Source organism: Pseudomonas sp. ME-P-057, from assembly GCF_030208975.1.
In the GTDB taxonomy this organism is placed as follows: domain Bacteria; phylum Pseudomonadota; class Gammaproteobacteria; order Pseudomonadales; family Pseudomonadaceae; genus Aquipseudomonas; species Aquipseudomonas lutea.
On the sequence record NZ_JARVSX010000027.1, the window covers coordinates 1 to 57671 of the forward strand.

The following is a 57671-nucleotide window of genomic DNA, read 5'->3' on the forward strand; positions in this document are numbered from 1 at the left end:
CGCCGGAAGTGGGGCGAATTATAGACAGATCCAGAGGGGCGTCAAGCACTTATTTGAACTTTATTCCGCACCCAGTGTAATCCGCCCAAAAGCCTTCTTGCCCGCCTGGCAAACGTGGGTCGCGCCCAGCTTGAATACGAACCCACGATCCACAACCTCGCCATCTATACGTACTCCACCTGACGCCAACAGGTCGCGAGCGACCGCGGCGTTCTTTACCAGCCCAGCCTTATTAAGAACTGCAGCAATCGGCATGTCTTCAGTCGCCGCGAGACCAATCTCCGGCAGATCTTCCGGAAGCTCTCCATCCTTCATACGGTTACCCGCAGAACGATGCGCAGACGCAGCCGCCTCTTCACCATGGAAGCGCGCGACGATTTCCTCTGCGAGCTTGATCTTGATGTCGCGAGGATTCGCGCCCGCCTCACAATCCTTCTTGAAGACTGCAATCTCTTCCATTGAGCGAAAGCTCAACAGCTCGAAATAACGCCACATCAATGCGTCCGGGATTGAAACGAGCTTGCCGTACATGATCCCCGGAGCTTCCTGGATACCTACATAGTTACCCAAGGACTTGGACATTTTCTTAACGCCGTCCAGGCCTTCGAGCAGTGGCATCGTCAGAACGCATTGAGCTTCTTGACCATAAGCGCGCTGGAGTTCGCGCCCCATCAGCAGGTTGAACTTCTGATCGGTTCCGCCCAGCTCTACATCTGCACGCAGCGCGACTGAGTCATAGCCTTGCACAAGCGGATAAAGAAACTCGTGGATCGCGATCGACTGGTTTGACTTGTATCGCTTATCGAAGTCGTCACGCTCCAGCATGCGCGCCACGGTGTACTGGGAAGACAGACGAATGAAATCGGCAGGACTCAACTGATCCATCCAGGTCGAGTTGAAAGCGACCTCGGTCTTCGCCGGATCCAGAATCTTGAAGACCTGAGCCTTATAGGTCTCGGCATAATCCAGCACCTGCTCGCGAGTCAGGGGTGGGCGCGTGGCGCTCTTACCGCTCGGATCGCCAATCATGCCGGTGAAGTCTCCGATCAGGAAGATCACCTGATGCCCGAGATCCTGGAACTGGCGCAGCTTATTAATGAGCACTGTGTGCCCCAAGTGCAGATCAGGCGCAGTGGGATCGAAACCTGCCTTGATGCGAAGTGGCTGCCCACGTTTGAGCTTGGCGATCAGCTCGGCCTCCACCAGGAGTTCATCTGCGCCACGTTTGATCAGCGCTAGCTGCTCTTCAACCGACTTCATAACCGCCCCGTAATGCCTTATTTCAAAGGGAGACAACCATACAAGATCACCGCCCAAATTCAAGTTCTGACAATGCGGGATCGGCGAATCGCGACGACGCCGGATCACAGGCTTGCCTCAGGGCAGATTTGGTTATATTTTATACAGTTATTTCATCTTCATCATGTCATTCATCTTTTCCATTTCATCTTTTCAAAGTCAAAATTACCTATGAAAGCCAATCCGCCTAAAGCGCCACCGCTTTATCCGAAGAGTCACCTGCTCGCAGCCAGCGGTATAGCGGCCCTGCTGAGCCTGGCTCTCCTCGTTTTCCCATCCAGCGACGTCGAAGCCAAACGAACCAACCTGACTCTGGAGCTGGACACGCCAGACGATCAGATCAAGCAAGAACAAGACGCTCAAGAACAGACTCAAGCCACAGAGGCGCCTGTAGATTCCCCATTTGCTCAAATCGAAGGGAATACGGACGAGCCCGTGGAGACGGCGAAGGCCCCGACCGAAACAAAGATCGCAGCCAAGGACACAGCAGCGACAGCCAAGAGCCCTGCTCATCGCGAGGTGGTCGTGTCGAAGGGCGACACGCTGTCTACCCTGTTTGAAAAAGTCGGCTTGCCGGCGTCGTCAGTCCATGAAGTCATCGCCAGCGGCAAACAGGCCAAGCTGTTCAGCCAACTGAAGAATGGCCAGGTTCTGCAATTCGAGCTATCCCCTGAGGGCAATCTAAAACAGCTGCACAGCAAGCTCAGCGAAACTGAAAGCATCAGCTTATCCCGCACTGACAAGGGTTACGCCTTCACGCGCGACGTGAGCAAACCCAATGTCCGCACCGCTTACGTCCACGGCATGATCAACAATTCGCTGTCCCAATCTGCCCAGCGCGCCGGGCTCAGCCATACCATGACCATGGAAATGGCCAATATCTTTGGTTATGACGTCGATTTCACTCAGGACATCCGCAAAGGTGACGAGTTTGACGTGATTTACGAGCAGAAGGTGGTCAACGGCAAAACCGTAAGTACAGGCAATATCCTGTCGGCGCGCTTTGTAAACCGTGGCAAGACCTATACTGCGGTGCGTTACACCAACAAACAGGGCAATACCAATTACTACACCGCAGACGGCAACAGCATGCGCAAGGCATTTATCCGTACGCCGGTGGAGTTCGCCCGCATCAGCTCGCTTTTCTCGTCGGGGCGCAAGCATCCGATTCTGAACAAGATTCGCGCACACCAAGGCATCGACTACGCTGCACCTCGTGGTACGCCGATAAAGGCGACAGGCGACGGCAAAGTCATCCTCGCCGGCCGTCGTGGCGGATACGGTAATACTGTGATCATCCAGCATGGCGAAACCTATCGGACGCTCTACGGCCACATGCAGGGCTTTGCCAAAGGTATTCAGTCCGGGTCCAGCGTCAAGCAAGGTCAGGTTATTGGCTATATTGGAACCACCGGCCTGTCCACTGGTCCTCATGTTCATTACGAGTTTCAGGTAAACGGCGTACACGTTGATCCATTGGGCCAGAAGCTGCCGATGGCTGACCCGATCGCCAAGTCCGAAAAACAGCGGTTCATGCAGGAGAGCCAACCCTTGATGGCTCGCATGGACCAGGAAAAGGCCACCATGCTGGCCTCGAGTAAGCGCTGACCCATGACTTTATATGTAGGTGTTATGTCCGGAAGCAGTCTGGACGGACTCGACTTCGCGCTGGTAGAACAGGATGACCGACCACGTCTGCTCGGCACCTACTACATCCCAATGCCTGATGATCTGCGTGCTGAACTACTGGGCCTCTGCTCCAGTGGGCCGGATGAGCTGGCGCGCGCCGGTATCGCCGAGCAAAAGTGGGTTCGCCTCGCTGCACAGGGTGTGTTGGCGTTGCTGGACCAGCAGAATGTATCGGCCGGTGAAGTCCGTGCCATTGGCAGCCACGGCCAGACGATTCGTCATGAGCCTGCGCGTGGGTTCACCATTCAGATCGGTAACCCTGCCCTGCTCGCCGAGCTGACAGGCATTACTGTGGTCAGTGATTTCCGCAAGCGCGACATTGCTGCCGGTGGCCAGGGCGCGCCTCTGGTTCCCGCGTTCCATGAAGCTTTGTTCGACGACAACAAGGACTACCGTGCTGTCCTGAACGTTGGAGGGTTTAGCAACCTCAGCCTGATCGAGATCGATAAACCTGTGTCCGGCTTCGACTCGGGCCCGGGCAACGTATTACTTGATGCCTGGATTCAGGCACAGCGCGGCGTCAGCTATGACCGGGACGGCGCATGGGGCGCAAGCGGAACCGTCGACCAAGTTCTGCTGAAGTCCATGCTCAGCGATCAGTTCTTTCAAACCAAAGGCCCGAAGAGCACAGGTCGGGAAGTGTTCAATCTCGGCTGGGTTCATCATCACCTGTTTCAGATGCCAACCCTGCGACCGGAAGACGTACAGGCGACGCTGCTGGAAGTGACAGCGTTGAGCATTACCGAATCACTCCAGTCGGCACAGGCCCAGACCAAAGAACTGTTGGTATGCGGCGGAGGTGCCCATAACAAGGCGCTTATGGATCGACTGGCAGCCCTGCTGCCCAACACAAAGGTGTCGAGTACAGCCGAGTTTGGCGTCGACCCTGACTGGGTCGAAGCAATGGCTTTCGCCTGGCTGGCTCACTGCGCGCTCGAAAGCGTGCCCGCCAACCGTCCGAGCGTGACCGGCGCCAAGGGATTGCGTGTACTGGGCGCGATCTATCCGGCGTAAGCGTCGCCGCCACCACGAAAAACGCCGCGCAAATGCGCGGCGTTTTTTTATCACTGCAAGGTCAGATCGAGAAGGACGATCCGCAGCCGCAGGTAGTAGCAGCGTTAGGGTTCTTGATCACGAAGCGTGAGCCTTCAAGCCCCTCCTGGTAATCCACTTCCGCACCCGCCAGATACTGGAAACTCATGGGGTCAACCACCAGGCTGACGCCCTCACGCTCGACTATAGTGTCATCTTCGGCAACGTCTTCATCAAACGTAAAACCGTATTGGAAGCCAGAGCAACCGCCACCCGTCACGAAGACGCGCAGCTTCAGGCGGTCATTGCCCTCTTCATCGACCAGAGTCTTCACCTTGTGCGCAGCACCGTGGGTGAATTCCAAAGCCACAGGGGTATAGGATTCGACGCTCATGCTGAAAATCTCCCGGCGTTAAGCCGTCGTAATGCGTAATGACGCGCATTATCCGCTTCTCCTAGAAAATCGGTCAACTATTCTCACGGCAGCCCCAACCCTCAAACGATGAACTGCAAATGGCAACATGACTCGCCTGTTAAGGCAGCATGCCCGCGTGAGACAGACCCAAGCGCTCATCGAGCCCGAACATGATGTTCATGTTCTGCACCGCTTGGCCCGACGCGCCTTTAACCAAGTTGTCGATGACCGACAACACTACGACGAGATCGCCATCCTGCGGGCGATGAACTGCCATGCGGCATACATTCGCCCCGCGCACGCTACGGGTCTCAGGGTGGCTCCCTGCTGGCATCACATCGACGAACGGCTCATCGGCGTAGCGCTTCTCAAATAACGCCTGCAGATCAACCGATTTGTCGACCACGGTTGAATACAACGTCGCGTGAATCCCACGGATCATCGGCGTCAGGTGAGGCACGAACGTCAACCCGACATCCCCGCCCGCCGCACGGCGAAGCCCTTGGGTGATTTCCGGAAGATGGCGATGCCCTTTTACGGCGTAAGCCTTGAAGCTCTCGCTGGTTTCGGAATAAAGCGAACCCACACTGGCGCCGCGGCCTGCACCGCTGACACCCGATTTGCAGTCGGCGATAAGCCGAAGCGGATCAGCAACGCCCGCTTCCAGCAGTGGCAAGAAACCCAATTGCGTCGCAGTCGGATAGCAACCCGGCACTGCGATCAGGCGCGCGCCCTTGATTTGCTCACGATTGACTTCTGGCAATCCGTATACCGCTTCGTCGAGCAACTCCGGCGCTCCGTGGGGCTGGTTGTACCACTTGGCCCACTCAACGGGATCCTGCAGACGGAAATCGGCGGACAGGTCGATGACTTTGGTGCCCGCCGCGAGCAATTCTCCAGCCAGCGCATGAGCAACACCGTGAGGCGTGGCAAAGAACACCACATCGCAGGCGCCGAGCACTTTCACGTCCGGCACACTGAAAGCCAGACCGTCGTAGTGACCGCGCAGGTTGGGGTACATATCAGCGACAGGCAGGCCTGCCTCTGAGCGTGAGGTGATCGCCACCACTTCTGCTTGTGGGTGCTGCGCAAGAAGACGTAGCAATTCGACGCCGGTGTAACCCGTACCGCCGACGATACCGACCTTGACCATAATCTGCCCTCAACGAAACCACTGGAAAGCCGGTGATCATATGGGTCGATAGCCTATGGGACAACCGCGAACGTGACGTACGGGCAGCGAAGCCACTACTATTTGGCACCGTGTCCCTGGAAATAAACCAAAATGCTCTATCTCTGGATCAAAGCGCTGCACATCGTCGCGATGGTGTGCTGGTTCGCCGCCCTGTTTTATCTGCCGCGACTGTTCGTCTATCACGCGATGAGCGACGACACCGTTAGCCGAGAGCGCTTCTGCACCATGGAGCGCAAGTTATATCGCGGCATCATGGTTCCCTCCATGATCGCCACCCTGGTGTTCGGTATCTGGCTGGTCGCGCTATCCCCAGGTTTTCTGCAGCAGGGCTGGCTGCATGCCAAGCTCACCCTGGTTGTGCTTTTAATTGGCTATCACCATGTGTGCGGCGCCCAGGTCAAACGCTTCGCGCGAGGAGAGCCGGGACGCAGCCACGTGTTTTATCGCTGGTTCAACGAAGTCCCCGTGTTGATCTTGCTGGCAGTGGTCATTCTGGTGGTGGTTAAACCGTTCTGAAGCCTGATGCTCGGCTCGTATGAACTCAAGACAAGGAAGCCAGCATGGCGGAGCACTTCAAAATCGTTTTCGAGGGCCTACTGCGGCCGGGCGTTGAGCTGGAAACAGCACGCTTGAATCTGGCCCAGCTGTTCAAGACCGACACAACCGGCGTGGACCGGCTGTTCACTGGCAAGCCTGTCACCATCAAGCGTGGCCTGACCAATGACGACGCGCAGCGTTATCTCGCGGCGCTAAACGATGCCGGAGTTGAAGGTCGTATCGAGCCTGAGTTACCCGTGACGCTGAGTCTGGCAGAGGTCGTCGACGACGTTGCTCCTGGCTCGGCTTTTGACCCTGCTGCATCGCCATACGCCCCTCCACGCGCACCGGTTGGGCAAGACTTTCCGGCGGTGGGCGAACTGAAGGTGTTTTCCGTTCAGGGTCGAATAGGTCGCCTGCGCTACCTGGCTTGGAGCCTTGCGCTGGTGGCAGTCGGTTTATTGGTCGCCGCGCTGTGCGTGGGTATCCTCAGCGTTTCGCTCGTAGCGGGCGGTTTGCTCGGAACCGTCGCGCTGGTCGCATTCGTGGTGGTCAGCATCCAGATCGGCGCCCAGCGCCTGCACGACGCCGGGTGGTCGGCCTGGCTACTGCTGCTGAATCTGGTACCGGTCGTGGGCAGCTTCTTCCCGCTGCTGATGATGGCGGTCCCGGGCAATACCGGTCCCAATCGGTACGGCCCGCCACCACCGTCCAACACGCCGCGCGTCAAAATCCTCGCCGTGCTGTGGCTGGTGGTCCTCGCGCTGGTGTTCGTCGCGGCGATGATGGGGGGGATCGAAACGGTTCAGGAGCAAGTAGAGGCGACCACCAGCGAATACGAAGAAGCGCTGCCCTACGACGATGACGCCACCGACCCGGAGCAACTGACGGTACCTGTTGACCCTGCTGATGCCATTGATAATGGTGACTCGCCAGGCGGCACCGACGACCAATAACTATCTGGCAGCCAGGACGCTGCCTCAATACGAGCTGCACACGACTGGAGAATTGCATGACCCGTTACGCCATGGTCACAGGTGCATCGAGCGGTATTGGCCTGGCGATGGCCGAAGCGCTTGCTCGTCGGGGTCGCAACCTTATTCTGGTGGCCAGGCACCGGGAGATGCTGGAAAGCATCGCGATCGAGTTCACCCAGCGCTTCGGCGTCGAGGTGCTGTTTCGCGCCTGTGATCTGGGCGAGCCGCTGCGCCTTTCAGGTTTTCTGCTTGAGCTTGAAGAAGGCGTGCGACACATCGATCTGCTGGTCAATTGCGCAGGCATTGGCAACAGCGGCCCGTTCCTCGCTCAAGAGTGGGCGCAAGAACAGGACCTGCTCGACCTTAACGTACTCGCCCTGACCCGCCTGTGTCACACCGTTGGCAATCTGATGGCGGTGCAAGGCGGCGGGCAGATCCTCAACGTTGCATCCGTCATGAGCTTTCAGCCCGGGCCGTGGATGAGCACCTATGCAGCGAGCAAAGCCTACGTACTGCATTTTTCGGAAGGTCTGCGCGAAGAACTGCACAAAACCGGCGTGAAGATTTCAGTGCTGTGCCCGGGCCCGACGCGCACTGCGTTTTTCCGCTCGGCACAATTGGACGCCGGCAAATTCGTGGATGATAAAACCATGACCGCAGAGGAAGTCGCTTTGTACACGGTACGAGCGCTAGAGAAGAATCGTGCGGTGATCATCCCCGGCTGGCGTAACAGACTGCTGACGCGCCTCCCGCGGTTCTTCAGCCGCTGGATGACCCGCAAACTATGGGCCATGACGCTTAAATCACGCACATCCCTCTGATGTCAGCCGCTGTGATAAACGACTGGGCGTGGCCTTACACCCTCAGTACACTGCCTTCATCCCCTTAAAATGGAGCAAAACGGCTGTGGATACTTTGTTCACCAAGATCATCAATCGCGAGATCCCGGCGAAAATCATCTTCGAGGATGACCAAGTGCTGGCCTTTCACGACATCGCCCCACAGGCGCCAGTGCATTTTTTGGTCATTCCCAAAAAACCGATTCGCACCCTCAACGACGTCACTGAAGAAGACAAGGGCCTGTTAGGCCATATCCTCTTTACGGCGCAGCGCTTGGCAAAAGAGCTTGGATGCGAGGACGGTTTCCGCGTGGTCATGAACACCAACGAAAAAGGCGGTCAGACGGTCTATCACATTCATATGCACGTCTTGGGTCAGCGCCAGATGAACTGGCCGCCGGGCTGAGTTCCCGTTTTTCCCATTCGTACAGGCCAAGTGCGTGCCAACCACTTGGCCGGCTGACGCAGGGCACGCCGGATTACACCGTTTGGGTTAAACTGGCCGCCTTGGATTTACCCGGAGGTGCCCATGGCTACCGAACGTCACTATTCCCCTATCGACCGCTTTCTTCTGCAAGCCGACGCTGCGATGAAGACACTACTGCCCGTCAGCGCTCACGCACACCGCCCCTCTCCTGCCGTTATCAAACCTGATGTAAAGATGAGTGAGACAGACACTCGTCATGTGGCTGGTCTTATGCGAATCAACCACACGGGTGAGGTGTGCGCACAGGCGCTGTATCAGGGACAGGCGCTTACTGCGAAACTGCCGCAGGTGCGCAAGGCGATGGAGCATGCCGCCGAAGAAGAAATCGACCATCTGGTGTGGTGCGAACAACGCATTCATCAGTTGGGCAGCCACACCAGCGTCCTGAACCCGCTGTTCTACGGCGCCTCATTCGGCATCGGCGCCGTGGCTGGCCTGATCAGTGACCGGATCAGCCTGGGTTTCGTGGCCGCAACCGAAGACCAAGTGTGCAAGCACCTCAATGAGCACCTGGAGCAACTGCCGCTCGAAGACGAGAAGTCCCGGGCGATTCTCAAACAGATGCGCGACGACGAAGAGCATCACGCAGAAAGCGCCATCGAGGCCGGTGGGTTTCGCTTCCCGGCGCCAGTCAAGTTTGGCATGAGTCTCATCGCCAAGGTGATGACGAAGACGGCTTACAGAATCTAAGCGCAGCTGAGCGGGGATGCAGGCATTTGCGACACAGCATCCGAAAACGCTCATATGAAAAAGGCGCCTGAATGGCGCCTTTTTTTGTGCCAGATACTCTTAGACAGGCATGTTACGGCCGTAGAAGATTTCGAGCATTTCGTGCTTCACCCGGCCAGTCACTTGCTCGCGCTGTTCAGCCGACAGGTTGCTGGTGGCATCGCCGAAGAGGTAGTTGTCCAGCTCAAATTGCTTGAGCAGCATTTTGGTGTGGAACAGGTTTTCCTGATACACGTTCACGTCAGTCATTTGGTAGCTGTCGCGGGTGTCATCGGAAAGATAGTTCTGGATCGAGTTGATCTCGTGGTCGATGAAGTGCTTCTTGCCTTCGACGTCACGGGTGAAACCGCGCACGCGATAATCAACGGTAACGATGTCCGACTCGAACTTGTGGATCAGGTAGTTGAGTGCTTTCAACGGGGAAATCACACCGCAGGTCGACACGTCGATGTCCACACGGAAAGTGGCGATACCGTCCACCGGGTGAATTTCGGGATAGGTGTGAACCGTGATGTGGCTTTTGTCCAGGTGCGCAAGGATGGTTTCCGGCAGCGGACCTGGTGATTCTTCGATCTGGCTGTCGGTAGGTGTCACCGGCTGCTCGGAGATCAGAATGGTCACACTGGCGCCTTGAGGATCGTAGTCCTGACGAGCGATGTTCAGGATGTTCGCGCCAATGATGTCGACGACATCAGTGAGAATCCGCGTCAGGCGTTCGGCGTCGTACACACTGTTGATGTACTCGACATAGGCCTGCTGGTCCTGCGGGGTCTCCGCATAGCAGATGTCATAGATGTTGAAGCTCAAGGTCTTGGTCAGGTTATTGAACCCGTGGAGCTTGAGTTTGCTTTTCACCGTTAAAAACTCTCTATATGGGTGCGGCGCTGGCCGCGTGATCAAGCATGCCCGTCAACTGAACCCGGCTCAGCTGCGTAGGACGGTTAACACCTCTTCGCGTTGGCGATTTTGGTTGTCTGGTCGGAGGCGAGCCGGCTATCCGGCAGTCGCGCCCTGAAAAAGGGGCGCATTATGCAGACGTCAGAAGTCGCATGCCATAGCCTGCACCGCTTTTGTGAAAATTGGGCGTTGCTCAGCCCAGTTCGATGATCTCGTAGTCATGGGTGATCTCAACACCGGCGTTGCCCAGCATGATCGACGCCGAGCAGTATTTTTCGGCCGACAATTCGATCGCACGCTTCACCTGGGTTTCCTTGAGACCACGCCCCTTGACCACGAAATGCAGGTGGATTTTGGTGAACACCTTGGGGTCTTCATTAGCCCGCTCGGCTTCCAGAAACGCCTCGCAGCTCTCGATGGGCTGGCGCGCTTTCTTGAGGATGCTGACCACGTCGTAGTTACTGCAACCGCCCAGACCAATCAGCACCATTTCCATCGGACGTACACCGAGGTTACGGCCTCCGCTTTCGGGCGGGCCATCCATGACAACGACGTGGCCGCTGCCGGATTCACCAAGGAACATTGACTCACCCGCCCACTGAATACGCGCCTTCATTATCCGGACTCCAATGCGTGAAAAAAGGCGGACAGCTTAGCACAGGGCTCTGCCGGCGCCGGGTGTGGGCCGGAGGCCGCTCCGAACGGGAAAATGTAGGAAATCTCTGAAAAAAGACCTATTTGCCGGTCTTGGGCTGCATCAAATGGGAAATACTGCCGATACCTCAGGGAATGCCTCAGGGCGCAGTTTTTTACGGGATATACCGATGCTCGCCATGCCTCCTCCGAACAAGACGAAAGTCGCCGACAAATTGCTACCCCATGCCCAGCGTCGGCGCTACCTGGCCAAGAGCAATATTCTCTGTGCGGGCGAGCAATCGGACTCGCTTTTTCTAATCATAAAAGGGTCGGTCACCATCCTCATCGAGGATAAGGAAGGCCGCGAGATGATCGTGGCTTACCTCAATAGCGGCGATTTTTTTGGCGAACTGGGACTGTTCGCGGAGACTACTGTCGCCGCGCAGAGGAGCGCCTGGGTCCGCGCTAAAACAGAATGTGAAGTGGCGGAAATCAGTTACGTCAAATTCCGTGAGCTCAGCCAGCAGGATCCGGAACTGATGTATGCCATCGGCGGGCAGCTCGCCGAGCGGCTGCGTAATACCACACGCAAGGTGGGTGATCTGGCGTTCCTTGACGTCACCGGGCGGGTAGCCCGCAGCCTGCTGGAACTGTGTAAACAGCCTGATGCGATGACCCACCCTGACGGGATGCAGATCAAGATCACGCGTCAGGAGATCGGCCGGATCGTAGGCTGTTCGAGAGAGATGGTTGGCCGCGTGCTCAAGTCGCTCGAAGAGCAGAACCTGGTGCATGTCCGCGGCAAAACAATGGTCGTCTTTGGCACTCGATAGCGACGCGGCCAATTGTTAACCCTGCTATCGCGCACCGAGTTCCACATGATGCATACGCCAGAAGAGCATGAGCACGCTCAGATCCCGGCCAGCATCCGCCTGTAACGCTCGCTCAGTTGTTCGAGGAAATCAGGCGCGGCAAACAGTTCATGCAAGGCGATATGACTGTCTGCTTCGCAGCGCTGCTCCAGCTCGCAAGTTTCATTGAACCGGTTGACGGCGTTGACCATCCCGACCCGTTCGTCATCCAGCAGCATCGCAGCGTGCGCAAGCACCACCGGCCGTTTGCCACCCTGAGTCTGGCGCCAGCGTTGAGCGGTCCCGACCATCTTGCGGCCGTCGAGATTGACGTTGAAGCGGCCATCGCAAAAAGCCCCGGCCACTTCGCCCAGCGAGACAGCCCCACCCAACCCACTTAGCACGTCGAGCATGGGCTGGCACAAACGCATGTAGGCATTTTCGATGCGGTCGCGATCAAGATCGGTGTCGGGCTGAACATAGACCAGTGCCACGTTCACGGTTGAGGGTGACTGTGGAACAGGCTCGCCGCCGCTTTCCCTGAGCAGGACCGGCCAGCCAATGTCCCCGAGGGTTTCGCTGGCCTCGCTAAAACCGGGGAGACGACTCAACCGGCGAGGCATGACCAACGCGTGATCAGAGGGGCGCCAAAAGAGCAGCCCGTGGTCTGACTCGCCATCGCACACAGAAGCCAGCAGATCCTGCTCAGCCTTTAGGCCAGCCTCAACGCAGGTTTCCAAAAGCTGAAGGGTCATGCTGCCTCCTGATATGACGAGCGATGGTTGTTACGCCGTGGTGCTGCGGCTCAATCCAGCCCCCCGGATTTGATCGCGGCGCCTTTCTCCGGGAAGAACAAGCGCTGCAGTTCCACGCCCGGTTTTTCAGCACGCATGAACGCTTCGCCCACGAGGAAGGAGTAGACATCGTTGATTTCCATCAGCTCGACGTCAGCGCGGTTCAAAATGCCGCTCTCGGTGATGACCAGACGATCACGCGGGATGCGTGGCAGCAAATCGAGCGTGGTCTCCAGATTGACCTCGAACGTGTGCAAATTGCGGTTGTTAACCCCAACCAGCGGAGTGTCCAGCGTCTTGAGAGCTCGCTCCAACTCATCGCCATCATGCACTTCGACCAGCACGTCCAGACCAACGTCCTTGGCGACCGAGGCCAGCTCGGCCATCTTCACGTCGTCCAACGCCGAAACGATCAACAGGATGCAATCGGCCCCCAATGCCCGCGCTTCGATGATCTGATAGGGATCAATCATGAAATCCTTGCGGATCACCGGCAATGAAGTCGCTGCGCGGGCCTGCTTCAAATAGTCATCGGCGCCTTGAAAGAAATCGATGTCAGTCAGCACGGACAGGCACGTAGCGCCGCCCGCTTCATAACTCTTGGCGATCTCGGACGGATGAAAATTCTCGCGAATGACACCTTTGCTCGGGGACGCTTTCTTAATTTCAGCGATGACCGCCGGCTGCTTGCGCTTGGCCTGGGCAATCAATGCGTTGGCAAAACCCCGTGTAGCGCCAGCCGCGGCGGCGAGCGTTTCCAAATCGGAAAGACTGACGCTGGCACGACGCGCAGCGACTTCCTCAGCCTTACGGGCCAGAATCTTTTCCAATACCGTCGGTACACTCATCCTTCATTCTCCTGCTTGAATACCGCGGTAAAGGCACCCAGCTCTTCCAGCTTTTCGCGGGCCAGGCCGGTGTGCAATGAGTCGTGAGCCAAAGCAACGCCTTCCTTCAACGACGATGCATGATCAGCGGCGTACAGCGCTGCGCCTGCGTTGAGCACAATCATCTCGGCGGCTTTCTGACCGTGTTCGGTTTTACGCCGACCCAGCGCGTCACGTATTAATTCCAGCGACTGCGCGGGGCTGTCGACCACCAGACCGAACAGGCTCTGGCTTTTCATGCCCAAGTCTTCCGGCTGCACCCAGTATTCGGTCACTTCGCCATTCTTCAGTTCCGCAACAAACGTAGGTGCAGCGATGCTGAATTCGTCCAGGCCATCCTGGGAGTGGACCACCAGCACGTGCTTGCTGCCCATGCGCAGCAGCACTTCGGCCAATGGTCGGCAAAGTGCCTGACTGAACACGCCCACCACCTGGTGCTTGACGCCCGCAGGGTTGGTCAATGGCCCTAACATGTTGAACAGGGTCCGCAGGCCCAGCTCCTTGCGCGGCCCGGCAGCGTGTTTCATGGCGCCGTGATGAGTTTGCGCAAACATGAAGCCGATGCCGACGCTGTCGATGCAGCGCGCCACCTGCACAGGGGTCAAGCTGAGATAGACGCCAGCGGCTTCCAGCAAATCGGCGCTGCCACTTTTGCCAGAGACTGCCCGGTTGCCGTGCTTGGCCACCGTGCAACCCGCAGCCGCAATCACGAACGCTGCGGCGGTTGATACGTTGAAAATATTCGCTCCATCGCCACCGGTGCCGACGATGTCGACCACGCCGTCCAGTGTTTTGAGCTGGACCTGATCCGCCAGCTCGCGCATCACCGACACCGCACCGACGATTTCGTCGATGCTCTCGCTCTTCATGCGCATGCCCATCAGAAATGCGCCGATCTGCGCCTGGGTGCACTGGCCCGTCATGATCTCGCGCATGACATCGCGCATTTCATCGGTGCTCAGGTCCAGCTGATTCACAACTCGGCCGAGCGCCGTCTTGATATCCATTGCCATGTCGAATTGCCCTTAACCCTGACGGGTGCCGCCGGTCTGCTTGAGGAAGTTGGCGAACAGCTCGTGGCCCTGCTCGGAAAGAATCGACTCAGGGTGAAATTGAACACCTTCGACGTTTAACGTTTTGTGTCGCAGGCCCATGATTTCGTCGACAGAGCCGTCTTCTGCCTGGGTCCAGGCGGTCACTTCGAGGCAATCCGGGAGCGTCTCGCGCTTGACCACCAACGAGTGGTAGCGGGTAACGGTCAGCGGATGCTTCAAGCCTTCGAACACGCCCTGGTCTTCGTGAGCCAGGTCGCTGGTTTTGCCGTGCATGACCTGACGCGCCCGCACCACGTCGCCGCCGAACGCCTGGCCAATTGATTGATGGCCCAGACAGACGCCCAGCACAGGGAGTTTGCCGGCGAAGTGTTTGATCACATCAATGGACACGCCCGCTTCGTTCGGCGTACATGGGCCGGGTGAAACGACGATGCGTTCGGGGTTAAGTGCTTCGATTTCGGCGACGGTCATTTCGTCGTTGCGAATCACTTTGACGTCGGCGCCCAGTTCACCCAGGTACTGCACGACGTTGTAAGTGAAGGAGTCGTAGTTATCGATCATCAGCAGCATGGTGCTTAACCTTTTGAATTACTGACTTCTAGCGTGGCCTTCCGTCTTCTGCCGCAGTTGCACGCAGAGAGCCGCAGGAAGAGGTCCGGCGAGGCACTGCAAAACTGAGGCATCAGGAGGCGTATCAATACAGATCCGGCAAGGCCGGCGGGGGAAATAGTCAGGCGCGCCAACGCCAACGGGCGTGGCCCTTGATAACGCGCATCAAGAAGCTGCTGACAATCGACACAGGAAAGGTCTCGTTCATACGTTGCCGCACAGTAGCGTACCGCCGCAGGGCGCGCAATATCGCCGTACCCGGATAGCCCGGGCCCGCGGCCGATTGGCAGAAGCCGAACGTGCGCAAGATGCAGATTGCAGCCTGAAGGGCGGTACAGAATATTCGCCGTGAATGCCACGGCATCGTGGGCGATTTGTGTCGCGGCTGCTACCTTCTCGTACAGCACTGAAAACAATAAGGGATGCCCCCATGCTCAAAGCAACACTGCGCTGGCCGTTCGCGGCTTGCCTGCTCTCCCTCGCGTGTTCCTCGGCCCTGGCCGCCTCCTCCCCCTATTCAACGATGATCGTGTTCGGTGACAGTCTGGCCGACGCCGGTCAGTTTCCCGATGCGGGCGGGCCACCGGGCTCAACGTTACGCTTCACCAACCGCACCGGCCCGACGTACGTGAACGGCAGCGGCGAAGCATTCAGCCTGAACTCATCGACCTTGCTAGGCGGAAAGCTGGGCGTGGCGCCCGGCGATTTGCAGGCATCGACGTCTCCTGTCCGCGCGGCGCAAGGGCTGGCGGATGGCAACAATTGGGCCGTGGGCGGCGACCGGACGGATCAGATCCTGGCTGCGATCACCACCCGATCTCAGGTTGCCAACACCGATGCTTCGACTGGCGTCACCACCGTGTTTCGGACGCGACCCGGGTATCTGGTTGAAAACAGTTCACGGGCCGACCCCAACGCCCTTTACTACCTGACCGGAGGCGGCAACGACTTTCTGCAGGGCCGAATCTTGAGCCCCGGGCAGGCAATCAGCGCGGCGAACAACCTGGCCAACGGCGCGCAAGTCCTGTCCCAGGCCGGAGCGCGCTACATCATGGTCTGGCTGCTGCCTGACATTGGCCGTACTCCTGCCGTGTCCGGCACACCATTGCAGGTACCTTCCACGTTGCTGAGCGGGGTGTTCAACCAGCAGTTGGTCAACCGTCTTGGGCAAATCGATGCCGAAGTCATTCCGCTCAATGTGCCGGGGCTCATACGTGATGTCCTGACCGATCCGGCGCGCTATGGGCTGGCGGCCGATCAGAACCTGGTTGGCACCTGCTTCAACGGCAACAACTGCACCGCCAACAGCGTTTACGGGATTGGCGGCCTGACCCCTGATCCGACCAAACTGCTGTTCAACGATGGCGTTCACCCCACCGTCGCGGGTCAGCGCCTGATCGCCGACTACGGGTATTCGATTCTGTCCGCTCCGTGGGAAATCACACTGCTGCCGGAAATGGCCAACGGTACGTTGCGCGCGCAGCAGGACGAGCTGCGCAGCCAATGGCTGGCGGACTGGGGCAACTGGCAAAACGTCGGCGAGTGGCGGGCCATAGTCGCCGGTGGCGGTCAGAAAATGGACTTCGACGCTCAAAGCCACTCAGCCAGCGCCGATGGCCATGGCTACAACCTTACCGTCGGCGGGAGCTACCGCTTTGCTGAAGACTGGAGAGCCGGGCTGGTCGCCGGCGCTTACCGACAGACACTTGAAGCCGGCGCGCGCGATTCGGACTACAAGCTCAACAGCTATATTGCGACCGCGTTCGTCCAGTATCAGGCGCAACACTGGTGGGCAGACCTGGCAGCCTCGGGCGGAAAACTCGACTACGACAACCTCAAGCGCAAATTCGCTTTGGGTACCAGCGAAGGCGCGGAGAAAGGCGACACCGATGGCGACCTGTGGGCCGTCAGCGGGCGGCTGGGCTTCGATCTGGCCGAGCCGAGCAGTCGCTGGCATTTCTCGCCGTTCATCAGCGCCGACTATTCCCACGTCAACGTCGATGGGTATTCGGAGAACAGTGCCCGCGCGACGGCGCTCAATTACGACGACCAGACGCGCAAGTCGAAGCGGCTGGGCGCGGGTCTGCAAGGCAAATTCGACGTCACGCCGCAGACGCAAGTGTTCGGCGAAGTGGCCCACGAGCGCGAGTTCGAGACCGACCAACAGGACGTGACCATCGCGCTGAACAGCGTGCCGGGCGTCGATTTCGACCTCAAGGGGTATGAACCGCAACGCAGCTTGAATCGCGCCAGCGTCGGCCTGAGCCAGAAGCTGGCGCCGGACCTGACCCTGCGCGCTGGCTACAACTGGCGCAAGAATGATGACGTCACGCAGCAAGGGGTGAACCTGGCGGTGAGTCTGGATTTTTGAAGCCAGCCGCCGCGGCGGGATGTGTCTTCGGCATAAAAAACGGCGCCCTGGGCGCCGTTTCTTTTGAAACAAAACCGTCAGGCTTCGGGCTTTTGCTCGGCCAGGGCGACGGCACGGAACATCGCGCGACGCTTGTTGAGGGTTTCTTCCCATTCCAGGGCCGGGACCGAGTCCGCGACGATGCCGCCACCCGCCTGCACATGCAGCTCACCGTCCTTGATAACGGCCGTGCGGATGGCAATCGCAGTGTCCATGTTGCCGTTCCAGGCCATATAGCCCACAGCCCCGCCGTACACGCCGCGCTTGACCGGCTCGAGTTCGTCGATGATTTCCATCGCGCGAATCTTCGGCGCGCCCGACAACGTCCCCGCCGGCAAGATGGCGCGCAATGCATCCATCGCCGTCAGCCCGCTTTTCAGTTGGCCAGTCACGTTGGAGACGATGTGCATGACGTTTGAATAACGCTCGATGACCATCTTCTCGGTCAGCTTCACTGAGCCAATTTCCGAGACGCGACCGGTGTCGTTGCGCCCCAGATCGATAAGCATCAAGTGCTCGGCGATCTCTTTATCGTCAGACAGCAGATCGACTTCCAGAGCGTAGTCTTCTTCCTCGGTAGCGCCCCGGGGTCGCGTCCCGGCGATCGGGCGCACGGTGATCAGATTGTCCTCAACGCGCACCAGCACTTCGGGCGAGCTGCCCACGACGTGGAAGTCGCCGAAGTTGAAGAAGTACATGTAAGGCGTCGGATTGAAGCAGCGTAGCGCGCGGTACAGATCGATCGGCGCGGCCTTGAAATCAATCGACATACGCTGCGACGGCACAACCTGCATGCAGTCGCCGGCCAGGATGTACTCCTTGATCGTGTCGACGGCTTTCTCGTAATCGGCCTGGGTAAAACTGGAGCGGAAAACCGGGTCGGATGCCTGCGGTCGGGTCAGGTCCAGGCCGCGGCGCGGCGTGATCGGCTGGCGCAGCTTTTCCATCAATGCTTCGAGTTGCGCCAAGCCTGCTTCATACGCTTGAGGCTGCGCCGGGTCGGCGAGGACGATGGCGTGCATCTTGCCCGCGAGGTTGTCGAACACCACGACTGCATCGGAGACCATCAGCAGGATGTCAGGGACGCCAAGCGGGTCTGGATTGGGACAGGCGCCAAGCCGTTGTTCGACGTAACGCACGCAGTCATAACCGAAATAACCGACCAGGCCGCCGTTGAAGCGAGGCAATCCAACAATCGTCGGAACGTTATAGCGAGCTTTGAAGGTCTCGACGAAATCCAGCGGATCTTCGGCCTCCAGGCGCTCGATCTCGACACCGTCGTGGGTGACGCTGACTGTATGGCCATGCACGCGCAAGACGGTGCGGCACGGTAAACCGATGATGGAGTAACGCCCCCATTTTTCCCCGCCCTGCACGGATTCGAGCAAGTAGGAGTTGGGCTCGTCAGCGAGCTTCAGGTAGATCGACAGTGGGGTGTCGAAGTCGGCCAGGGTTTCGTAGGCAAGCGGAATGCGGTTGTAGCCTTCAGCAGCCAAACGCAGGAATTCGTCGCGGGTCATATCAGCCTCGTGGTCTGAGGGGGAAACGGTCGGTGTGCAAACGTGCCGGAAGGCCGGGATCAGGTCAGGCGCGCCAACGCCAACGGGCCAGGGCCTTCATGACTTTCATCCAGAGTTTGCGAGTGACCACCACGATGGATTCTCTAAAGGAGGGAGACTTGATGTCGGGCAACGTTATCTCAGCGCCCTGCTCCAGGCAACCGGCAGAACTGCCGGGAATCAGCATGCGCAAATCGCTGATGACCAGCGCCGGGGATTCTTCTTCAATGGGACGGCCGTGGTTGTAGCCATAACTCAATGCCACACAGGCCACGCCCGCTGCCTTGGCCGCCAGCACGTCATTGCGCGAGTCACCCACGAACAGCGACTGCGAGCCCGGTACGCCGGCCATTTTCATCACAAAGAACAGCGCTGCCGGGTCTGGCTTCTGCTGCGGCAGCGTATCGCCGCCCACGATCCAGCGAAAGAAGCGGCCGAGTTTGAGATCGTCCAGCAAAGGCGCAACGAAGCGCTCCGGCTTGTTGGTGATCAACGCCATTTCGACGCCCATCTTCTGCAGCCACTTCAGGGTTTCGCGCACGCCGGGGTAGACCTTGGTGAGCGCATGGCTACCGCTATAGGCTTCCATGAATATGGCGAGGGCCGCTTCCGTCGATTCTTCATCCACGGCGGAGTGATCCATGCCGTTCGCCAAAGCGCGGCGTACCAACACGCGTACGCCGTTGCCGATCCAGTCGCGAACCCGCTCGATACCCGCCGGGGGGCGACCGAGCTGAAAAAGCGTTTTGTCCACAGCGGCCGCCAGATCAGGCACCGAATCGACGAGGGTGCCGTCCAGGTCAAACATGATGAGCTTGGGCAAACGGCCCGGAAAGAGCTGCTCGAAGCCGCTCATCGGCGGGCCAACGCCAGTTCTTCATGCATTTTTGAAATGACTGCCTGGTAATCAGGCGCGTTGAAAATGGCAGAGCCCGCAACAAAGGTGTCGGCGCCAGCTGCTGCGATTTCCCGGATGTTGTTGACGTTGACGCCGCCGTCGATCTCGAGACGGATATCACGACCGGATGCGTCAATGAGCGCGCGGGCCTCGCGCAGCTTGTTGATCGTGCCGGGAATGAATTTCTGACCGCCAAAGCCAGGGTTGACGCTCATGAGCAGGATCATGTCGACCTTGTCCATGACGTACTCAAGCAGGTTCAGCGGGGTCGCCGGGTTGAACACCAGGCCCGCCTTGCAGCCGCCTTCGCGGATCAGTTGCAGGGAGCGGTCGATGTGCTGGGTCGCTTCCGGGTGGAAGGTGATGTAAGTGGCGCCGGCTTCGATGAAGTCACCGATGATGCGGTCCACCGGGCTGACCATCAGATGAACATCGATGGGCGCGGTGATGCCGTATTTGCGCAACGCGGCGCAGACCATCGGTCCGATCGTCAGGTTAGGGACGTAGTGGTTGTCCATGACGTCGAAGTGGACGATGTCGGCGCCAGCGGCCAGGACGTTGTCGACTTCCTGTCCCAGACGGGCGAAATCGGCGGACAGAATCGAAGGAGCAATAGCGAAGGGCTGCATGACGCACCTTTTTGAGCGAAATCACGGTGGCGCGCATTGTACTCCAAGAGTTGAAACATGCGTTGGGTCGCACGCGTGTAAGCCGAAAGGCTTGAATCAGACGGCGTGAACGGCACAAGGCCCGGTACGACATATGTGCGCACCGGGCCGAGGCTTGAGTCAGCGATTCAACTTTTCAAAATCCAGAACCGACACGCCGGGCGATTGCTGAAACCCTCAAACGGTCTCGACCAGCAGGCGAGGACGCGAGCTCAGGGCATAGCGTGCCAGACCAAAGCTCAGCGCAGCGCCGATGATCAGCATGAAGAACGTACCCCACGCCGCTTTGGAGACGTGCTTGGCGGCGACATCCGCCGCTTCACGGGCCTGTTGCTCAGCCTGCGCTTTCAGCTCTGCAACTTTCGCGGCTGCTTGCTGATACGCCTGCGCATAGTTATCGACGATCTGCTGCGCTTCGGCTTTGCTCTTGCCAGTGCGAGCGGCCACGATGTTGACCAGCGCATCTTTGTCGGCAGCGTTCAAGGCGGGTTCGCCCGCTTTCTGCACGCGATCAAACCATTGCTTCAACTGGTCGCCCGCCTGGGTTGGATCAGTGGAGGCCTGCTCTGCTGTCTGCTTGGCATCGGCACCCGCTACGTCAGCTTTCTGATCCAGCTTCGAAGGGTCCAGCTCTGGCTTGCCGGACTGCTTCAGGGTGGTGTCCAGCTGCGATTTCAGGCTGTCCCAATCCAGGCTGATGCCGTTTTTATCCAGTTGTTGCTTGATGCTCTGACCCACGCCCGGTGCGGCAGCAGCGACGCCATCGGCCGCCATGGAAAGCCCCTTGCCTGCAATGTTGCCGGCAGTGCCTACCAGCGAGCCGGCCAGCGATGCGATGAGCCAGGTGGTGAGCAGCGTGCTGACTGTCCAGCTCAGCAAACCGTGCAGGCCGCCACGGTCCGGCGCCGTGCGACCCGACACCCAGGCACCGGCGGCAATCGCCACCAGCGTACTGATGAACAGCCAGGCGCCGGCGCCCTTGCCGAAGCCGCTCAACGGGTTCCCTTGGGCCATCGGGTCCAGCGCGCCAGCGCCGATCGCCGTGCCAAGCACGCTCAGCACCAGATAGGTGACCAGCGTGATCGCCGCACCGGCAAACACCGACCCCCAAGACACCCGAAATGGAGAAGCGCTGCCCAGTGCGGCAGATGTTGAGTAGGTTGTAGCCATAAGAATTTCCTCTGGTGCAGGGGTACACATGATCGTGCTACCGACATGCGGTGCATATGCACCACCTGCGTTGATAAGGGCGAGCCTGCGAGGGCGGGCTTGCCGCGTCTGATCGGACGTGAAATCAGTTTGATCAGCGCGTGGAAGTCTGTGATGGCGCATTTGCACCGCTTCGTCTGGTGCATTCGCACCGACCTTGGCGAGCGGCGCTGCACTAAGCTGCAGCACTAAGTTTTTGCCGGCCGGTCCGATAGCGTGGAGCGCCCGGCTGAGCGAAGCCCGATCGCATTGAGACGTCAGGAGAACACGCATGTCCGAGGCCATCCTCGCCAGAGAAACCAACCGCCGCCAATTGCAGCAGATCATTTCCGGCCTGTCGGACGGGGTGATGCTGGTGGAGGTAGACCAGACCATCATCTGGGCCAATGAAGCGGCGCTGCTGATGCACGGCGTCGAGGAGATCAGCGAGCTGGGGGCCAACGGCGAGGCCTATCGCGAGAAATTTTCCCTGCGTTATCGCAACAACCATCCGCTGGACGTTGATCAATATCCGATCAGTCGGGTCGCCGCCGGCGAAGTATTCAGCGATGTGCTCATCGAGGTCAGCAGGGTCGGTGAGGAAGAGGAGCGCAGCTGGGTGCATCGCGTTCGTAGCATGGTCCTGGAAGACAGCACCGGCTCCCCGGAGTCCTTGGTGCTGATCCTCGCCGACGCGACAGAATGGGCCGGCGCCGAGCAGCGCTTTGAAAAGACCTTCAACGCCAACCCCGCTCCCGCCGTTATCTGTCGGCTGAGCGATCTGCGCTTCATCCAGGTCAATCAAGGCTTTCTGGAAATGACCGGGCATTCGAGGGAAAGCGTCATCGGCCGCTCGGTCTACGAGGTAGACGTGCTGGAAAATGCCGAGCGCAAGGACCTCGCCATCGAGCGACTGAATCAGGGTGCAACCATCCCGCAGATGCAGGCCGAGCTGAAGCTGCCGGAGGGCGGCACCAAACTGGTCATCGTCGCCGGGCAACCGTTGGACATGAATGAAGAAGACTGCATGCTGTTTTCGTTCACCGACCTTGAACCCAGACGCAAAGCCGAGACTGCCTTGCGCCAGAGCGAAGAACGGTTTGCCAAGGCATTCAGACTGACACCGGTGCCAACGCTGGTGTGTACAGCGGAGCGGCAGCAGATCGTCGAAGCCAACGAAGCGTTCTTAAACACGTTGGGTTATACGCCCCAGGAACTGATTGGCCGGACCGTCGCAGAACTGGGCTTCATTGAGGATGGCGGGGTAATGGCCGAGCTGTTCAACGTTCTTGAAACCAATGGGCGTGTTGACGGGCTGGACCTGAAAGTCCGCAAGAAAGGCAGCGAGTCGATGGATTGCGTACTGGCCGCTGACACGGTGACGATTCAGGACAGCCCCTGCTACCTCTTCGTGCTGATGGACATCACCGAGCGCAAGCGTTCGGAGCTGGAGCTGGTCGAGGCCATCGAAACGGTGATGCAGGACGCCTCGTGGTTCAGTCAGACGCTGATCGAAAAGCTGGCCAATGCCAAACGGGTCAACACTCGACGTCTGCCCAGCGCTTCGTTCACCGACCTGACCGCTCGCGAGCGGGATGTACTGGGGCTTATCTGTGAAGGGCTGGCGGACAAGGAGATCGCGGCGCGGCTCAACCTGGCGCTCAACACGATTCGCAACCACGTCGCGACGGTGTACTCCAAGCTCGACGTGCACAGCCGGGCGGAAGCGATCGTCTGGGCCAGGGAGCGAAATCTGTTCGCCAGCCAGGGCAAAAGCAAGCGTTGAGTGATGCAAATGCGCCAGTGCGTCTGGTGCAAACTCACCTTCATCGGGCGACGCAACGGCTCTAGTCTGGTGTTGTAGCTGGCCCGACGGGGCAGCATTAACGTCAAGACCGATGCCACCCTTGGAGGCAATACATGAAATCCGAACAAGTGAAAGGCGCACTCGAACAAGCCGCCGGCAAAGCGCAAGACGTCTTCGGCAACTTGACCGGCGATGAGCGCACGCAGATGGAAGGCAAGGCGCGTCAGGCGGCCGGTGAGCTGCAGGAACGGTATGGCGATCTGCTGGACGAAGTGTCGACCTTTACCCAGCAACGGCCGCGCACCACATTGATGGTGCTTGCCGGCCTGACGCTGACTGTGGGCTGGTTGCTGGCCCGTCGTCGCGGTTGAGATTGATGGTCTGCGCGCCTGATCAATACGCAGCTCGGTAGATTTTCTCGATGTCGGCAGCGTTCAACTTCCGCGGATTATTGCGCATCAGGCGCTCGATCTTGCTGGCTTCTTCCGCCATCGCAGGGATCGCGTTTTCGGGCACATTGAAACTGCGCAAGCCAGACGGGATCTCCACCGCAGCGCACAAATCGGCCATGGCTTTCACTGCCAGGTCGGCGGCGTCCCTGTCGCTCAGATGGGCGACGCGGGCGCCCATTGCGTCGGCGATGTCGCGCATCCTTTCAACGCAGGCCAGCTTGTTCCACTCCATCACATAAGGCAGCAGCAGTGCGTTGCTGACGCCATGCGCAATATTGAACCGTCCTCCCAGTGGATACGCCAGCGCATGAACAGCGCCGACTCCGGCATTGCCGAATGCCATACCGGCCATGAGGCTGGCGGTGGCCATGTCTTCTCGCGCCTGCAGGCTGGAGGGATTGGCGTAGGCCTTGGGCAGCGCCTTGACGATCAACTTGATGGCGCCCAGCGCGATGGCATCGGTGATGGGCGACGCGTTGACCGACAAGTACGCCTCGACGGCATGCACAAGCGCGTCTACCCCACTGGCCGCCGTAACGCTGCGCGGACAAGTCAGTGTCATCAAGGGGCTGACGAGCGCCACGTCCGGTAAAAGATAGTCGCTGACGATGCCCTTCTTGAGTTGAGCCTGCTTGTCCGAAAAGATCGCTACGTTGGTGACCTCCGACCCTGTACCGGCGGTGGTCGGTATGGCGATCAGTGGCGGCCCCTTGCGCTTGACCAGATCGACACCGAACAACTCGCCAAGACTGCCTTCATGGCCTGCGAATGCCGCGACCCCCTTGGCGATGTCAATGGCACTACCGCCACCCACGCCGATCAGGCCATCATGGCCGCCCTCCCGATAGGCTCGCGTGCAGGCTTCGACGATGGCAATTTCAGGTTCCGGCTCGACCTGATCGAACAGGCCATACCGTCGCCCGCCCAATTGGGCCAGTGCCAGGTCGACTGTCCCGGACTGGACCAGTATCGCGTCGGTCACGATCAGCGGGTTCTGTACGTTGAGCCGCGTCAGCTCGGCGGACAACTGCTCAATGGCAGCCGCGCCGGTGATCAGCTTGTTGGCGATTTTGAAGGCAGAGATACTCATCGGGCTCGTCCTTTGTTCTGTGTCTGGAGACGTGGCACATACCGCGTGTGGCCAGCGTGCGATGAGTCAAACATAGACCGGATCGAGGGATGCGTCAGTTTTGTGGTGCGGCGGAGGAAGAATGCGCGGTTAACCCACCACTACGTACCGATCGAGAACCCACTGTAGGAGCCGGCTTGCTGGCGAACGCGGTACATGAGTGACGATAAAGTCGCCTGACCCGACGCGTTCGCCAGCAAGCCGGCTCCTACGAATGTTGCGTCACAATCTTTACCCGTGTTCCCAAGTCCACTGTCAGCGGTGATCACTCCACCGCCGTGCGCAGTTTCTCGCTGCGACCGCGCAGCCATTCCAGCACCAGCAACAGCACTACGGAGAAGCCGATAAGCAGCGTCGCCGCAGCGGCAATCGTCGGGCTGAGGTTTTCGCGGATGCCGCTGAACATTTGCCTTGGCAAGGTCGCCTGCCCTGGCCCTGCGAGGAACAGCGTGACCACAACTTCATCGAACGAGGTGGCAAAAGCAAACAGCGCTCCGGAGATTACCCCTGGCGCAATCAGCGGCAGGGTCACGCGACGAAACGCCGTGGTTGGCGAAGCACCCAGGCTGGCCGCCGCACGCACCAGGTTGTAATTGAAGCCCTGCAATGTGGCGGACACGGTAATGATCACGAAGGGCACACCCAAGACCGCGTGTACCAGTATCAGCGAGATATAACTGTTGCCCAGTCCCAGCGGCGCAAAAAACAGGTAGCTCGCCACGCCGACAATCACCACGGGCACCACCATTGGCGAAATCACCAGCGCCATCACCAGCGCCTTGCCGGGGAAGTTGCTGCGGGTCAGACCGATGGCCGCCAATGTACCGAACCCCATCGCCAGCACCGTGGCAGCGGGTGCGACGATCAAACTGTTTTTCAGCGCGCGCATCCACTCGGCCGAACCAAAAAAGTCCTGATACCAGTGCAGCGAAAAGCCCTGCAGCGGATAGACCAGAAAGCTGCCGGAGTTGAACGACAGCGGCACGATCACCAGCACCGGCAGCACCAGAAACAGCAGGATCAATCCACACAGGATACGCAGCGTGTAATGCCAGATGCGCTCGATGGGCGAGGAATAAGGGCTCAACATGATCGTTCTCCTCAGCTCAGGCGCAGACGGCTGGCGCCCACCAGCCAGTTATAAATCAGGTACAGCACAACCGTCGCCAGCAGCAGCAAACCGCCCAGCGCCGTCGCCATGCCCCAGTTGATGCTGGTGTTGGTGTAGAACGCGACGAAGTAACTGACCATCTGATCGTTCGGACTGCCGAGCAGCGCCGGGGTGATGTAGTAACCGATGGCAAGGATGAACACCAACAGACAACCCGCGCCCACACCCGCGTAGGTCTGCGGGAAGTACACGCGCCAGAAACTGGCGAACGGATTGCAGCCCAGCGAGATCGCCGCACGCATGTACGTCGGCGAGATGCCTTTCATCACGCTGTAGATGGGCAAGATCATGAAGGGCAGCATGATATGCACCATCGAGATGTAAACGCCGACCCGGTTAAACACCAGTTCCAGCGGCTTATCGATGATGCCCATCGCCATCAGCGCCCCGTTGATCAGACCGCTCGATTGCAGCAAGACGATCCAGGCGGCGACGCGCACCAGGATGGACGTCCAGAACGGCAGCAAGACCAGAATCATCAGCAAGTTGCTCTGCCGTGCGGGCAGGTTGGCCAGCAGGTAAGCCAGTGGATAGGCCAGCAGCAGGCAAATCACGGTGATCACCAGGCCCATCCAGAAGGTGCGGGCGAAAATGTCCAGGTATATGGCTTGGTCGGGTGTAGCCGGGGCCACTTCACCAAGGTCATCGATTCGATGGTCGACAGCGGCCAGTAGGTAATAAGGTGTGAAACTTGAGGTATTACGGCGGATAGCCTGCCAGTACGCAGGGTCGCCCCAGCGCTCATCAATGGCTTCCAGCGCTTCCTTGTAAGAGGTCGGCTCTTCCTTGAACGGCATGGCGCGGGCGGTTTTCGCCAGCAGGCTGCGGTAGCCCGCCAGTTCCTGATTCAGGCGTTTGGACAGATCGCCCAGCGTCTGATTCTTGCGTGCTTCGGCAAGATCCTGGCTGGCGGCTTTGTACACTGTCTCAGGTGGCAGCCCCTTTCCGTCCCACTTCGCCACTTCGACCACGGTCAGCGGCATGCCGCCCACCACTTCCGGGTTGCTGACGCTTTTGTAGAGCAACGCCGCAATCGGCACCAGAAACACCAGCAGCAGGAAGATCACCAAGGGCGCGATCAGTGCTTGAGCCTTCCAGCGATTGACGCGCTCGGCACGGGCCAGGCGTTGCTTCAGGGTCGGGCTGGCGCCTTCAGACAGGGGCACGGCGATGGCCATAGTGAACTCCGAAATCTTCTGACAAAGAGCGCGCCCCCTGCCCTGTTTCAGACAGTTCAGACGACGCACCCGGATCTAACTCACAACGAAGCGCTTATCGAGCAGTGCTCTTATTTGGCGGCCCAAGAGTTGAAGCGCTGCTCCAGGGACTCACCAAAATCGGCCCAGAATTTCACGTCGATCTGCACCTGATCCTTGATGTTCTCGGGAGTGGTCGGCATGTTTTTCAGCGTGTCGGCGCTCAACAGCGGCACCGCCCCAGTGTTGGCCGGGCCGTAAGCGATGTTTTCGGAGTAAATCTTTTGCTGCTCGGGCTTGAGCGAGTAGGCGATGAACTTCTTGGCTTCTTCGGCGTTTTTGGCGCCCTTCGGAATGGCCCATGCGTCGAAGTCATACACGCCGCCAGTCCAGACCACTTTCAGGTTGCTCTCTTTCTGCACGGCAGCGATGCGACCGTTATAGGCCGAGCTCATCACGACGTCGCCAGACTGCAGGTATTGCGGAGGCTGTGCGCCCGCTTCCCACCACTGGATGCTTGGCTTGAGCTTGTCGAGCATCTTGAAGGCGCGGTCCTGGCCTTCCTTGGTCGCCAGAACTTTGTAAACGTCTTTAGGCGCAACACCGTCGGCCATCAGCGCGAATTCCAGCGTGTACTTGGCGCCCTTGCGCAGGCCACGCTTGCCCGGGAATTTCTCGGTGTCCCAGAAATCAGCCCAGCCCGTTGGTGCAGATTTCAGCTTGTCGGCGTTGTAGGCCAGCACGGTGGACCACACGAAGAAGCCTACGCCGCACTCAGAGATTGCGCCTTTGACGTAGTTGTCCTTGTTGCCGAGATCGACCGACGCCAGCGACTCGAACATGTCTTCGTCACAACCACGGGACAGTTCTGGCGACTCAACTTCAACCAGGTCCCACGTCACGCTCTTGGTGTCGACCATGGCTTTGACCTTGGCCATCTCACCGTTGTATTCGCCCGCAATGATCTTGCCGTTGCCGGCCTTTTCCCACGGCGCATAGAACGCTTTTTCCTGGGCCGCCTTGTTAGCGCCACCGAAGGAAATGACGGTCAGGTCCGCTGCCATGGCTTGCGCCGCGCACATCATCCCGACCGATAAGGCGGTGAGCTTCAATGTCTTGAGCATGATTTTTTCTCTCCACGAACTGTGATGGTTAAGCGTTGGGGGGCGATTGGCTCGCCTCTGGTTTCTTCGGGTGACTTTCTTCGGGTGACGCCTGTGGCGGGTGAATCAATGCGTATCCAGCAACGGGTCCAGCGCGCGGGCATGCTCGACCTGCCATCCAAGGGGCACGACATCGCCAACGCTGAGCCCCGGATCGAGCTCCGCGATGGGCTGCTTCACGAAGAAGTCGGTTTTACCGGCCACTTCCAGACGCACCCGTACGTGGTCACCCAAGTAGATAAATTCGGCCACGCGCCCCGAAAACCGGTTAACGCAACTCTCGCTGCGGCCGTTGAGGTTCACGCGTTCGGGGCGGATCGACAGCGTCACCGGGCTTCCCGTAGCGCCGACGTTGATGGCCAGCGCCTCAACCTTTTCGCCGCGAGCCAGGCCCACCACGCAACGGTCACCGCTCTGGCTGAGCAAGGTGCCGTTGATACGATTGTTCTCGCCGATAAAGTTGGCAACGAAGGTGTTTTTCGGCTCTTCATAAAGAGTGCGCGGTGGGGCGATCTGCTGGATTTCGCCCTGATGGAACACCGCGACACGGTCTGACATGGTCAGCGCCTCGCCCTGATCGTGGGTGACGTAAACCACGGTTACGCCCAAGCGCTGGTGCAGATGCTTGATTTCCATCTGCATGTGTTCGCGCAGTTGTTTGTCCAGCGCACCGAGCGGCTCATCCATCAGCACCAGCTGAGGCTCAAACACCAGCGCGCGCGCCAGCGCCACACGTTGTTGCTGCCCTCCCGATAACTGGGCGGGATAACGATGGGCGAAGGTACCGAGCTGCACCATGTCGAGGGCGCGTTTTACCTTTTCGGCAACGTCAGTCTTGCTCATGCCCCGCACCGACAACGGGAAGGCAAGGTTCTCTGCCACGGTCATGTGCGGGAACAAGGCGTAATTCTGAAACACCATGCCAATGTCGCGCTTGTGTGGAGGCACGTTGTTGATCGAACGGCCAGCCAGCTGGATCTCGCCAGCGGTGGGCGTCTCGAACCCGGCGAGCATCATAAGGCTGGTGGTCTTGCCGGAGCCGGACGGCCCGAGCAAGGTGAGGAATTCGCCCTTGCAGATATCCAGGTTGAGGTCTTTGACGATCAGGGCTTCGCCGTCGTAGCTCTTTTGCACACCACGAAAGCTGACCAGAACATCACTCGCCCCAGCGCCTGATTCGACGTTGCTCATTGCCCGCACCTTTGTTTGATCCACCGTAGGGATCAAGCCTAGATGAGGCTGCAGGTCGCGCAAATCGGGGGCAGGGAGAGAATGGCCTAGGTGCGCTGGAAGGTTGGGGGTAGGGATTGCCCTACAGAGATGGCGGGGATAGGTATGCTGCCTGAAAGTGATCCGGCGCCTGAAGTGGCCTCTTCGCGAGCAAGCTCACTCCTACAGGGGATTGCGGTCAGTCCGTAGGAACGCACTTGTCGGCGAGAGGGTTATCGCAGGCGCCGGAGGAGGTCGTTTTCAGACCTCCGATCTCAAACCAGCTTGTGCTCCATCGCATACTTCACCAGCTCGGCCAGCGAAGTGATTTTCAGCTTCTGCATCAGACGCGCCTTGTGGGTGCTGATGGTTTTGCTGCTCAACGCCAGTTGTTGGGCGATGTCGTTGACATTAGCGCCTTGGGCCAGGCGTTCGAACACTGAAAACTCGCGCTCGGACAACAACGAATGCAAGGGCCGGTGATCGGTGAGCCCGACCTCGAACACCATTCGGTCTGCCAGGTCCGGGTCGATGTATCGCCCTCCTGCGGCTACACGCCGGATCGCCGTCAGCAGCAAGGCCGGATCGCTGTCCTTGGTCGCGTATCCGGCGGCCCCGACCTTCAAGGCACGTGCAGCCATTTGCGCTTCATCGTGCATCGACAGCACCAGAATCGCAGGCGGGTTGTTCAACGCGCGAATCCTGGGGATCGCTTCAAGACCGTTGACGCCCGGCATCGAGATATCCAGCAGCACCACTTCGCAGGGTGTATGGCGCAAGGCGTCCAGCAGCTGCTCGCCATTGCTGGCCTCCCCGACCACTTGAAGGTCCTTCGCCAGGCCGATCAGCTGTTTGATCCCCTCGCGGACAATGGTGTGGTCTTCTGCAACCAATACGCGAATCAATGTACGTGCTCCTAAGCGACCGGTTCCAGCGGAATGTGGATGCGCAAGGTTGTGCCTTCTCCGGGCGAGGTGTCCAGATGCAATTGCCCGCCCATGATCAGCACCCGCTCGCGCATGCCCACCAGGCCGAATGAGACCGGACGCTCGGCGCGCTGATCGAAGCCCTTGCCGTCATCGGCGATGCTCATGCACAGCACGCCGTCGCTGAGCGTCAAATTCAGCTCGACCGTGTGCGCCTCTGCATGGCGCATGACGTTGGTCAGCGACTCCTGAAGAATGCGAAACAACCCGATGGCCGTTGCGTCCGGCAGGCTGGGCAGGTTGTCCGGCACCTGCACCAGACACGGGATCTGGGTACGCGCCTCGAAACGCCGCGCCTGCCATTCGATGGCCGAGGCGATGCCCGCATCAAGAATCGGTGGGCGCAGCGCGGTCGCTACGTCCCTTACCAACTGGAACAACTGCGCGATCAGGCGCTTCATGCTGTTCAACCGGTCGCGAAGGCCGGGGTCAAGATCGGCGTAGGCCAGTTCGCACATCGACGTTTCGAGCTTGAGCACGGTGAGCATCTGGCCCAGCTCGTCATGAACTTCACGGGCGATACGCGCCTTTTCCTCTTCGCGCACGGTCTCCAGATGTGCCGAGAGCTCGCGCAATTGCTCGGCCAGCACCTGCAAGCGTGCCTCGCTTTCCTGCAGCGCGGCCAGCGAACGGCGGCGTTCAGTGACGTCGGTGATGAACACCACCAGGTACTCGGCCTCACGAAAGCGCAAAAAGCTCAACGACACGTCGGCGGGGAGAATGCTGCCATCGGCGCGCACGCAATTGCTTTCAAAGTTCTGCGGCCCTTCGTCGCTGGAGCGCGCGGTTTTCCACAGGTTGAGCCAGCGGTCCATATTCAGGCCAGGCTCGAAATCAATTAGCGGCCGATCCACTACTCCACCCGATGCATAGCCCAACATGGCCTCAGCCGCCTGATTGGCATAACGCACATGGCTGTCCCAGTTGACCCAAAGAATGCCGACGGTGCTCTGATCGATGGAAAACTGCGCCAGGCGCAACGCCTCCTCGCCCGCCAGGCGTTTAGCGATGTCGTCGCGTGCAGCGAGCAGTTGTTGCTCGAGTTGCTGCTGTTGCTTGCGTTGCCAGAACACGATCGCGGCGCTGGCCATGAACAAGACCAACAGCAGCAACGCGATATTTTTCCACAGTCCTGGCGAGCCGCTTGCCTGAGGGTACTTCGGCTGCAGCCACTGCGTGTGCAACTGCTCAAGGTCCCGGGCGGGAATGGCACTTAACGCCTGGCTGATAATGTCGGCGAGCTGCGGCTCATCGCGCCGGGAAGCCACGCGTAGCAACTGCGGGAAACCGATGTCCCCGACCACGGCGAGCCCGGCAAACTCTGCCTCACGGGACAACCGACTGAGCTGCGCTTCATCAATGACGGCGTAGCGCGCCTGCTGGCTAAGCAGCAGCTGCAGCGCCTGACGCTCCAGCGGCACCCCCTGTAGATTGAGATGGGTGTAGTTGCTGCGCAGGTAATCAGCGGTGGGCCCGGGCATGCGCACGGCGACGCGGACCTGGGCATCGAGCTTTTCCAGATCAACGGTGCCGACACCGTCACGCTCGCCGACGATCAGTTGCGGCACTCGCATGTAAGGGTCGGAATACAGCCACATCCGCAGGCCGGCGGGTGTCTGCATCAGGCCCGGCGCAAAATCGATCTGCCCGTCGACGAGGGCTTTTTCGAGCTCGGCCTGATCGGCATAGCTGCGCCACAAAAGCTCGACCTGCAAGGTCTTTTCCATGAGGTTGATGAGGTCGACATTCGCGCCGGACAGCTGCTGGGCGCGACGGTCGAGCTGGGCATAGGGCGCCTGAAGCACAAGCCCGACGCGCAGGTGCCCCCTTTGTGTCAGCCAGTCCCGCTGAACGTTGCTTAACGGGTCCGCCTGGCTGCCCGACGAGGCGGCAAAGGTGGAAGTCGACAGCGCGATGAGCAGCAAACCCATCAAGAGCGCGCACGTATCGCCGATAACCCGAAGGCACATCGCATGGATTTTCAAACCATCGCTTCCATATTCCCGAACCCCATGCCGATCATGCGCTGTGCCGGGCGCTCGTACAGGAGCACCGATTGCCTGGCCTGACAAATTGCCGTCAACCCATTAGTCTGCCGGAACAGTTTCCGGTCTTTGGAATATCCGATGCCCTACACATTTCGCGCAATATTTCCTGCGCTGTGCCTGACGCTGATACTACCTTGCTCACAGCTCGTGATGGCCGCGGATCCAGCGTCGGACAAAGACGCAAAACCCGCCGACGCGCCGGTGGAACGGGCGGCTTTGCCGTCGCGCAGTGAGGAAGACACGCTGGCGCTGGAGCGTCAGGTGCCGCCAGTAGAGCAGCAGCAGTTGCAGGCTGGCGATGAGGCGTTTCTGGCGTTATGGAAACCGGCAAACATCGCAGAGCCCAAAGGTGCGGTGATTATTGTTCCTGGTGCCGATGAATCAGCGGACTGGCCCAATGCAGTAGGCCCTCTGCGACGTAAGCTGCCGGACGTCGGGTGGTCCAGCCTCAGCCTGAGCATGCCGGACGCTCACAACGACGGGATTTTCGCGCGCGCAGCGGAGGCTCCGGCTACCCCGTCTACGGGTGACAAACCCAAAGATGCAGCCGTAAAAGCGCCCGACCCAGCGGCCGTCGCTGAGGCGGATGCCGCTGCAGCCGCTGAACAGGCCGCGGCTCAGGCAGACCAGGCAAAAGCCAATGCCGAGAAAATTTTCGCCCGGATCGACAGTGCCATTGCGTTCGCCCAACAGAACAAGGCCCGCAGCATTGTCCTCCTTGGCCACGGCAGCGGCGCGTACTGGGCGGCGCGCTACATGAGCGAGCGGCCCTCGCCAGCGGTTCAACGCCTGGTCATGATCACGGCCGTCGATACCGGCAAGGAAGCGCCACCGCTGGTGGACTTGCTGACAACGCTAAAAGTCCCGACGGCCGACTTCGTCAACAAGGACCGCTCCGTCCCGCGCCAGCAAGCCCAGGACAGACTGGACACCAGCAAGCGAAACAAAAATGCACGCTTCACCCAGGTGGCGTTGAGCGCCATTCCAGGCAACCCGGCGATGGAGCAAGATCAGCTGTTCCGCCGGGTTCGAGGCTGGCTAGAAGCTCAGTGACATCGATCCCGCGCTACGTGCCTCAGGTTTGTTCTGTGAAGGCGACAGGCCTGCGCGAGCAGGCCCACCCTCGAAGACTCGGTAATGACGGGGTCAACGAAACCCGCGTCGGTCCCTGATCAACGCATAGGCGTGGTGCAGCTCGCGGGTTTTTTCAGTGGCGTCACGCACCTGAATCTGGTTGGCGCCGCTGCCGGCGATTTTGTCCGGGTGGTGACGGCTGAGCAGTCGACGATAGGCACGCTTGATCTGCGCCGGGTCGGCGTCGGCCTTCACGCCCAGCAACCGCAACGCATCCTGAAATTCGCCGCCACTGCTGGCGGGCGCACCGCGGGACCGTTGAGCGTCTTCGGTCGATGACAATCCTTCGACCTTGTCTGCCCCCCAACCCAGCCACTGGCCCCATTGCACGATCAACCCACGCTCGGCACGCGTTGCCTTTCCATCTGCCCATGCCATACGCCAGCAGGCCCGCAACAACCCTTCGGCGGCATGCGGCTGAGGCTTGAGACGCGTCAGGTGCACCCGCAAGTTGTCGCGCCCGTCCTTGCCTCGGTTGAAGGCCTGAATAGCCCGACGCTGCGCCGTCTCGCTGAGGTCCAGCCGACGCATCTCCACGCGCGCCTGCTGGATGTGGGCGTCCAACACACGGCCATCGCTCTTCGCCAAGCGACCCAGCAGTATGAAAATCAGCTCGTCATCGCGCGGCACGGTGCGGCCATTGGCACGCTCGCGCATCTCGGCCCAGCTTTGAAAATTCAGTCGACGATCAAGCGCCTGGCCCAGCAGAGCCCCCAGCATGGCGCCGGGAATGCTGGCGACCAGGTACCCAACGCCACCGCCGACGACCGTGAATGGCCACAGCATCTAGGATTTCACCGACAGCATCTGTTCGACTTCTGCCAGGCGTTCGTGGGTGCCGACATCCACCCACCGCCCGACAAAATGCTCACCGGTAACCAACCCCTTGGCCATGGCGTCGCGCAGCAAGGGCGCCAGCTTGAACGCGCCGTCAGCACAGCCCGCGAAGAGCTGCGGGTGCAGCACCGCGATCCCGCTGTAGGTCAGACGCGGTTGAGCGGCGGAGTCCTGCACCCGACCGTCGGTCAGCGCGAAATCGCCAATGGGGTGATGCGGCGGGTTGTCCACCAGCACCAGATGGGCCAGCCCGCTGATTGGCTTGGTCAGGCGACTGAAATCGAAGTCGGTCCAGATATCGCCGTTGACCACCAGAAATGGCTCATCGCCCAACTGCGGTAACGCGCGGTAGATCCCGCCCCCTGTCTCCAGCGGTTCGCCTTCGGCGGAATAACAGACACTGAGCCCCCACTCACGGCCGTCGGCCACATGGGCTTCGATCTGCTGGCCCAACCACGCATGGTTGATGACAACGTCTGCGAAACCCGCCGAGCGGATCGCCCGCAGGTGATATTCAATTAATGGAACACCGCCGGCACGCACCAGCGGTTTGGGCGTGTGCAGAGTCAGCGGGCGCAGGCGCTCGCCTTTGCCTGCCGCCAGAATCATCGCTTTCATGCCGCCCTCTTCAAGACAATCTTCAATTACAGTCCCTTATACGACAGCATCTTTTTTTGCCTGCCCCAGACTGGTCAGCAGGTTACTCAGCTCGACCAGTTCAGGTCGTCGTGCCAACACCGCTTCTATATAAGAGAAGAAGCGCGGCACATCGGCGAGATAGCGTGGTTTGCCATCACGATGGCAAATGCGGGCGAATATACCGATCACCTTCAAGTGCCGCTGCACACCCATCAAATCGCTCGCACGATGGAATTCATTGAAATCATCCTGCACCGGGATGCCCGCCGCAGCGGCCTGTTCCCAATACCGCTTAAGCCAGCCGGCTACACGATCTTCCGGCCAGCTCAGGAAAGCATCCTTGAACAGACACGTGATGTCGTAGGTGACAGGCCCATATACGGCGTCCTGAAAATCCAGCACGCCAGGGTTCGGTTCGCTCAGCATCAAATTGCGTGGCATGTAATCTCGGTGTACCAAAACCTTTGGCTGGGCCAGCGCGCTCTCGATCAACAGGTCGCTGACCGCTTGCCAGCTGGCCTGCTGCGCCGGGTCGAACTCGACGCCCAGGTGACGCTTGACGTACCACTCCGGAAACAGCTCCAGCTCGCGCCGCAACAGCGCCACGTCATAGCTGGGCAACGGCGCGTCCATCGGCAGTTGCTGGTAGACAAGCAGCGCATGGATGGCATCGTCGAACAACGCATCGGCGTTCTTCTCGTGGATGACGTCCAGATAGGTCTGACGACCCAAGTCATTCAACAAAAGGAAACCCTGATTCAGGTCTTCGGCATAAATTTTCGGAACATTAATGCCCGAGCTGCTCAATAAATGAGCGATCTCGACGAAGGGTTTGCAGTTTTCCTGGGGAGGCGGCGCGTCCATCACAATAAAAGTTCGGCCCTCACCCTCCCAACGAAAATAGCGTCGGAAGCTGGCGTCGCTACTGGCGGCAGTCAACGTGGCCGGGGGGATTGGGCCCCAGCCCTGGGCCTTGAATAAACTCGGCAGCTGCTCATCGAGCCAAACTTTCAGGTGTTGCAGGCGTACATCTTGATCTGGCATTGCAAGGGTCTCCGACGGCGCTAGCCGTCAAGCGGGTCATGCTTTATTATCCGACATCTTTTTCAGCCCATCGAGAGGCGTGCGGCCCCCCCGCGGGCAGATGGCGCGCAGGAAGCCCGGACTAATAAGATGGCATTGAAATCCCCCGCGTTTCGTAAAAAATTTCCGTTGCTCGTAACCGGCAGTCTGCTGGCGATGCAACCTCTGGCCGTCCCGTACGTGGTTGCCGCCGAACAGTATGACTGCTCGGTGTCTGCAACAGGTGCATGGGATTGCTCTCCGAAAACCAACGCAGCCCAGTTGCCTCCGCGCCCCGTGCACGACGCCAACAGTGTTTCGTCCAACAGCAGCAGCAGCACGGCAGGCGGCGCTCAAACGACCACCACCTCCGATGGCGAAGTCGTGCCCAAAACGATGCTGGTCACCGAGGCCAAAGGCCGTGGCCTGAAATCGCGCAGCGCCGATTACAGCCACCTCGACTGGGTTCCCCGCGAAAAGCTGACCGCAGCCCAATTGGCTGAGACCGGTCCTTACTGCTCGGGTGCGTACATCGAACCGATCCGTCCGGGCATGGACGACAAGACACCCAAGAGCGACGCACCGACTTTCATCGGCGCCAAGGCTTCGCGGTATCAGCAGGAAGAACAGGTCGCGACCCTGGCCGGTGACGTTGTCATGCGTCAGGGCAGCATGCAGGTCGAGGCTGACGAAGCCAGCCTGCATCAGGCCGAAAACCGTGGCGAGCTGAACGGCGATGTCCGTCTGCGCGACAACGGCGCACTGATTGTCGGCGACCACGCCGAAGTCCAGCTCGACACCGGCGAGGCGAAAGTCGACAACGCCGAGTACGTGCTGCACAAGAACAACGTGCGCGGTAATGCGCTGTACGCTCGTCGTGCCGAGAACGCGATCATCCGCTTGAAGGACGGCACGTACACCACGTGCGAACCGAACAGCAACGCGTGGACGGTCAAGGGCAACAACATCACCCTGAACCCGGCCACCGGTTTCGGTACGGCCACCAACGCCACCCTGCGCGTCCACGACATTCCTGTCCTGTACACGCCTTACATCTATTTCCCGATCGACGATCGTCGCCAGTCAGGCTTCCTGCCGCCAACTTTCGGCACCAGCAGTGACACCGGCTTCTCGTTGCTCACTCCGTACTACTTCAACCTGGCGCCGAACTACGACGCCACGTTGTACCCGACCTACATGGCCAAGCGCGGCCTGTTGCTGGAAGGCGAGTTCCGTTACCTGACCAAAACCAGCGAAGGTCAGTTCGGTGCGGCCTACCTCAACGACGATGATGACGATCGCAAGCAGCAATCGGATTACAAAGACACTCGCTGGCTGATCAACTGGCAGGACCGCAGTGGTCTGGATTCTCGCCTGACCAGCAAGATCGACTACACCAAGGTCAGTGATCCGTACTACTTCCGTGACCTGAAGAGTGGTCAGGAAGGCGTGAGCACCAAGGACTATCTGAACCAGCAGGGCGCTCTTTACTACCGCGGCGACAATTACACCGCGACGCTGAACGCTCAGCAGTATCAACTGACAACCGTCACCCAGATCACGCCTTATGGCCGCCTGCCCCAGCTCACGCTGAACGGCTCGCTTCCATTCCAGCCAGCGGGCTTCAAGTTCGACTACGAGACCGAACTGGTCCGTTTCGACCGTGACCTGCGTGATGGTGACTTCGTTGACGAAGACGGTATTGCTTCCCGGCGTCTGGACCAGAACGTCAGCGGTCTGGCGCGCGCCAATGGCGATCGTTTGAACCTGGCGCCATCGGTAAGCCTCCCGCTGACCGCCAGCTACGGTTATGTGACGCCTAAACTGAAATACGTCTACACCCAGTACGATCTGGACCTGGACGCTCAGGGCAAGCGCACATTGCTTGCAGATGAGACGTATCACAGCAGTGAAAACCGCAGCGTCCCGATTTTCAGCGTTGACAGCGGCCTGTACTTTGATCGCAACACCAACTGGTTCGGCAAGGATTATCGCCAGACCCTGGAACCGCGTCTGTACTACCTCTATGTGCCTGAGAAGGATCAGACCGACATCCCGATTTTCGACTCGGGTGAAACCACCTTCAACTACGCCTCGCTGTTCCGCGACAACCGTTTCGTCGGCTCCGACCGAATCGGCGACGAGAACAAGCTGTCGTTGGGCGTGACCAATCGCTGGATCGAAGAAAACGGCTTTGAACGCCAACGCTTCAGCATTGGCCAAGCCGTGTACTTCGCTGATCGCAAGGTGCAGCTGCCAGGCATCAGCTACGAAGACCGCAAGGACGCTCAGTCCGACGTGTCTCCATACGCGCTCGAATATGAATACCGCTTTAACCGCGACTGGCGTGCATCGTCCGACTTCAACTGGGACCCGGACAGCCGCAGCACCCGTTCCGGCAGTGCAATGCTCCACTACCAGCCTGAAGATGAGCCGGGCAAGATCATCAACGCCGGCTACCGCTATCGCAACGACCAGGTCCGGTACGACCAGACAACAGGTCGCTGGAGCGTGGGCGGCGGTGATTACACCTATCCGGACGGCCGGGTCATCAAGGACTACTACAAGATCCAGCAACATGACTTCTCGGTCATCTGGCCTGTGGTTCCGCAGTGGAGCGCTATCGCGCGGTGGCAGTACGACTACAACCGCGACCGCACTCTCGAAGCCTTTGGTGGTTTTGAATATGACAATTGCTGCTGGAAGCTGCGTCTGATCAACCGGTACTGGGTCGACTACGACGAGTCCACTCAAGAAGTACCGCAGAACGAAAAAGGCGACCGCGGCGTCTTCCTACAAATCGTGTTGAAGGGACTTGGCGGCGTAGTTGGCCAGAAAGTTGAAAGCTTCCTCGACAAAGGCATCCAAGGTTATCGTGAACGTGAAGACCAAGCTTTCTGATTGTCTGCGCCCGCTGATGCTGGGCGCGCTGCTCATGGGTACCGTGGCGCACGCTGAAGTGCGCACCATCGACAAGGTAGTTGCCATCGTCGACAACGACGTGGTCATGCAAAGCCAGCTCGACCAGCGTACCCGTGAAGTTCAGCAAACCATTGCCAAGCGCGGCCAGGGCGTTCCGCCTGCAAGCGCGCTTGAATCTCAGGTTCTGGATCGTCTGATTCTGGAGAACCTGCAGATTCAGATCGGCGAACGCTCCGGCATTCGCATCAGCGATGAAGAGTTGAACCAGGCGGTTGCCACCATTGCTCAGCGCAACAATATGAGCGTTGAGCAGTTCAAGGCCGCTCTGACCCACGACGGGCTGTCCTACACCAGCGCGCGGGAGCAGATTCGCCGGGAAATGATCATCAGCCGTGTGCGTCAGCGCCGCGTCGCCGAGCGCATTCAGGTCTCGGAGCAGGAAGTTAAAAACTTCCTCGCTTCCGACATGGGCAAGGCTCAGTTCTCCGAAGAGTTTCACCTGGCCAACATCTTGATCCCGACGCCGGACAGCGCGACGTCGGATCAAATCCAGGCTGCGGCAGCTAAAGCCAAAGACCTCTACGGCAAACTGCAACAGGGTGCGAACTTCGAGCAGATGGCGATTGCGTCGTCGGCCAGTGAAAGTGCTCTGGACGGTGGTGACATGGGCTGGCGTAAAGCTGCTCAGCTTCCGCCTCCGTTCGGCGACATGCTCTCGTCGATGCGTCCAGGTGAGGTCACTCCCCCGGCGCGTACTCCAGGCGGCTTCATCATTCTCAAGTTGCTGGAAAAACGCGGCGGCGAAACTCAGACCCAGATGCGCGACGAGGTACACGTCCGTCACATTCTGATCAAGCCAAGCGAAATCCGCAGTCCAGCCGAGACCAAGCTGCTGGCGCAACGTATCTACGATCGCATCCAGAATGGCGAAGACTTCGGCGAACTGGCGAAAAGCTTCTCTGAAGATCCAGGCTCGGCGCTCAACGGCGGCGACATGAACTGGGTAGACCCACGTTCGCTGGTGCCGGAGTTCCGTGACGTGATGAACGAAACCGCTCAGGGTGTTGTGTCCAAGCCGTTCGAAACTCAATTCGGCTGGCACGTCCTGGAAGTCCTTGGCCGTCGCTCGACGGACAGCACCAGTCAGGCTCGCGAGCAACAGGCGATGACCGTCCTGCGTAACCGCAAATACGACGAAGAGCTGCAAACCTGGCTGCGCCAGATCCGTGATGAAGCCTATGTCGAGATCAAGCTCCCCGGAGCTGACCAGGCTGCCAAGTGAAACCTCAGCGTTTCGCACTGACACCCGGCGAGCCCGCTGGCATTGGTCCTGACCTCTGCCTGCTGCTCGCCGCACAGCCTCAGCCCTACCCCCTGATTGCCATCACCAGCTGCGACCTGCTCACCGAGCGGGCCGCGCAGCTGGGTGTGGCTGTCAGCCTGCTCCCTGTGACCCCTGATGCCTGGCCAGACCTTCCTGCTCCCGTTGGAAGCCTGTACGTGTGGGACACTCCCACCCAAACGCCGGTCAAGGCAGGTCAGCTGGATAAAGCCAACGGTGCTTTCGTACTCGAAACGCTCACCCGGGCGGGCCGCGGCTGCATGGACGGACACTTCGCTGGCATGATTACCGCACCCGTGCACAAGGGCGTGATCAATGACAGCGGGATTGCCTTCTCTGGGCATACCGAATTCCTGGCCGAGCTCACGCACACCGAACAAGTGGTAATGATGCTGGCAACCGGTGATCTGCGGGTTGCACTGGTGACCACTCACCTGCCCCTGCGTGACGTGGCCGATGCGATCACCGTTGAACGGCTTGAACGCGTGACCCGCATTCTGCACGCCGACCTGGCCGGCAAATTCGGCATTGCTCGCCCGCGTATCCTGGTCTGCGGTCTGAATCCGCATGCCGGCGAGAGCGGCCACCTGGGCCGCGAAGAAATCGACATCATCGAACCCACTCTGGAGCGTCTGCGCAGCGAGGGCATGGATTTACGTGGTCCGCTGCCCGCCGATACGCTTTTCACCCCTAAATATCTGGAGCACTGCGACGCAGTGCTGGCGATGTACCACGACCAGGGCCTGCCCGTGCTGAAGTACAAAGGCTTCGGCGCCGCCGTCAATATCACGCTGGGCCTGCCGATCATTCGTACCTCCGTGGATCACGGCACTGCGCTGGATCTGGCAGGCACTGGCAAGATCGACACCGGCAGCCTCAGGGTCGCCCTGGAAACCGCCTACCAGATGGCCGAGACCCATTCATGAATGAGCAATACCAACACAAGGCGCGCAAGCGTTTTGGTCAGAATTTCCTGCATGACGCGGGCGTGATCGACAAGATCCTGCGCTCCATCCGCGCCAAGGCAGAAGACCGCATGCTGGAAATTGGCCCGGGACAAGGCGCCTTGACCGAGGGCCTGCTGGGTAGCGGCGCGCAACTGGACGTCGTTGAGCTGGACAAGGACCTGGTGCCCATCCTGATGCATCAGTTCGGCAGTCAGCCGAATTTCAGCCTGCATCAGGGCGACGCGCTCAAGTTCGACTTCACCAGTCTGAACGCGGCGCCCAACAGCCTGCGCGTAGTCGGCAACCTGCCCTACAACATCTCCACCCCACTGATCTTCCACCTGCTGCAAAACGCTCATCTGATCCGCGACATGCATTTCATGCTGCAGAAAGAAGTGGTCGAGCGTCTGGCGGCGGGTCCGGGTGGCGGTGATTGGGGTCGTCTTTCGATCATGGTGCAATACCACTGCCGGGTCGAGCATCTGTTCAATGTCGGGCCTGGTGCGTTCAACCCGCCACCGAAAGTCGACTCGGCCATCGTGCGACTGGTACCGCATGAAACCCTGCCCCATCCGGCCAAGGATCACCGGGTGCTGGAGCGCATCGTCCGCGAAGCCTTCAATCAGCGCCGCAAGACCCTGCGCAATACGCTGAAAGCCCTGCTGACCAGCGAGGAAATCACCGAAGCCGGTGTCGACGGGAGCCTGCGTCCTGAACAGCTGGACCTGGCAGCCTTTGTGCGTCTGGCCGACAAACTCAGCGAAAAACCTGCTGAAGCCTGACCTTCCCTGGTCATGTCCGGTCAAAGCCTCATCGTCGGTTATCCGTGACTTGTCCTAGACTGACTTACAACCGGGTTACCTCCGGCATTTCCGCTTCCGTTTCCAAGGCCTCTTGCATGTCTGATTCTCGTTACCAGGTCGACGTTAGCGTCGAGACCCGTTTCCTAGCAGAGCAATCGCAGCCTGAGCAGAACCGCTTCGCTTTTGCCTACACCATCACCGTACGAAACACCGGCACCGTGTCAGCCAAGCTGCTGTCGCGTCACTGGGTGATTACCGACGGTGACGGCCAGGTCGAAGAAATTCGCGGTGATGGCGTCGTAGGGCAGCAGCCAGTGATTGCGCCAGGCCAGAGCCACACCTACACCAGCGGCACTGTGATGACCACGAAAGTGGGCAACATGCAGGGCGCCTATCAGATGCTGGCGGATGACGGTCACCGCTTCGACGCCATCATTGCCCCCTTTCGTCTGGCCGTGCCCGGGGCGCTTCACTGATGGCGGTTTACGCCGTGGGCGACCTGCAAGGCTGCCTGGAGCCGTTGAAGTGCCTGCTTGAGCGTGTCGCGTTCGAACCTGGCAAAGACACGCTCTGGCTGGTGGGCGACCTGGTCAACCGTGGCCCGCAGTCGCTGGAAACGCTGCGCTATCTCTATGCGATGCGCGACTCGATCGTGTGCGTGCTTGGCAATCATGACCTGCACCTGCTCGCCGCAGTTCGCAACATCGAACGACTGAAAAAAGGCGACACCCTGCGCGAGATACTCGAAGCGCCGGACGCCGTTGTGTTGCTCGACTGGTTGCGCCAACAAAAACTGATGCATTACGACGCTGATCGGGACATTGCATTGGTGCACGCCGGCATCCCGCCGCAGTGGACCCTGAAAAAGGCGATGCGCTGCGCGGAAGAGGTCGAGGAAGCATTGCGCGATGACAATCGGTTCGAGCCTTTCCTTGATGGCATGTACGGCAACGAACCTGCCAAGTGGGACAAAGACCTGCAAGGCGTCACCCGGCTGCGCGTCATCACCAATTACTTCACGCGCATGCGCTTCTGCACCAGCGACGGCAAGCTCGATCTCAAGAGCAAGGAAGGGCTCGACAGTGCGCCAGCAGGCTACGCGCCGTGGTTTACGCACAAGGAGCGCAAAACCAAAGGGCTGAGTATCATTTTCGGTCACTGGGCGGCCCTTGAAGGTCGATGTGACGAGCCTGGCGTTTACGCACTCGATACCGGTTGCGTCTGGGGTGGCGCAATGACGCTGATGAATGTCGACACTCGGGCATTGATCCGGTGCGAATGCGATGAGCGCGGTAATTCAAAGACGCCCGCCCCTGTTATATCTGCAACTGAGCCACCGCCGCAGTAACTTTTTCCTACGTTCTCGACCGTTCGAGGACCCAACGGCCCAGGAGCCCGAGCCATGACCGACTTCAAACGCATCTCACCCGAACAAGTCCATGCCCTGCGCGAGAATGGCGCTGTGCTGGTAGACGTGCGCGATGCGCAGACCTACGCCACCCATCACATTCCGGGGTCGCACCACCTCGATAATCATTCCATCGCCGACTTCATCCAGCAGGCTGATCTGGACAAACCGTTGGTCGTACTTTGCTACCACGGCAACTCCAGTCAGAGCGCAGCCGCCTATCTTGTGGGCCAGGGCTTCTCTGAGGTCTACAGCATGGACGGCGGGTTTGAGCTGTGGAAAAACCAATTTCCGCACGAAACCGCTCAAGGCTGAATCGTAAAAATATTTGCCAGGCGCTATCCCGCGTCCTACGCGGGCTCGCGCCCTGATCTGACGAACGGGTACTCCCTGTTCATGTGGATCGCTTCTTTCTGTGCCCGAATCCGAACTACTCTTAGCCTCAGGCCATCCGAATCAGGGGAGAGCCGGTACACCGGCGCGCGGGTCATCGGTCGCTACTTTTATGGTGTTTGGGGGGTAATGGGAGCCGAGTGATCGGCGTCCATCCAGCATCAACTGACGATCCGCCGCCGGCTCCACGTATCGAGCGAGGTGACGTCATGAGTATTTTTAGCCACTTCCAACAACGCTTTGAATCGACACGGCAGGAAGAGCTCTCGCTGCAGGAGTATCTTGAGCTCTGCAAAACCGATCGCAGTGCATACGCGTCCGCGGCAGAACGTTTGCTCATGGCCATCGGCGAGCCTGAATTGTTCGACACGTCGACCAATTCCCGGTTGTCCAGGATCTTCTCCAACAAGGTCATTCGGCGCTATCCGGCGTTCGAAGACTTTCACGGCATGGAGGACTGCATCGAGCAAATCGTGTCGTACTTCCGTCATGCCGCGCAGGGCCTGGAAGAGAAAAAGCAGATCCTTTACCTGCTTGGCCCGGTGGGCGGCGGCAAATCGTCCCTGGCCGAAAAACTCAAACAGCTCGTTGAAAAAATACCTTTCTATGCCATCAAGGGCTCCCCGGTTTTCGAATCGCCCCTGGGCCTGTTCAAACCTGGCGAAGACGGGACGATCCTCGAAGAGGACTACGGCATCCCGCGCCGCTATCTGAATACCATCATGTCGCCCTGGGCGACCAAACGCCTGGCAGAGTTTGGCGGAGATATCAGCCAGTTCAAGGTGGTCAAGCTCTACCCTTCCATTCTCAACCAGATTGCCGTCGCCAAGACCGAGCCCGGTGACGAAAACAACCAGGACATATCGGCGCTTGTGGGTAAAGTTGATATCCGCAAGCTTGAAGAGTACCCACAGAACGACGCTGATGCTTACAGCTACTCGGGCGCACTGTGCCGGGCCAACCAGGGCTTGATGGAATTTGTGGAGATGTTCAAGGCGCCCATCAAGGTGCTTCATCCACTGCTGACGGCCACTCAGGAAGGCAATTACAACAGTACCGAAGGGCTCGGCGCGATTCCGTTCACCGGCATATTGCTGGCCCACTCCAATGAGTCGGAATGGCACAGTTTCCGTAACAACAAGAACAACGAAGCGTTTATCGACCGGATTTACATCGTCAAAGTACCGTACTGCCTGCGCGTCAGTGACGAGATCAAGATTTACGATAAATTGCTGTTCAACAGTTCGCTGGCCAAGGCGCACTGTGCTCCCGACACGCTGAAGATGCTGGCGCAATTTACGGTACTGTCGCGTCTTAAAGAGCCAGACAACTCCAACATCTATTCGAAGATGAGGGTGTACGACGGCGAAAACCTCAAAGACACCGATCCTAAAGCCAAATCGATTCAGGAATACCGCGACAGCGCTGGCGTCGACGAGGGCATGAATGGTCTTTCGACCCGATTCGCGTTCAAGATCCTCTCGAAGGTATTCAACTTCGACCCTCACGAAATCGCTGCCAACCCGGTTCACTTGCTGTACGTCCTGGAGCAACAGATCGAACAGGAGCAATTCCAGGCGGAAACCCGCGAGCGCTATTTGCGATTCCTCAAAGAGTATCTGGCGCCGCGCTACATCGAGTTCATCGGCAAAGAAATACAGACTGCCTACCTCGAGTCTTACAGCGAGTACGGCCAGAACATCTTTGATCGCTACGTTTTGTACGCGGACTTCTGGATTCAGGATCAGGAATACCGCGATCCGGAAACGGGCGAGATCCTCAACCGCATCGCGCTGAATGAAGAATTGGAGAAAATCGAAAAACCGGCTGGCATCAGTAACCCGAAAGACTTCCGCAACGAGATCGTCAACTTCGTGCTGCGTGCCCGTGCGAATAACAATGGCAAAAATCCAACCTGGCTGAGCTACGAGAAGCTGCGGGTGGTGATCGAGAAGAAGATGTTCTCCAACACCGAAGACTTGCTGCCCGTCATCAGCTTCAACGCCAAGGCCAGCAAGGAGGACCAGCAAAAACACAACGATTTCGTCACACGAATGGTCGAGCGGGGCTATACCGACAAGCAGGTACGGCTACTTTCTGAATGGTACCTACGGGTCCGGAAATCGCAGTAAGGCAGCTGCAAGCGTCAAGCGACAAGCTGCAAGAAAAAAGCACGTCAAATCTGATATTCAGAGTACTGCTTCGACTTGCAGCTTGAAGCTCACAACTTGAAGCTCCCCGGAGGGGCCTATGAGCTATGTGATCGACCGACGTCTCAATGGCAAGAACAAGAGCACGGTAAATCGGCAGCGCTTTTTGCGTCGTTACCGTGATCACATCAAGAAAGCAGTCGAAGAAGCCGTTAGCCGGCGCTCAATCACCGACATGGAGCACGGTGAGCAGATCAGTATTCCGGGCCGGGATATAGACGAACCGGTTCTGCACCATGGCCGTGGCGGCAAGCAAACGGTTGTGCATCCGGGAAACAAGGAATTCACCACAGGGGAGCACATCGCACGCCCCCAAGGTGGCGGCGGTGGCAAAGGACCAGGCAAAGCGGGCAATTCCGGCGAAGGCATGGATGAGTTTGTGTTTCAGATCACTCAGGAAGAGTTTCTGGAGTTCATGTTCGAAGACCTGGAACTGCCTAATCTGGTCAAACGTAACCTCTCGGGCACCGACACGTTCAAGACCGTTCGCGCAGGCATCAGCAACGAAGGCAATCCATCGCGCATCAACATCATTCGAACGCTACGCTCGGCACACGCCCGGCGTATCGCGTTGTCCGGCAGCAGCCGGGCGAAATTACGACAAGTGCTGGCTGAGCTGGACCGTTTGAAGATTGAAGAGCCCGATAACTTCGGCGACATCCAGGAACTGGAAATCGAAGCTGAAAAACTCCAGGCGCGTATCCGTCGGGTGCCTTACCTCGACACTTTTGACCTCAAATACAATCTATTGGTCAAACAACCCAATCCCAGCTCCAAAGCGGTGATGTTCTGCCTGATGGATGTTTCCGGGTCCATGACCCAGGCAACCAAGGACATCGCCAAACGCTTCTTCATCCTGCTCTATCTATTCCTCAAGCGTAACTACGACAAAATCGAAGTGGTCTTCATCCGGCACCACACCAGCGCGCGGGAAGTCGATGAGGAAGAGTTTTTCTATTCGCGGGAAACCGGCGGCACTATCGTTTCAAGCGCCTTGAAACTCATGCAAGAGATCATGGCCGAGCGTTACCCCACCAACGAATGGAACATCTACGCGGCGCAGGCATCGGACGGCGATAACTGGAACGATGATTCGCCCATCTGCCGCGACATCCTGATCAAACAGATCATGCCTTTCGTGCAGTACTACACCTATGTCGAAATCACGCCGCGCGAACATCAGGCGCTGTGGTTTGAATACGAGCGCATCGGCGAAGCGTTTGCCGACACGTTCGCCCAGCAGCAGCTGGTCTCTGCCGGTGATATCTATCCGGTGTTCCGTGAACTCTTCCAGCGCAGGTTAGTGACATGACCGCTAGAGAGCAGAAGCGCCAACCCCTTTCCACGGGTTCAGAATGGACGTTCGAGCTGATCCAGGCCTACGACCGGGAGATCAGTCGCATTGCTGAACGTTACGCGCTGGACACTTACCCCAACCAGATTGAAGTCATCACTGCCGAGCAGATGATGGACGCGTATGCATCCGTTGGCATGCCCTTGGGCTATCACCACTGGTCCTATGGGAAACACTTCCTCAGCACTGAAAAATCCTATTCCCGGGGTCAGATGGGCCTGGCGTACGAGATCGTCATCAATTCAGATCCGTGCATCGCGTATCTGATGGAGGAGAACACGATCTGTATGCAGGCGCTGGTCGTCGCACACGCCTGCTACGGTCACAACAGCTTCTTCAAAGGCAACTACCTGTTCCGCACCTGGACCGACGCCAGTTCGATCATCGATTACCTTGTCTTTGCCAAGCAATACATCATGCAGTGCGAAGAACGCCATGGCATCGACGCCGTAGAGGACCTGCTGGACTCTTGCCACGCCCTGATGAATTACGGAGTTGATCGATATAAACGGCCCTACCCGATCTCGGCGGAAGAAGAGCGGCGGCGCATGGCCGACAGAGAAGAACATCTGCAGAAACAGATCAACGATCTGTGGCGAACCATTCCAAAGAGCGCAAGCAAGAGCGACAAGGAGGACTACTCCCGCTTCCCGGCCGAGCCGCAGGAAAACATTCTCTACTTCATTGAAAAGCACGCGCCGTTACAGGAGCCATGGCAGCGCGAAGTGGTGCGCATCGTGCGCAAGATCGCGCAGTATTTTTATCCACAGCGTCAGACCCAGGTCATGAACGAAGGTTGGGCAACGTTCTGGCACTACACCCTGATAAACGATCTGTACGATGAAGGTCTGGTGACTGACGGCTTCATGCTCGAATTCCTGACATCCCACACCAGCGTGGTCTTTCAGCCGGGGTTCGACAGTCCCTACTACAGCGGCATCAATCCCTACACATTAGGCTTTGCCATGTACCAGGACATCCGGCGGATGTGCGAGCACCCGACCGAAGAGGACTATCACTGGTTCCCCGATCTCGCAGGCACCGACTGGCTCACGGCGGTGAAATTTGCGATGAGTAGCTTCAAGGACGAGAGCTTCATCCTGCAATACTTGTCACCCAAGGTTATCCGCGACCTGAAACTGTTCAGCATTCTGGACGACGACCAAAAGGACGATCTGCTGGTGCCCGCCATCCATGACGAACCCGGCTACAAGATCATTCGTGAAACCCTCGCTGCGCAATACAACCTCGGCAATCGCGAACCCAATGTGCAGATCTACAGCATCGACCGCCGCGGCGATCGCTCGCTGACCCTGCGCCATCAACAACACGACCGCAAACCCCTGGGAGATTCCACGGACGAGGTATTGAAACATCTGCACCGGCTGTGGGGTTTCGACATCCACCTGGAGACGCTGCAAGGCGATCAGGTCATGAAAATCCACCACGTGCCACCGAGAAGCGAACACGCTGACAGTGAATATCCCCGGCTGGATATGGCGGTCGTCCACTTATAACCCATGAGTGTTTCAGCCTCCGCGATCGCGACTTAAGGTTTATCCTGTCGCCCTCACGGAGGCTTTTTTATGCAGATTTATAAAGTTGGCGGCGCGGTTCGCGATCGCCTGCTTGGCAAGCCGGTCACCGATGTCGACTGGGTGGTAGTAGGCGCGTCGACCGAGGAAATGCTGGTCAAGGGCTATCGCCCAGTAGGGACGGATTTTCCGGTTTTCCTGCACCCGCTTACCGGCGAGGAATATGCCTTGGCGCGCACCGAGCGCAAGACGGGCAAAGGCTATGGCGGCTTCGTCTTTCACGCTGATCCCGACGTCACGCTAGAGCAGGATCTGATTCGCAGAGACCTGACCATCAATGCGATTGCGGAAGACAAGAATGGCCAATTGACTGACCCTTATCACGGGCAGCAGGATTTGGAAGCAAAGGTTTTGCGTCACGTTTCACCGGCGTTCGCCGAAGATCCCTTACGCGTTCTGCGCGTCGCCCGCTTCGCCGCGCGTTATGCCGCAGACGGTTTCACCATCGCGCCACAGACTCTGGAATTGATGCGCCAATTGAGCGAATCAGGCGAGCTTCAGGCGCTGACTCCCGAGCGCAGCTGGAAGGAAATCTCCCGGGCACTCATGGAAAACGAACCCCAGGTGTTCATCGAGGTGTTACAAGCGTGCGGTGCTCTGACCGTGCTGATGCCTGAGATCGACGCACTGTTCGGCGTGCCACAGCCCGAAGCGCACCACCCGGAAATCGACACCGGCGCCCATGTCCTCAGCGTATTGCGTCAATGTGCCGTACACCATCAGCCGCTGAGCGTTCGTTGGGCGTGCTTGCTGCACGACGTAGGAAAAGGGCTCACGCCGCCAGAGGAATGGCCCTCCCACATCGGCCATGAACACACGGGACTCAAAGCGATCATGGCAGTGAATCTGCGCTTCAAGGTGCCGAGGGACTGTCAGGAACTGGCGTTACTGGTTGGCGAATTTCATACCCATGGCCACCGGGCTCTGGAACTCAAGCCCTCGGCATTACTGGATCTGCTGCAGAGTTTTGACATCTACCGTCGCCCCCAACGGTTCGAGGAGTTCATTGCCGCCTGCGAAATGGACGCACGTGGGCGCAAGGGCTTTGAAGACCGCACCTATCCGCAGGCCGAATACCTGCGCGGCGCTGCCGCGGCGGCGCGCCAGGTCGCCGCCCAACCGCTGCTGGAGAAGGGTTATCAGGGTCTGCAGCTGGGTGAGGCGCTTAAGCGCGAGCGACTGGACACATTGAAGGTGTACAAGGCGTCCTATCAACATTAGGTGAGCGGGTCGCCTGATTGGCAACCCCTGCGCGTCTTGACTGCCCCGTTAAACGGAAGCGAGCAGCGCCGGCGGCGTCAGTGGCTCGCCCCGCCATTCAAAGGCAACCGGCCAAAGCTTCTGATCGATATTGGCGTCGGCCCACAGCCGGGCGAACGACACACCGGCTTCGGGGTGCAGACGCTGCGGCGCGATCAGGGACAGCGGCCATAATACGAACGCGTTCTTGAGAATTTCGGCGCGCGGCAAGATCAAACCATCGAAGTTGCCGACCTGATCATCGAAGAGCAGCACGTCGATATCCAGCGGCAACCCCTTGCGATCAGGCGCATAACGTCCGTTGTCGGCTTCGATGAATTTCAACCGGCGATCCAGCTCCATGAGGGGCAAATTCGTCAGCGCCGAGACCACCAGATTTATAAACGGCCCGCTCTTGATGCCCACAGGATGACTTTCAAACACCGGAGAGCAGGTCATGTCGAGGAGGAAGTCTGCAAGCGCATCAAGTCCCGCGCCCAAGTTTCGCTCTCGGTCGATGTTGCTGCCCAGCCCCAGAAACACCCGTGTCAGCGGCATCCGCGCTCGATCTCCACGCCAACGCCCTTAGCCGCAGGTACGGCCCCTGGCTTGGTCAACTTGAGGCGCAGCCAGGGAATCCCGAATTCACTCATCAGCACGTGCGCCAGCCGCTCGGCAAAGGTCTCGACCAACTGGAACTGAGAGGCTTCGGCAAATGTCTGGATCCGCGCTGACACGCTCGCGTAGTCGAGCGCCTTGCTCAGGTCATCATCAGCCGCAGCAGGTCGATTGTCCCAGGCAAAGCTCAGGTCCAGACGCAGGCACTGGCGAATGCCACGCTCCCAGTCGTAGGCGCCGATGACGGTATCGACCTCCAGACCCTCAATGAAAACTATGTCCAAGCCTGTCTCTCCGCTGCACGACAAGGGCGCAATGCGCCGTTAGAATCAGGGCAAACTCGCCCGGAATGGTTAGCATGTTTTGGTTACTGGCGGTCCTCGCCTACCTGCTCGGTTCGCTGTCCTTTGCCATCCTGCTTAGCCGCATAACCGGTCGCCCGGACCCGCGCGCCAGTGGTTCGGGTAACGCCGGCGCGACCAACATGCTGCGCCTGGCGGGTAAAAAACTCGCCGTACTGACCCTGATCGGCGATGTTTGCAAGGGGATGATCCCGGTGCTGATCGCCAGTGGACTGGGCCTGGATCCACGCCTGCAGGCCTGGGTCGGACTGTGCGCAGTCCTGGGTCATCTTTTCCCGCTGTATTTTCGATTTCGAGGCGGCAAAGGCGTGGCCACAGCCGCCGGCATGTTACTCGCCCTGTATCCGCCAGCCGCCCTGCTCGCCGTTGGCGCCTGGCTGCTGACCTTCTACCTGACCCGCACCAGCTCACTGGCATCGCTGATTGCCACGCCGCTGACCCTGCCTCTTCTGGCATGGCAGGAACCCCACGCGTTGCTACCGATGAGTGTGTTGACCTTGCTCATCGTCTGGCGGCATCGGGGGAATCTACGCGACCTGTTTGCCGGGCGCGAACGGCATTTTTGATTGATCGCCCGTGAAAGTCTGCAGGGTTGCGGTGCGGCTCGCTGTCAAAGCCCGGGAAGTTGCTCCATCGGCCAGCGCGCCTGCACCGAGATGCTTAGACCTTCCTTCTGCCCGGCCTGCAAACGCTGACACCCGGCAAACGCGATCATGGCGCCGTTGTCAGTGCAAAACTCAGGTCGCGCGTAGTAGACGTTCCCGCCCAGACCATCGAGCATCTGCTCCAGTGACTGGCGCAACGCTTTGTTCGCGCTCACACCACCGGCGATGACCAGCCGCTTGAGCCCGGTCTGCTTGAGGGCGCGTTTGCACTTGATGGTCAAAGTGTCCACCACCGCCTGCTGGAAGGCCAGCGAGATGTCGCAACGGGTTTGCTCGCTGTCGTCCCCAGCGCTTTGGCATTGCTGCCAGGTGTTGAGCGAGAACGTCTTGAGACCGCTGAAGCTGAAATCCAGCCCCGGGCGATCCGTCATCGGACGCGGAAAAAGGAACCGTCCTGCTACGCCGGATTGCGCCAAGCGCGAGATTTCCGGACCGCCAGGGTAATTCAGGCCCATCATCTTTGCCGTTTTGTCGAAGGCTTCGCCCGCGGCATCGTCCAGCGTCTCGCCGAGCAGCTCATACAAGCCGATGCCATCGACGCGAACGAGCTGGGTGTGACCACCCGATACCAACAAAGCGACGAACGGGAATTGAGGCGGATTCTCTTCCAGCATGGGTGCCAGCAAGTGCCCTTCCATGTGGTGGACGCCCAGTGCCGGGATGTCCCAGGCGAACGCCAATGCCTGGGCGCATGAAGCACCTACCAGCAGCGCGCCGACCAGGCCGGGACCGGCGGTATAAGCGATGGCATCGATCTCGGTCACGGCGCAGTCTGCCTCCGCCAACACCTGACGGATCAAGGGCAGCATGCGTTTTACGTGATCGCGGGAGGCGAGCTCAGGTACCACGCCACCATAGACGCGATGCAGGTCGATCTGGCTGAATAAGGCATCGGCAAGCAGCCCGCGATCGCTGTCGTACAGCGCAACGCCGGTCTCATCGCAGGAAGTTTCCATTCCCAGTACTAGCATGGGGTACGCCTTGTGGGGGCTGAATTCGAAGGCGCGCATAATAGTCGTCGCTCATGCCTGCGACCAGTGCTTTTCGATCAGAGGCTTTGCATTCCGCGAAGCAAGGGGTTAACATCCGCAACCCTTAAAAACCGACGTACTTAGTGCAAGCGTTGCAGTAAGCGTTGACCCCGGTAATGAATGAAGGTAGCTCTGGATGCCAGCCGTCAAAGTTAAAGAGAACGAACCCTTCGACGTAGCTCTGCGTCGTTTCAAGCGCTCCTGCGAAAAAGCCGGTGTTCTGGCTGAAGTTCGTAGCCGCGAATTTTACGAGAAGCCGACTTCTGAGCGTAAGCGTAAGGCAGCAGCTGCTGTTAAGCGTCACGCCAAGAAAGTTCAGCGCGAACAGCGCCGCGCCGTTCGTCTGTATTAATACAGACGTCTGACGCAAGCTTCTGCCTTGCCCGGCCCTCAAAGCCGGGCTGTCGGCAGTTGCAGGTTTAGCCTCAAGCAACACAGACAGAGGCTGTTGACGCCGCAGATGCGACCGAGACAAACCCCGTCGATTTCTTCCAGCCTGATTCAGGCCGCGTTGACCCGTCTACACTGACCAAGCAACCGTCGTTACGGTTTGGATTCGCCACGATTTTCTGGCGGGGCGCCTGATGATGAGAACGCCATGGCCGGACTGATTCCCCAAGGTTTTATTGATGACCTCCTGAACCGCACCGACATCGTCGATGTTGTCAGCTCACGCGTTCAATTAAAAAAAACCGGCAAGAACTTCAGTGCCTGCTGTCCTTTCCATAAAGAGAAGACACCTTCGTTCAGCGTCAGCCCGGACAAACAGTTCTATTACTGCTTCGGCTGTGGCGCGGGTGGCAACGCCCTCGGCTTCATCATGGATCACGACAACCTGGATTTTCCTCAGGCAGTCGAGGACCTGGCCAAAGCCGCCGGCATGGAAGTACCTCGCGAGCAGGGCGTCAAAGGCCAAAAGCCACGACAGCCGACAGACTCGCCGCTCTACCCTCTATTGACAGCCGCCGCCGAGTTTTACCGGGCAGCGCTTAAAAGCCATCCCACGCGCAAGTCTGCCGTGGAGTACCTCAAAGGCCGTGGCCTGTCAGGAGAAATAGCCCGCGACTTCGGGCTGGGTTATGCCCCTCCTGGCTGGGACAACCTCTACAAGCACCTAAGCAGCGATACCCTTCAGCAGAAGGCGATGATCGATGCCGGTTTGCTGATCGAAAATGCCGAAACCGGCAAACGCTACGACCGATTTCGCGACCGTGTGATGTTTCCTATTCGGGACAGTCGCGGCCGCGTCATCGCATTTGGCGGACGGGTGCTGGGTGACGACAAGCCCAAATACCTGAACTCTCCTGAAACCCCGGTGTTTCATAAAGGTCAGGAGTTGTACGGTTTATTCGAGGCTCGCAAATTTAATCGTAACCTGGACGAGATTATCGTCGTCGAAGGCTACATGGACGTCATCGCACTGGCCCAACAAGGCTTGCGCAATGCCGTGGCAACCCTGGGAACAGCTACCAGCGAAGAGCATCTGAAGCGGCTGTTTCGCGTAGTACCCAACGTTTTGTTTTGTTTCGACGGCGACCAGGCAGGCCGAAACGCTGCTTGGCGCGCTCTGGAAGCAACGCTACCAGGGCTGCAGGATGGCCGACGCGCAAGGTTTCTGTTTCTGCCTGAGGGTGAAGACCCTGACACGCTGGTGCGCGCCGAAGGCACCGATGCGTTCAGGGCGAGAATCAACCAGCACGCGCAACCGCTGGCTGATTACTTTTTTGAACAGCTGACGAAAGAAGCCGATCCGCGCTCACTGGAAGGCAAGGCGCACATGGTGACCTTGGCCGCGCCACTGATCGAAAAAGTGCCGGGAGCCAACCTGCGCGAGCTGATGCGCCGGCGCTTGAAAGAGATCACGGGCCTCGACACTGCCGCGGTCAATCAGCTGATGCAGTCCGCCCCCGCGGAAACACAGCCCAGCTACGATCCGGGCTTCGATTACGATGCGGTGCCTGATTACGGCGATTACCAGCAACACGACTATCAGGCGCAGCAGGAGTGGACGCCAGGCGCGCCGGGCGGCCAGCAAAAGAAGTGGGATAAAAAGCCGTGGGACAAGGGCAAAAAATGGGACAAGGGCGGCAAGCGTCCCGATTTTGAACCCAGAGGACCACGGACACCTGCGACGGTCGAGCCACCGGCATTGACGGCCCTTAGGACGTTACTGCATCACCCCGAGCTATCGGCACAAGTTGCCAATGCCAGTACGTTTGCCGATGAAGAGAATGTGTATTCGCAGCTTTTGGTAGCTTTGATCGACGCTACGCAGAAAAATCCGAAGCTGCGGTCGATGCAATTGATAGCCCGCTGGCACGGCACCGAACAAGGGAAGCTGCTGCGTCAGTTGGCAGAAAAGGAATGGCTGATCTCGGCCGATAACCTTGAACAACAGTTTTTCGACACTATAACTAGCTTGTCGGCCCGCCAACGCGAGCGACACCTGGAACAATTGATCAGGAAAGAAAGGCAGTCAGGCCTGAGCGCCGAAGAAAAAGTTCAGCTGCTCAGCCTGTTAAATCGCAATGTTACTGCACAAACCCCGACCTCAACTGGCGTGTGAGGTCCTGGCCGGGTATAATCCCCGGCTTGTTTTTTGCCCGCCAAGACCTTCAGTGGATAGGGTGTTATGTCCGGAAAAGCGCAACAGCAGTCTCGTATCAAAGAGTTGATCACCCTGGGTCGTGAGCAGAAGTATCTGACTTACGCAGAGGTCAACGACCACCTGCCCGAGGATATTTCAGATCCTGAGCAGGTGGAAGACATCATCCGCATGATCAACGACATGGGGATCCCCGTACACGAGAGTGCTCCGGATGCGGACGCCCTTATGTTGGCCGACGCCGACACCGACGAGGCAGCCGCTGAAGAAGCCGCTGCTGCGTTGGCTGCGGTAGAGACCGACATCGGTCGCACGACGGACCCTGTGCGCATGTATATGCGCGAAATGGGCACGGTCGAGCTTCTGACACGTGAAGGCGAAATCGAAATCGCCAAACGTATCGAAGAAGGCATCCGTGAAGTGATGGGCGCGATTGCGCACTTCCCTGGCACGGTTGAGCACATTCTCTCCGAGTACACACGCGTCACCACCGAAGGCGGTCGCCTCTCCGACGTTCTGAGCGGTTATATCGACCCGGACGACGGCATTGCGCCGCCAGCCGAAGTCCCGCCTCCTGTCGACCCTAAAGCCGAAAAGGTTGAAGGCGCTGACGACGACGAGGAAGACTCTGCCGACGACGAGGACGAGGTCGAAACCGGCCCGGACCCGGTCATTGCCGCGCAGCGCTTTGGCGCCGTCTCGGATCAGATGGCAATTGCTGTCAAGGCGTTGAAAAAGCATGGTCGCGGCAGCAAGCAGGCGAACGCCGAATTGCTGGCGCTGGCCGAGCTGTTCATGCCTATCAAGCTGGTTCCGAAGCAGTTTGAAGGTCTGGTAGAACGTGTGCGGGGCGCTCTTGAGCGTCTCCGAGCACAGGAACGCGCCATCATGCAGCTGTGTGTTCGTGATGCCCGCATGCCGCGTGCCGACTTCCTTCGCCAGTTCCCGGGCAACGAAGTCGATCAGAGCTGGACCGACGCGCTGGCTAAAGGCAAAAGCAAATACGCAGAAGCGATTGGCCGCCTTCAGCCCGACATCCAGCGTTGCCAGCAGAAGCTGAGTGCACTGGAAGAAGAAACCGGGCTGACCATCCTTGAAATCAAGGACATCAACCGCCGCATGTCGATCGGTGAGGCCAAGGCCCGCCGCGCGAAGAAAGAAATGGTTGAAGCCAACCTGCGTCTGGTGATCTCGATTGCCAAGAAGTACACCAACCGTGGCCTGCAATTCCTCGATCTGATCCAGGAAGGCAACATCGGTCTGATGAAGGCGGTGGACAAGTTCGAATACCGCCGCGGTTACAAGTTCTCGACGTATGCCACCTGGTGGATCCGTCAGGCGATCACTCGCTCGATCGCCGACCAGGCGCGCACCATTCGTATCCCGGTGCACATGATCGAGACGATCAACAAGCTCAACCGTATCTCGCGGCAGATGTTGCAGGAGATGGGTCGCGAGCCGACGCCTGAAGAGCTGGGCGAACGCATGGAAATGCCTGAGGACAAGATCCGCAAGGTATTGAAGATCGCGAAAGAGCCGATCTCCATGGAGACCCCTATCGGCGACGACGAAGATTCGCATCTGGGCGACTTCATCGAAGACTCGACCATGCAGTCGCCGATCGATGTGGCCACGGTAGAGAGTTTGAAGGAAGCGACGCGCGAGGTGCTCTCGGGCCTTACTGCTCGCGAGG

At 59.0% G+C, this 57671-nt stretch carries 53 protein-coding genes (1 of these 53 running past the window's edge); 27 read left to right on the plus strand and 26 right to left on the minus strand.

Annotation, left to right across the window (positions count from 1 at the left end; all coding sequences use genetic code 11):
* Positions 1–60: 60 nt before the first annotated feature.
* Positions 61–1260: a tyrosine--tRNA ligase gene (tyrS, locus tag QRN48_RS14975; RefSeq protein ID WP_285351416.1), complete on the minus strand. Its 1200-nt coding sequence runs from the start codon at positions 1258–1260 to the stop codon at positions 61–63.
* A 210-nt stretch (positions 1261–1470) separates the two neighbouring features.
* Here tyrS and QRN48_RS14980 point away from each other — a divergent pair, with 210 nt between their 5' ends.
* Both QRN48_RS14980 and QRN48_RS14985 read left to right on the plus strand, forming a co-directional pair.
* Positions 1471–2907: a peptidoglycan DD-metalloendopeptidase family protein gene (locus QRN48_RS14980; RefSeq protein ID WP_285351554.1), complete on the plus strand. Its 1437-nt coding sequence runs from the start codon at positions 1471–1473 to the stop codon at positions 2905–2907.
* Positions 2908–2910: 3 nt separating this feature from the next.
* Positions 2911–4002, plus strand: coding sequence for an anhydro-N-acetylmuramic acid kinase (locus QRN48_RS14985; protein WP_191944523.1), 1092 nt, complete (start codon positions 2911–2913; stop codon positions 4000–4002).
* A 61-nt stretch (positions 4003–4063) separates the two neighbouring features.
* Here the strand turns inward: QRN48_RS14985 and erpA are convergent, their stop codons facing one another.
* On the minus strand, positions 4064–4414 hold the full coding sequence (gene erpA / locus QRN48_RS14990; protein ID WP_037019217.1) for an iron-sulfur cluster insertion protein ErpA: 351 nt from the start codon (positions 4412–4414) through the stop codon (positions 4064–4066).
* Between the two features lie 139 nt (positions 4415–4553).
* Entirely contained in the window at positions 4554–5588 is a 1035-nt protein-coding gene (gene argC, locus QRN48_RS14995) for an N-acetyl-gamma-glutamyl-phosphate reductase (protein ID WP_191944524.1), read from the minus strand.
* A 132-nt stretch (positions 5589–5720) separates the two neighbouring features.
* Between argC and hemJ the strand changes: the two genes are divergently transcribed.
* The 5 genes from hemJ (at position 5721) to coq7 (ending at position 9160) form a co-directional block, all read left to right on the plus strand.
* A complete protein-coding gene (hemJ, locus tag QRN48_RS15000) occupies positions 5721–6146 on the plus strand; it encodes a protoporphyrinogen oxidase HemJ (protein ID WP_037019213.1) in 426 nt (141 codons plus the stop codon).
* A 44-nt stretch (positions 6147–6190) separates the two neighbouring features.
* The gene (locus QRN48_RS15005) at positions 6191–7123 is read left to right on the plus strand and encodes a DUF805 domain-containing protein (protein WP_191944525.1); all 933 of its coding nucleotides are present in this window, start codon (positions 6191–6193) and stop codon (positions 7121–7123) included.
* A gap of 56 nt (positions 7124–7179) precedes the next feature.
* Positions 7180–7965 carry an SDR family NAD(P)-dependent oxidoreductase gene (locus QRN48_RS15010; RefSeq protein WP_037019209.1) on the plus strand — a complete coding sequence of 262 codons (786 nt, stop codon included), beginning with the start codon at positions 7180–7182 and terminating at the stop codon, positions 7963–7965.
* Between the two features lie 85 nt (positions 7966–8050).
* On the plus strand, positions 8051–8389 hold the full coding sequence (locus QRN48_RS15015; RefSeq protein ID WP_037019207.1) for a histidine triad nucleotide-binding protein: 339 nt from the start codon (positions 8051–8053) through the stop codon (positions 8387–8389).
* Positions 8390–8512: 123 nt separating this feature from the next.
* Positions 8513–9160, plus strand: a complete 648-nt coding sequence (coq7, locus tag QRN48_RS15020) for a 2-polyprenyl-3-methyl-6-methoxy-1,4-benzoquinone monooxygenase (RefSeq protein ID WP_191944527.1) — start codon at positions 8513–8515, stop codon at positions 9158–9160.
* 99 nt (positions 9161–9259) lie between these two features.
* Here coq7 and speD read toward each other — a convergent pair whose 3' ends face one another.
* Positions 9260–10054, minus strand: coding sequence for an adenosylmethionine decarboxylase (speD, locus tag QRN48_RS15025; protein ID WP_037019204.1), 795 nt, complete (start codon positions 10052–10054; stop codon positions 9260–9262).
* Between the two features lie 235 nt (positions 10055–10289).
* On the minus strand, positions 10290–10712 hold the full coding sequence (locus tag QRN48_RS15030; protein WP_191944528.1) for an OsmC family protein: 423 nt from the start codon (positions 10710–10712) through the stop codon (positions 10290–10292).
* Between the two features lie 208 nt (positions 10713–10920).
* Between QRN48_RS15030 and crp the strand changes: the two genes are divergently transcribed.
* Complete coding sequence (crp, locus tag QRN48_RS15035) at positions 10921–11565, plus strand: cAMP-activated global transcriptional regulator CRP (RefSeq protein WP_285351422.1); 645 nt, start codon at positions 10921–10923, stop codon at positions 11563–11565.
* A gap of 77 nt (positions 11566–11642) precedes the next feature.
* Here crp and QRN48_RS15040 read toward each other — a convergent pair whose 3' ends face one another.
* From QRN48_RS15040 to QRN48_RS15055, 4 genes are read right to left on the minus strand one after another with little or no spacing between them, the layout of a single operon-like run.
* Positions 11643–12338 carry a lipoate--protein ligase family protein gene (locus QRN48_RS15040; protein ID WP_285351424.1) on the minus strand — a complete coding sequence of 232 codons (696 nt, stop codon included), beginning with the start codon at positions 12336–12338 and terminating at the stop codon, positions 11643–11645.
* Positions 12339–12388: 50 nt separating this feature from the next.
* Positions 12389–13225: an indole-3-glycerol phosphate synthase TrpC gene (gene trpC, locus QRN48_RS15045; RefSeq protein WP_191944530.1), complete on the minus strand. Its 837-nt coding sequence runs from the start codon at positions 13223–13225 to the stop codon at positions 12389–12391.
* A complete protein-coding gene (trpD, locus tag QRN48_RS15050; RefSeq protein ID WP_037019310.1) occupies positions 13222–14271 on the minus strand; it encodes an anthranilate phosphoribosyltransferase in 1050 nt (349 codons plus the stop codon). The genes trpC and trpD overlap by 4 nt, the downstream gene beginning before the upstream one ends.
* Before the next feature lie 18 nt (positions 14272–14289).
* The gene (locus tag QRN48_RS15055; protein ID WP_037019194.1) at positions 14290–14889 is read right to left on the minus strand and encodes an aminodeoxychorismate/anthranilate synthase component II; all 600 of its coding nucleotides are present in this window, start codon (positions 14887–14889) and stop codon (positions 14290–14292) included.
* A 469-nt stretch (positions 14890–15358) separates the two neighbouring features.
* Here QRN48_RS15055 and estP point away from each other — a divergent pair, with 469 nt between their 5' ends.
* Entirely contained in the window at positions 15359–17299 is a 1941-nt protein-coding gene (gene estP / locus QRN48_RS15060) for an esterase EstP (RefSeq protein WP_191944531.1), read from the plus strand.
* A gap of 77 nt (positions 17300–17376) precedes the next feature.
* On the opposite strand, the gene trpE is transcribed toward estP, so the two are convergent.
* From trpE to QRN48_RS15080, 4 genes are all read right to left on the minus strand, one after another.
* Complete coding sequence (trpE, locus tag QRN48_RS15065; protein WP_037019184.1) at positions 17377–18858, minus strand: anthranilate synthase component I; 1482 nt, start codon at positions 18856–18858, stop codon at positions 17377–17379.
* Between the two features lie 64 nt (positions 18859–18922).
* Positions 18923–19753, minus strand: coding sequence for a phosphoglycolate phosphatase (locus tag QRN48_RS15070; RefSeq protein WP_285351427.1), 831 nt, complete (start codon positions 19751–19753; stop codon positions 18923–18925).
* Positions 19750–20424: a ribulose-phosphate 3-epimerase gene (gene rpe / locus QRN48_RS15075; protein WP_037019180.1), complete on the minus strand. Its 675-nt coding sequence runs from the start codon at positions 20422–20424 to the stop codon at positions 19750–19752. Before rpe ends, QRN48_RS15070 begins: the two co-directional genes overlap by 4 nt.
* Positions 20425–20640: 216 nt before the next feature.
* Complete coding sequence (locus QRN48_RS15080; RefSeq protein ID WP_285351429.1) at positions 20641–21633, minus strand: hypothetical protein; 993 nt, start codon at positions 21631–21633, stop codon at positions 20641–20643.
* 310 nt (positions 21634–21943) lie between these two features.
* On the opposite strand from QRN48_RS15080, the gene QRN48_RS15085 reads away from it, so the two are divergent.
* Together QRN48_RS15085 and QRN48_RS15090 are read left to right on the plus strand one after the other, a co-directional pair.
* Positions 21944–23437: a helix-turn-helix transcriptional regulator gene (locus tag QRN48_RS15085; RefSeq protein WP_285351431.1), complete on the plus strand. Its 1494-nt coding sequence runs from the start codon at positions 21944–21946 to the stop codon at positions 23435–23437.
* A 134-nt stretch (positions 23438–23571) separates the two neighbouring features.
* Positions 23572–23829, plus strand: coding sequence for a CsbD family protein (locus tag QRN48_RS15090; RefSeq protein ID WP_285351433.1), 258 nt, complete (start codon positions 23572–23574; stop codon positions 23827–23829).
* A gap of 22 nt (positions 23830–23851) precedes the next feature.
* Here QRN48_RS15090 and QRN48_RS15095 read toward each other — a convergent pair whose 3' ends face one another.
* The 7 genes from QRN48_RS15095 to QRN48_RS15125 all read right to left on the minus strand — a co-directional run bounded on the left by QRN48_RS15095 (position 23852) and on the right by QRN48_RS15125 (position 32734).
* The gene (locus QRN48_RS15095) at positions 23852–25000 is read right to left on the minus strand and encodes an iron-containing alcohol dehydrogenase (protein WP_285351436.1); all 1149 of its coding nucleotides are present in this window, start codon (positions 24998–25000) and stop codon (positions 23852–23854) included.
* A 304-nt stretch (positions 25001–25304) separates the two neighbouring features.
* Entirely contained in the window at positions 25305–26129 is an 825-nt protein-coding gene (locus QRN48_RS15100) for an ABC transporter permease (RefSeq protein WP_191944536.1), read from the minus strand.
* 11 nt (positions 26130–26140) lie between these two features.
* Positions 26141–27388, minus strand: coding sequence for an ABC transporter permease (locus tag QRN48_RS15105; RefSeq protein ID WP_037019167.1), 1248 nt, complete (start codon positions 27386–27388; stop codon positions 26141–26143).
* A gap of 110 nt (positions 27389–27498) precedes the next feature.
* On the minus strand, positions 27499–28530 hold the full coding sequence (locus tag QRN48_RS15110) for a polyamine ABC transporter substrate-binding protein (protein WP_285351439.1): 1032 nt from the start codon (positions 28528–28530) through the stop codon (positions 27499–27501).
* A 105-nt stretch (positions 28531–28635) separates the two neighbouring features.
* A complete protein-coding gene (locus QRN48_RS15115; RefSeq protein ID WP_037019164.1) occupies positions 28636–29760 on the minus strand; it encodes an ABC transporter ATP-binding protein in 1125 nt (374 codons plus the stop codon).
* A 293-nt stretch (positions 29761–30053) separates the two neighbouring features.
* The gene (locus tag QRN48_RS15120) at positions 30054–30683 is read right to left on the minus strand and encodes a response regulator (RefSeq protein ID WP_037019163.1); all 630 of its coding nucleotides are present in this window, start codon (positions 30681–30683) and stop codon (positions 30054–30056) included.
* An 11-nt stretch (positions 30684–30694) separates the two neighbouring features.
* Positions 30695–32734, minus strand: a complete 2040-nt coding sequence (locus QRN48_RS15125; protein WP_285351556.1) for a PAS domain-containing sensor histidine kinase — start codon at positions 32732–32734, stop codon at positions 30695–30697.
* 156 nt (positions 32735–32890) lie between these two features.
* Between QRN48_RS15125 and QRN48_RS15130 the strand changes: the two genes are divergently transcribed.
* On the plus strand, positions 32891–33865 hold the full coding sequence (locus QRN48_RS15130) for an alpha/beta hydrolase family protein (RefSeq protein ID WP_285351442.1): 975 nt from the start codon (positions 32891–32893) through the stop codon (positions 33863–33865).
* A 93-nt stretch (positions 33866–33958) separates the two neighbouring features.
* Here QRN48_RS15130 and QRN48_RS15135 read toward each other — a convergent pair whose 3' ends face one another.
* Genes QRN48_RS15135 through QRN48_RS15145 form a run of 3 tightly spaced genes read right to left on the minus strand, consistent with a single transcriptional unit; the run spans position 33959 to position 36466 of the window.
* Positions 33959–34732: a DnaJ domain-containing protein gene (locus QRN48_RS15135; RefSeq protein ID WP_285351444.1), complete on the minus strand. Its 774-nt coding sequence runs from the start codon at positions 34730–34732 to the stop codon at positions 33959–33961.
* Complete coding sequence (gene murU / locus QRN48_RS15140; protein ID WP_285351446.1) at positions 34733–35401, minus strand: N-acetylmuramate alpha-1-phosphate uridylyltransferase MurU; 669 nt, start codon at positions 35399–35401, stop codon at positions 34733–34735.
* Positions 35402–35437: 36 nt separating this feature from the next.
* Entirely contained in the window at positions 35438–36466 is a 1029-nt protein-coding gene (locus QRN48_RS15145; RefSeq protein ID WP_285351448.1) for an aminoglycoside phosphotransferase family protein, read from the minus strand.
* Positions 36467–36595: 129 nt separating this feature from the next.
* Here QRN48_RS15145 and QRN48_RS15150 point away from each other — a divergent pair, with 129 nt between their 5' ends.
* The 11 genes from QRN48_RS15150 to QRN48_RS15200 all read left to right on the plus strand — a co-directional run bounded on the left by QRN48_RS15150 (position 36596) and on the right by QRN48_RS15200 (position 50679).
* Entirely contained in the window at positions 36596–39385 is a 2790-nt protein-coding gene (locus tag QRN48_RS15150) for an LPS-assembly protein LptD (protein WP_285351450.1), read from the plus strand.
* Positions 39366–40688, plus strand: coding sequence for a peptidylprolyl isomerase (locus QRN48_RS15155; RefSeq protein ID WP_037019306.1), 1323 nt, complete (start codon positions 39366–39368; stop codon positions 40686–40688). The genes QRN48_RS15150 and QRN48_RS15155 overlap by 20 nt, the downstream gene beginning before the upstream one ends.
* The gene (gene pdxA / locus QRN48_RS15160) at positions 40685–41674 is read left to right on the plus strand and encodes a 4-hydroxythreonine-4-phosphate dehydrogenase PdxA (protein WP_285351453.1); all 990 of its coding nucleotides are present in this window, start codon (positions 40685–40687) and stop codon (positions 41672–41674) included. Before QRN48_RS15155 ends, pdxA begins: the two co-directional genes overlap by 4 nt.
* Entirely contained in the window at positions 41671–42477 is an 807-nt protein-coding gene (gene rsmA, locus QRN48_RS15165; protein WP_037019154.1) for a 16S rRNA (adenine(1518)-N(6)/adenine(1519)-N(6))-dimethyltransferase RsmA, read from the plus strand. The genes pdxA and rsmA overlap by 4 nt, the downstream gene beginning before the upstream one ends.
* A gap of 116 nt (positions 42478–42593) precedes the next feature.
* Entirely contained in the window at positions 42594–42974 is a 381-nt protein-coding gene (apaG, locus tag QRN48_RS15170) for a Co2+/Mg2+ efflux facilitator ApaG/CorD (RefSeq protein WP_037019153.1), read from the plus strand.
* Positions 42974–43846 carry a symmetrical bis(5'-nucleosyl)-tetraphosphatase gene (locus tag QRN48_RS15175; RefSeq protein ID WP_285351456.1) on the plus strand — a complete coding sequence of 291 codons (873 nt, stop codon included), beginning with the start codon at positions 42974–42976 and terminating at the stop codon, positions 43844–43846. Before apaG ends, QRN48_RS15175 begins: the two co-directional genes overlap by 1 nt.
* A gap of 54 nt (positions 43847–43900) precedes the next feature.
* The gene (glpE, locus tag QRN48_RS15180) at positions 43901–44221 is read left to right on the plus strand and encodes a thiosulfate sulfurtransferase GlpE (protein WP_191944544.1); all 321 of its coding nucleotides are present in this window, start codon (positions 43901–43903) and stop codon (positions 44219–44221) included.
* 287 nt (positions 44222–44508) lie between these two features.
* On the plus strand, positions 44509–46431 hold the full coding sequence (locus tag QRN48_RS15185; protein ID WP_037019147.1) for a PrkA family serine protein kinase: 1923 nt from the start codon (positions 44509–44511) through the stop codon (positions 46429–46431).
* A 118-nt stretch (positions 46432–46549) separates the two neighbouring features.
* Positions 46550–47821: a YeaH/YhbH family protein gene (locus QRN48_RS15190; protein WP_191944545.1), complete on the plus strand. Its 1272-nt coding sequence runs from the start codon at positions 46550–46552 to the stop codon at positions 47819–47821.
* Entirely contained in the window at positions 47818–49380 is a 1563-nt protein-coding gene (locus tag QRN48_RS15195) for a SpoVR family protein (protein WP_285351460.1), read from the plus strand. Before QRN48_RS15190 ends, QRN48_RS15195 begins: the two co-directional genes overlap by 4 nt.
* 69 nt (positions 49381–49449) lie before the next feature.
* Positions 49450–50679: a multifunctional CCA addition/repair protein gene (locus tag QRN48_RS15200; protein ID WP_191944547.1), complete on the plus strand. Its 1230-nt coding sequence runs from the start codon at positions 49450–49452 to the stop codon at positions 50677–50679.
* A gap of 48 nt (positions 50680–50727) precedes the next feature.
* Here the strand turns inward: QRN48_RS15200 and folK are convergent, their stop codons facing one another.
* The gene (gene folK / locus QRN48_RS15205) at positions 50728–51255 is read right to left on the minus strand and encodes a 2-amino-4-hydroxy-6-hydroxymethyldihydropteridine diphosphokinase (RefSeq protein WP_037019134.1); all 528 of its coding nucleotides are present in this window, start codon (positions 51253–51255) and stop codon (positions 50728–50730) included.
* Complete coding sequence (folB, locus tag QRN48_RS15210) at positions 51246–51599, minus strand: dihydroneopterin aldolase (RefSeq protein ID WP_285351463.1); 354 nt, start codon at positions 51597–51599, stop codon at positions 51246–51248. The genes folK and folB overlap by 10 nt, the downstream gene beginning before the upstream one ends.
* Positions 51600–51673: 74 nt before the next feature.
* Between folB and plsY the strand changes: the two genes are divergently transcribed.
* A complete protein-coding gene (plsY, locus tag QRN48_RS15215; protein ID WP_037019130.1) occupies positions 51674–52243 on the plus strand; it encodes a glycerol-3-phosphate 1-O-acyltransferase PlsY in 570 nt (189 codons plus the stop codon).
* A gap of 44 nt (positions 52244–52287) precedes the next feature.
* On the opposite strand, the gene tsaD is transcribed toward plsY, so the two are convergent.
* On the minus strand, positions 52288–53313 hold the full coding sequence (gene tsaD / locus QRN48_RS15220) for a tRNA (adenosine(37)-N6)-threonylcarbamoyltransferase complex transferase subunit TsaD (protein WP_191944549.1): 1026 nt from the start codon (positions 53311–53313) through the stop codon (positions 52288–52290).
* Between the two features lie 196 nt (positions 53314–53509).
* Here tsaD and rpsU point away from each other — a divergent pair, with 196 nt between their 5' ends.
* From rpsU to rpoD, 3 genes are all read left to right on the plus strand, one after another.
* Positions 53510–53725, plus strand: coding sequence for a 30S ribosomal protein S21 (gene rpsU / locus QRN48_RS15225; RefSeq protein ID WP_002551877.1), 216 nt, complete (start codon positions 53510–53512; stop codon positions 53723–53725).
* Between the two features lie 246 nt (positions 53726–53971).
* The gene (gene dnaG, locus QRN48_RS15230; protein WP_285351467.1) at positions 53972–55939 is read left to right on the plus strand and encodes a DNA primase; all 1968 of its coding nucleotides are present in this window, start codon (positions 53972–53974) and stop codon (positions 55937–55939) included.
* A 66-nt stretch (positions 55940–56005) separates the two neighbouring features.
* Positions 56006–57671, plus strand: partial view of an RNA polymerase sigma factor RpoD gene (gene rpoD / locus QRN48_RS15235; RefSeq protein WP_191944551.1) — the 5' portion only. It continues 176 nt past the right edge of the window; only the first 1666 of its 1842 coding nucleotides appear in the window; the start codon lies at positions 56006–56008; its stop codon lies off the right edge, out of view.

Excerpts from the sequence above, each read along its gene's own strand:
- tyrS (WP_285351416.1), bottom strand. The coding sequence starts at position 1,260 with ATGAAGTCGGTTGAAGAGCAGCTAGCGCTGATCAAACGTGGCGCAGAT.
- QRN48_RS14980 (WP_285351554.1), top strand. The coding sequence starts at position 1,471 with ATGAAAGCCAATCCGCCTAAAGCGCCACCGCTTTATCCGAAGAGTCAC.
- QRN48_RS14985 (WP_191944523.1), top strand. The coding sequence starts at position 2,911 with ATGACTTTATATGTAGGTGTTATGTCCGGAAGCAGTCTGGACGGACTC.
- erpA (WP_037019217.1), bottom strand. The coding sequence starts at position 4,414 with ATGAGCGTCGAATCCTATACCCCTGTGGCTTTGGAATTCACCCACGGT.
- argC (WP_191944524.1), bottom strand. The coding sequence starts at position 5,588 with ATGGTCAAGGTCGGTATCGTCGGCGGTACGGGTTACACCGGCGTCGAA.
- hemJ (WP_037019213.1), top strand. The coding sequence starts at position 5,721 with ATGCTCTATCTCTGGATCAAAGCGCTGCACATCGTCGCGATGGTGTGC.
- QRN48_RS15005 (WP_191944525.1), top strand. The coding sequence starts at position 6,191 with ATGGCGGAGCACTTCAAAATCGTTTTCGAGGGCCTACTGCGGCCGGGC.
- QRN48_RS15010 (WP_037019209.1), top strand. The coding sequence starts at position 7,180 with ATGACCCGTTACGCCATGGTCACAGGTGCATCGAGCGGTATTGGCCTG.
- coq7 (WP_191944527.1), top strand. The coding sequence starts at position 8,513 with ATGGCTACCGAACGTCACTATTCCCCTATCGACCGCTTTCTTCTGCAA.
- QRN48_RS15030 (WP_191944528.1), bottom strand. The coding sequence starts at position 10,712 with ATGAAGGCGCGTATTCAGTGGGCGGGTGAGTCAATGTTCCTTGGTGAA.
- crp (WP_285351422.1), top strand. The coding sequence starts at position 10,921 with ATGCTCGCCATGCCTCCTCCGAACAAGACGAAAGTCGCCGACAAATTG.
- QRN48_RS15040 (WP_285351424.1), bottom strand. The coding sequence starts at position 12,338 with ATGACCCTTCAGCTTTTGGAAACCTGCGTTGAGGCTGGCCTAAAGGCT.
- trpC (WP_191944530.1), bottom strand. The coding sequence starts at position 13,225 with ATGAGTGTACCGACGGTATTGGAAAAGATTCTGGCCCGTAAGGCTGAG.
- trpD (WP_037019310.1), bottom strand. The coding sequence starts at position 14,271 with ATGGATATCAAGACGGCGCTCGGCCGAGTTGTGAATCAGCTGGACCTG.
- QRN48_RS15055 (WP_037019194.1), bottom strand. The coding sequence starts at position 14,889 with ATGCTGCTGATGATCGATAACTACGACTCCTTCACTTACAACGTCGTG.
- estP (WP_191944531.1), top strand. The coding sequence starts at position 15,359 with ATGCTCAAAGCAACACTGCGCTGGCCGTTCGCGGCTTGCCTGCTCTCC.
- trpE (WP_037019184.1), bottom strand. The coding sequence starts at position 18,858 with ATGACCCGCGACGAATTCCTGCGTTTGGCTGCTGAAGGCTACAACCGC.
- QRN48_RS15070 (WP_285351427.1), bottom strand. The coding sequence starts at position 19,753 with ATGAGCGGCTTCGAGCAGCTCTTTCCGGGCCGTTTGCCCAAGCTCATC.
- rpe (WP_037019180.1), bottom strand. The coding sequence starts at position 20,424 with ATGCAGCCCTTCGCTATTGCTCCTTCGATTCTGTCCGCCGATTTCGCC.
- QRN48_RS15080 (WP_285351429.1), bottom strand. The coding sequence starts at position 21,633 with ATGGCTACAACCTACTCAACATCTGCCGCACTGGGCAGCGCTTCTCCA.
- QRN48_RS15085 (WP_285351431.1), top strand. The coding sequence starts at position 21,944 with ATGTCCGAGGCCATCCTCGCCAGAGAAACCAACCGCCGCCAATTGCAG.
- QRN48_RS15090 (WP_285351433.1), top strand. The coding sequence starts at position 23,572 with ATGAAATCCGAACAAGTGAAAGGCGCACTCGAACAAGCCGCCGGCAAA.
- QRN48_RS15095 (WP_285351436.1), bottom strand. The coding sequence starts at position 25,000 with ATGAGTATCTCTGCCTTCAAAATCGCCAACAAGCTGATCACCGGCGCG.
- QRN48_RS15100 (WP_191944536.1), bottom strand. The coding sequence starts at position 26,129 with ATGTTGAGCCCTTATTCCTCGCCCATCGAGCGCATCTGGCATTACACG.
- QRN48_RS15105 (WP_037019167.1), bottom strand. The coding sequence starts at position 27,388 with ATGGCCATCGCCGTGCCCCTGTCTGAAGGCGCCAGCCCGACCCTGAAG.
- QRN48_RS15110 (WP_285351439.1), bottom strand. The coding sequence starts at position 28,530 with ATGCTCAAGACATTGAAGCTCACCGCCTTATCGGTCGGGATGATGTGC.
- QRN48_RS15115 (WP_037019164.1), bottom strand. The coding sequence starts at position 29,760 with ATGAGCAACGTCGAATCAGGCGCTGGGGCGAGTGATGTTCTGGTCAGC.
- QRN48_RS15125 (WP_285351556.1), bottom strand. The coding sequence starts at position 32,734 with ATGTGCCTTCGGGTTATCGGCGATACGTGCGCGCTCTTGATGGGTTTG.
- QRN48_RS15130 (WP_285351442.1), top strand. The coding sequence starts at position 32,891 with ATGCCCTACACATTTCGCGCAATATTTCCTGCGCTGTGCCTGACGCTG.
- QRN48_RS15135 (WP_285351444.1), bottom strand. The coding sequence starts at position 34,732 with ATGCTGTGGCCATTCACGGTCGTCGGCGGTGGCGTTGGGTACCTGGTC.
- murU (WP_285351446.1), bottom strand. The coding sequence starts at position 35,401 with ATGAAAGCGATGATTCTGGCGGCAGGCAAAGGCGAGCGCCTGCGCCCG.
- QRN48_RS15145 (WP_285351448.1), bottom strand. The coding sequence starts at position 36,466 with ATGCCAGATCAAGATGTACGCCTGCAACACCTGAAAGTTTGGCTCGAT.
- QRN48_RS15150 (WP_285351450.1), top strand. The coding sequence starts at position 36,596 with ATGGCATTGAAATCCCCCGCGTTTCGTAAAAAATTTCCGTTGCTCGTA.
- rsmA (WP_037019154.1), top strand. The coding sequence starts at position 41,671 with ATGAATGAGCAATACCAACACAAGGCGCGCAAGCGTTTTGGTCAGAAT.
- apaG (WP_037019153.1), top strand. The coding sequence starts at position 42,594 with ATGTCTGATTCTCGTTACCAGGTCGACGTTAGCGTCGAGACCCGTTTC.
- QRN48_RS15175 (WP_285351456.1), top strand. The coding sequence starts at position 42,974 with ATGGCGGTTTACGCCGTGGGCGACCTGCAAGGCTGCCTGGAGCCGTTG.
- glpE (WP_191944544.1), top strand. The coding sequence starts at position 43,901 with ATGACCGACTTCAAACGCATCTCACCCGAACAAGTCCATGCCCTGCGC.
- QRN48_RS15185 (WP_037019147.1), top strand. The coding sequence starts at position 44,509 with ATGAGTATTTTTAGCCACTTCCAACAACGCTTTGAATCGACACGGCAG.
- QRN48_RS15190 (WP_191944545.1), top strand. The coding sequence starts at position 46,550 with ATGAGCTATGTGATCGACCGACGTCTCAATGGCAAGAACAAGAGCACG.
- QRN48_RS15195 (WP_285351460.1), top strand. The coding sequence starts at position 47,818 with ATGACCGCTAGAGAGCAGAAGCGCCAACCCCTTTCCACGGGTTCAGAA.
- QRN48_RS15200 (WP_191944547.1), top strand. The coding sequence starts at position 49,450 with ATGCAGATTTATAAAGTTGGCGGCGCGGTTCGCGATCGCCTGCTTGGC.
- folK (WP_037019134.1), bottom strand. The coding sequence starts at position 51,255 with ATGCCGCTGACACGGGTGTTTCTGGGGCTGGGCAGCAACATCGACCGA.
- plsY (WP_037019130.1), top strand. The coding sequence starts at position 51,674 with ATGTTTTGGTTACTGGCGGTCCTCGCCTACCTGCTCGGTTCGCTGTCC.
- tsaD (WP_191944549.1), bottom strand. The coding sequence starts at position 53,313 with ATGCTAGTACTGGGAATGGAAACTTCCTGCGATGAGACCGGCGTTGCG.
- rpsU (WP_002551877.1), top strand. The coding sequence starts at position 53,510 with ATGCCAGCCGTCAAAGTTAAAGAGAACGAACCCTTCGACGTAGCTCTG.
- dnaG (WP_285351467.1), top strand. The coding sequence starts at position 53,972 with ATGGCCGGACTGATTCCCCAAGGTTTTATTGATGACCTCCTGAACCGC.